The sequence below is a fragment of the Roseovarius sp. YIN77 genome (assembly GCF_057219155.1).
The window spans coordinates 230,687-288,013 of record NZ_JBXVVI010000002.1 but is presented as its reverse complement, the minus strand read 5'-3'; the positions used below and the strand labels follow the sequence as shown (position 1 = coordinate 288,013).

Annotated in this window: 56 protein-coding genes and 1 riboswitch (2 of these 57 only partly in view); of the genes, 26 read left to right on the top strand and 30 right to left on the bottom strand. The window is 56.7% G+C overall.

All coding sequences use genetic code 11. The features are described from left to right. A protein-coding gene (locus tag AC2D8P_RS05150; RefSeq protein WP_484701068.1) for a winged helix-turn-helix domain-containing protein crosses the window boundary here: on the top strand, nucleotides 1-1,512 show its 3' portion. The gene continues 69 nt to the left of window position 1, outside the view; only the last 1,512 of its 1,581 coding nucleotides appear in the window; its start codon lies off the left edge, out of view; its stop codon occupies nucleotides 1,510-1,512. 150 nt (nucleotides 1,513-1,662) lie between these two features. Then, nucleotides 1,663-2,103, top strand: a complete 441-nt coding sequence (aroQ, locus tag AC2D8P_RS05145) for a type II 3-dehydroquinate dehydratase (protein WP_484701067.1) — start codon at nucleotides 1,663-1,665, stop codon at nucleotides 2,101-2,103. Nucleotides 2,104-2,168: 65 nt separating this feature from the next. Here the strand turns inward: aroQ and AC2D8P_RS05140 are convergent, their stop codons facing one another. The 3 genes from AC2D8P_RS05140 to AC2D8P_RS05130 form a co-directional block, all read right to left on the bottom strand. Next, a complete protein-coding gene (locus AC2D8P_RS05140) occupies nucleotides 2,169-3,038 on the bottom strand; it encodes an MBL fold metallo-hydrolase (protein WP_484701065.1) in 870 nt (289 codons plus the stop codon). A 136-nt stretch (nucleotides 3,039-3,174) separates the two neighbouring features. After that, nucleotides 3,175-4,425, bottom strand: coding sequence for an HlyD family secretion protein (locus AC2D8P_RS05135; RefSeq protein WP_484701064.1), 1,251 nt, complete (start codon nucleotides 4,423-4,425; stop codon nucleotides 3,175-3,177). After that, nucleotides 4,406-6,337 carry an ATP-binding cassette domain-containing protein gene (locus AC2D8P_RS05130; RefSeq protein ID WP_484701062.1) on the bottom strand — a complete coding sequence of 644 codons (1,932 nt, stop codon included), beginning with the start codon at nucleotides 6,335-6,337 and terminating at the stop codon, nucleotides 4,406-4,408. Before AC2D8P_RS05130 ends, AC2D8P_RS05135 begins: the two co-directional genes overlap by 20 nt. Nucleotides 6,338-6,537: 200 nt before the next feature. Here AC2D8P_RS05130 and AC2D8P_RS05125 point away from each other — a divergent pair, with 200 nt between their 5' ends. Both AC2D8P_RS05125 and AC2D8P_RS05120 read left to right on the top strand, forming a co-directional pair. Then, nucleotides 6,538-8,226 (top strand): DUF3131 domain-containing protein, encoded by a 1,689-nt coding sequence (locus tag AC2D8P_RS05125; protein ID WP_484701061.1) that lies wholly within the window; start codon nucleotides 6,538-6,540, stop codon nucleotides 8,224-8,226. Next, nucleotides 8,226-9,641, top strand: a complete 1,416-nt coding sequence (locus tag AC2D8P_RS05120; RefSeq protein ID WP_484701059.1) for a hypothetical protein — start codon at nucleotides 8,226-8,228, stop codon at nucleotides 9,639-9,641. Before AC2D8P_RS05125 ends, AC2D8P_RS05120 begins: the two co-directional genes overlap by 1 nt. Before the next feature lie 17 nt (nucleotides 9,642-9,658). Here AC2D8P_RS05120 and AC2D8P_RS05115 read toward each other — a convergent pair whose 3' ends face one another. Together AC2D8P_RS05115 and AC2D8P_RS05110 are read right to left on the bottom strand one after the other, a co-directional pair. Further along, nucleotides 9,659-10,423 carry a caspase family protein gene (locus AC2D8P_RS05115; RefSeq protein ID WP_484701058.1) on the bottom strand — a complete coding sequence of 255 codons (765 nt, stop codon included), beginning with the start codon at nucleotides 10,421-10,423 and terminating at the stop codon, nucleotides 9,659-9,661. Beyond that, nucleotides 10,424-10,981 carry an OmpA family protein gene (locus AC2D8P_RS05110; protein ID WP_484701056.1) on the bottom strand — a complete coding sequence of 186 codons (558 nt, stop codon included), beginning with the start codon at nucleotides 10,979-10,981 and terminating at the stop codon, nucleotides 10,424-10,426. Between the two features lie 169 nt (nucleotides 10,982-11,150). On the opposite strand from AC2D8P_RS05110, the gene AC2D8P_RS05105 reads away from it, so the two are divergent. Then, nucleotides 11,151-12,359 carry a peptidoglycan-binding domain-containing protein gene (locus AC2D8P_RS05105; RefSeq protein ID WP_484701055.1) on the top strand — a complete coding sequence of 403 codons (1,209 nt, stop codon included), beginning with the start codon at nucleotides 11,151-11,153 and terminating at the stop codon, nucleotides 12,357-12,359. Between the two features lie 2 nt (nucleotides 12,360-12,361). On the opposite strand, the gene AC2D8P_RS05100 is transcribed toward AC2D8P_RS05105, so the two are convergent. The 5 genes from AC2D8P_RS05100 to AC2D8P_RS05080 form a co-directional block, all read right to left on the bottom strand. Further along, nucleotides 12,362-13,678, bottom strand: a complete 1,317-nt coding sequence (locus AC2D8P_RS05100) for a DUF3131 domain-containing protein (RefSeq protein ID WP_484701054.1) — start codon at nucleotides 13,676-13,678, stop codon at nucleotides 12,362-12,364. Beyond that, nucleotides 13,679-15,322, bottom strand: a complete 1,644-nt coding sequence (locus tag AC2D8P_RS05095; RefSeq protein WP_484701052.1) for a glycosyltransferase family 2 protein — start codon at nucleotides 15,320-15,322, stop codon at nucleotides 13,679-13,681. Nucleotides 15,323-15,511: 189 nt separating this feature from the next. Then, nucleotides 15,512-16,303 carry a hypothetical protein gene (locus AC2D8P_RS05090; protein ID WP_484701051.1) on the bottom strand — a complete coding sequence of 264 codons (792 nt, stop codon included), beginning with the start codon at nucleotides 16,301-16,303 and terminating at the stop codon, nucleotides 15,512-15,514. Beyond that, nucleotides 16,300-17,631, bottom strand: a complete 1,332-nt coding sequence (locus AC2D8P_RS05085; RefSeq protein WP_484701049.1) for a glycosyltransferase — start codon at nucleotides 17,629-17,631, stop codon at nucleotides 16,300-16,302. Before AC2D8P_RS05085 ends, AC2D8P_RS05090 begins: the two co-directional genes overlap by 4 nt. Before the next feature lies 1 nt (nucleotide 17,632). Continuing rightward, nucleotides 17,633-18,757: an acyltransferase gene (locus AC2D8P_RS05080; RefSeq protein WP_484701048.1), complete on the bottom strand. Its 1,125-nt coding sequence runs from the start codon at nucleotides 18,755-18,757 to the stop codon at nucleotides 17,633-17,635. A 132-nt stretch (nucleotides 18,758-18,889) separates the two neighbouring features. On the opposite strand from AC2D8P_RS05080, the gene AC2D8P_RS05075 reads away from it, so the two are divergent. From AC2D8P_RS05075 to AC2D8P_RS04985, 19 genes are all read left to right on the top strand, one after another. Further along, entirely contained in the window at nucleotides 18,890-19,438 is a 549-nt protein-coding gene (locus AC2D8P_RS05075) for an OmpA family protein (protein ID WP_484701046.1), read from the top strand. 70 nt (nucleotides 19,439-19,508) lie between these two features. Further along, a riboswitch (TPP riboswitch) is annotated at nucleotides 19,509-19,609 on the top strand. Nucleotides 19,610-19,654: 45 nt separating this feature from the next. Next, nucleotides 19,655-20,458: a bifunctional hydroxymethylpyrimidine kinase/phosphomethylpyrimidine kinase gene (thiD, locus tag AC2D8P_RS05070; RefSeq protein WP_484701045.1), complete on the top strand. Its 804-nt coding sequence runs from the start codon at nucleotides 19,655-19,657 to the stop codon at nucleotides 20,456-20,458. Further along, a complete protein-coding gene (locus AC2D8P_RS05065; RefSeq protein ID WP_484701043.1) occupies nucleotides 20,455-21,432 on the top strand; it encodes an FAD-dependent oxidoreductase in 978 nt (325 codons plus the stop codon). Before thiD ends, AC2D8P_RS05065 begins: the two co-directional genes overlap by 4 nt. Beyond that, entirely contained in the window at nucleotides 21,416-21,610 is a 195-nt protein-coding gene (gene thiS, locus AC2D8P_RS05060; protein WP_484701042.1) for a sulfur carrier protein ThiS, read from the top strand. Before AC2D8P_RS05065 ends, thiS begins: the two co-directional genes overlap by 17 nt. A 1-nt stretch (nucleotide 21,611) precedes the next feature. Then, nucleotides 21,612-22,382, top strand: a complete 771-nt coding sequence (locus AC2D8P_RS05055) for a thiazole synthase (RefSeq protein WP_484701040.1) — start codon at nucleotides 21,612-21,614, stop codon at nucleotides 22,380-22,382. Next, nucleotides 22,379-22,975 (top strand): thiamine phosphate synthase, encoded by a 597-nt coding sequence (locus AC2D8P_RS05050; RefSeq protein ID WP_484701038.1) that lies wholly within the window; start codon nucleotides 22,379-22,381, stop codon nucleotides 22,973-22,975. The genes AC2D8P_RS05055 and AC2D8P_RS05050 overlap by 4 nt, the downstream gene beginning before the upstream one ends. Next, complete coding sequence (locus tag AC2D8P_RS05045; protein WP_484701036.1) at nucleotides 22,972-23,937, top strand: ThiF family adenylyltransferase; 966 nt, start codon at nucleotides 22,972-22,974, stop codon at nucleotides 23,935-23,937. The genes AC2D8P_RS05050 and AC2D8P_RS05045 overlap by 4 nt, the downstream gene beginning before the upstream one ends. 17 nt (nucleotides 23,938-23,954) lie before the next feature. After that, nucleotides 23,955-24,890, top strand: coding sequence for an ABC transporter substrate-binding protein (locus AC2D8P_RS05040; protein WP_484701034.1), 936 nt, complete (start codon nucleotides 23,955-23,957; stop codon nucleotides 24,888-24,890). Continuing rightward, complete coding sequence (tenA, locus tag AC2D8P_RS05035) at nucleotides 24,887-25,570, top strand: thiaminase II (RefSeq protein ID WP_484701032.1); 684 nt, start codon at nucleotides 24,887-24,889, stop codon at nucleotides 25,568-25,570. The genes AC2D8P_RS05040 and tenA overlap by 4 nt, the downstream gene beginning before the upstream one ends. After that, the gene (locus tag AC2D8P_RS05030; protein WP_484701030.1) at nucleotides 25,567-26,292 is read left to right on the top strand and encodes an ABC transporter ATP-binding protein; all 726 of its coding nucleotides are present in this window, start codon (nucleotides 25,567-25,569) and stop codon (nucleotides 26,290-26,292) included. The genes tenA and AC2D8P_RS05030 overlap by 4 nt, the downstream gene beginning before the upstream one ends. Next, nucleotides 26,289-27,029: an ABC transporter permease gene (locus AC2D8P_RS05025; RefSeq protein ID WP_484701028.1), complete on the top strand. Its 741-nt coding sequence runs from the start codon at nucleotides 26,289-26,291 to the stop codon at nucleotides 27,027-27,029. Before AC2D8P_RS05030 ends, AC2D8P_RS05025 begins: the two co-directional genes overlap by 4 nt. Before the next feature lie 181 nt (nucleotides 27,030-27,210). Further along, nucleotides 27,211-27,636: a paraquat-inducible protein A gene (locus AC2D8P_RS05020; RefSeq protein ID WP_484701027.1), complete on the top strand. Its 426-nt coding sequence runs from the start codon at nucleotides 27,211-27,213 to the stop codon at nucleotides 27,634-27,636. A 16-nt stretch (nucleotides 27,637-27,652) separates the two neighbouring features. Then, complete coding sequence (gene radA, locus AC2D8P_RS05015; protein WP_484701025.1) at nucleotides 27,653-29,020, top strand: DNA repair protein RadA; 1,368 nt, start codon at nucleotides 27,653-27,655, stop codon at nucleotides 29,018-29,020. Nucleotides 29,021-29,040: 20 nt separating this feature from the next. After that, the gene (locus AC2D8P_RS05010) at nucleotides 29,041-29,598 is read left to right on the top strand and encodes a CvpA family protein (RefSeq protein WP_484701023.1); all 558 of its coding nucleotides are present in this window, start codon (nucleotides 29,041-29,043) and stop codon (nucleotides 29,596-29,598) included. 210 nt (nucleotides 29,599-29,808) lie between these two features. After that, nucleotides 29,809-31,269: an amidophosphoribosyltransferase gene (purF, locus tag AC2D8P_RS05005; RefSeq protein ID WP_484701021.1), complete on the top strand. Its 1,461-nt coding sequence runs from the start codon at nucleotides 29,809-29,811 to the stop codon at nucleotides 31,267-31,269. 651 nt (nucleotides 31,270-31,920) lie between these two features. Continuing rightward, nucleotides 31,921-32,568: an SDR family NAD(P)-dependent oxidoreductase gene (locus tag AC2D8P_RS05000; RefSeq protein ID WP_484701019.1), complete on the top strand. Its 648-nt coding sequence runs from the start codon at nucleotides 31,921-31,923 to the stop codon at nucleotides 32,566-32,568. A 105-nt stretch (nucleotides 32,569-32,673) separates the two neighbouring features. Continuing rightward, nucleotides 32,674-33,462 carry a 5'/3'-nucleotidase SurE gene (gene surE / locus AC2D8P_RS04995; RefSeq protein WP_484701018.1) on the top strand — a complete coding sequence of 263 codons (789 nt, stop codon included), beginning with the start codon at nucleotides 32,674-32,676 and terminating at the stop codon, nucleotides 33,460-33,462. Further along, nucleotides 33,459-34,103 carry a protein-L-isoaspartate(D-aspartate) O-methyltransferase gene (locus tag AC2D8P_RS04990; protein WP_484701015.1) on the top strand — a complete coding sequence of 215 codons (645 nt, stop codon included), beginning with the start codon at nucleotides 33,459-33,461 and terminating at the stop codon, nucleotides 34,101-34,103. The genes surE and AC2D8P_RS04990 overlap by 4 nt, the downstream gene beginning before the upstream one ends. A 50-nt stretch (nucleotides 34,104-34,153) precedes the next feature. Further along, the gene (locus AC2D8P_RS04985; RefSeq protein WP_484701013.1) at nucleotides 34,154-35,311 is read left to right on the top strand and encodes a peptidoglycan DD-metalloendopeptidase family protein; all 1,158 of its coding nucleotides are present in this window, start codon (nucleotides 34,154-34,156) and stop codon (nucleotides 35,309-35,311) included. Nucleotides 35,312-35,319: 8 nt separating this feature from the next. On the opposite strand, the gene AC2D8P_RS04980 is transcribed toward AC2D8P_RS04985, so the two are convergent. The 6 genes from AC2D8P_RS04980 to AC2D8P_RS04955 all read right to left on the bottom strand — a co-directional run bounded on the left by AC2D8P_RS04980 (nucleotide 35,320) and on the right by AC2D8P_RS04955 (nucleotide 39,864). Further along, complete coding sequence (locus AC2D8P_RS04980; RefSeq protein WP_484701011.1) at nucleotides 35,320-36,180, bottom strand: ATP-binding protein; 861 nt, start codon at nucleotides 36,178-36,180, stop codon at nucleotides 35,320-35,322. Next, on the bottom strand, nucleotides 36,177-37,043 hold the full coding sequence (tatC, locus tag AC2D8P_RS04975) for a twin-arginine translocase subunit TatC (protein WP_484701010.1): 867 nt from the start codon (nucleotides 37,041-37,043) through the stop codon (nucleotides 36,177-36,179). The genes AC2D8P_RS04980 and tatC overlap by 4 nt, the downstream gene beginning before the upstream one ends. Further along, nucleotides 37,040-37,501, bottom strand: a complete 462-nt coding sequence (gene tatB / locus AC2D8P_RS04970; protein WP_484701008.1) for a Sec-independent protein translocase protein TatB — start codon at nucleotides 37,499-37,501, stop codon at nucleotides 37,040-37,042. The genes tatC and tatB overlap by 4 nt, the downstream gene beginning before the upstream one ends. Before the next feature lie 24 nt (nucleotides 37,502-37,525). Continuing rightward, nucleotides 37,526-37,744 (bottom strand): twin-arginine translocase TatA/TatE family subunit, encoded by a 219-nt coding sequence (locus AC2D8P_RS04965; protein WP_484701006.1) that lies wholly within the window; start codon nucleotides 37,742-37,744, stop codon nucleotides 37,526-37,528. A 128-nt stretch (nucleotides 37,745-37,872) separates the two neighbouring features. Next, nucleotides 37,873-38,964 (bottom strand): ABC transporter ATP-binding protein, encoded by a 1,092-nt coding sequence (locus tag AC2D8P_RS04960; RefSeq protein WP_484701005.1) that lies wholly within the window; start codon nucleotides 38,962-38,964, stop codon nucleotides 37,873-37,875. Between the two features lie 120 nt (nucleotides 38,965-39,084). Then, on the bottom strand, nucleotides 39,085-39,864 hold the full coding sequence (locus AC2D8P_RS04955) for an SDR family oxidoreductase (protein ID WP_484701004.1): 780 nt from the start codon (nucleotides 39,862-39,864) through the stop codon (nucleotides 39,085-39,087). A 168-nt stretch (nucleotides 39,865-40,032) separates the two neighbouring features. On the opposite strand from AC2D8P_RS04955, the gene AC2D8P_RS04950 reads away from it, so the two are divergent. Together AC2D8P_RS04950 and AC2D8P_RS04945 are read left to right on the top strand one after the other, a co-directional pair. Continuing rightward, nucleotides 40,033-41,640, top strand: coding sequence for a peptide chain release factor 3 (locus tag AC2D8P_RS04950; protein WP_484701115.1), 1,608 nt, complete (start codon nucleotides 40,033-40,035; stop codon nucleotides 41,638-41,640). A gap of 199 nt (nucleotides 41,641-41,839) precedes the next feature. Then, nucleotides 41,840-43,231 carry a DEAD/DEAH box helicase gene (locus AC2D8P_RS04945; RefSeq protein WP_484701002.1) on the top strand — a complete coding sequence of 464 codons (1,392 nt, stop codon included), beginning with the start codon at nucleotides 41,840-41,842 and terminating at the stop codon, nucleotides 43,229-43,231. 19 nt (nucleotides 43,232-43,250) lie between these two features. Here AC2D8P_RS04945 and AC2D8P_RS04940 read toward each other — a convergent pair whose 3' ends face one another. The 14 genes from AC2D8P_RS04940 to AC2D8P_RS04875 all read right to left on the bottom strand — a co-directional run. After that, nucleotides 43,251-44,921, bottom strand: a complete 1,671-nt coding sequence (locus AC2D8P_RS04940) for a ribonuclease J (protein ID WP_484701000.1) — start codon at nucleotides 44,919-44,921, stop codon at nucleotides 43,251-43,253. 29 nt (nucleotides 44,922-44,950) lie between these two features. Then, entirely contained in the window at nucleotides 44,951-45,730 is a 780-nt protein-coding gene (locus AC2D8P_RS04935) for a type III pantothenate kinase (RefSeq protein ID WP_484700999.1), read from the bottom strand. 12 nt (nucleotides 45,731-45,742) lie between these two features. Further along, a complete protein-coding gene (locus tag AC2D8P_RS04930) occupies nucleotides 45,743-46,504 on the bottom strand; it encodes a biotin--[acetyl-CoA-carboxylase] ligase (RefSeq protein ID WP_484700997.1) in 762 nt (253 codons plus the stop codon). Further along, a complete protein-coding gene (gene nuoN, locus AC2D8P_RS04925) occupies nucleotides 46,494-47,933 on the bottom strand; it encodes an NADH-quinone oxidoreductase subunit NuoN (RefSeq protein WP_484700995.1) in 1,440 nt (479 codons plus the stop codon). The genes AC2D8P_RS04930 and nuoN overlap by 11 nt, the downstream gene beginning before the upstream one ends. 10 nt (nucleotides 47,934-47,943) lie before the next feature. Further along, entirely contained in the window at nucleotides 47,944-49,488 is a 1,545-nt protein-coding gene (locus AC2D8P_RS04920) for an NADH-quinone oxidoreductase subunit M (protein ID WP_484701113.1), read from the bottom strand. A gap of 2 nt (nucleotides 49,489-49,490) precedes the next feature. Beyond that, nucleotides 49,491-51,686: an NADH-quinone oxidoreductase subunit L gene (gene nuoL, locus AC2D8P_RS04915; RefSeq protein ID WP_484700993.1), complete on the bottom strand. Its 2,196-nt coding sequence runs from the start codon at nucleotides 51,684-51,686 to the stop codon at nucleotides 49,491-49,493. Between the two features lie 8 nt (nucleotides 51,687-51,694). Beyond that, nucleotides 51,695-52,000, bottom strand: a complete 306-nt coding sequence (gene nuoK, locus AC2D8P_RS04910) for an NADH-quinone oxidoreductase subunit NuoK (protein WP_484700992.1) — start codon at nucleotides 51,998-52,000, stop codon at nucleotides 51,695-51,697. A 61-nt stretch (nucleotides 52,001-52,061) separates the two neighbouring features. Next, entirely contained in the window at nucleotides 52,062-52,676 is a 615-nt protein-coding gene (locus AC2D8P_RS04905) for an NADH-quinone oxidoreductase subunit J (protein ID WP_484700990.1), read from the bottom strand. Then, nucleotides 52,673-53,080 (bottom strand): carboxymuconolactone decarboxylase family protein, encoded by a 408-nt coding sequence (locus tag AC2D8P_RS04900; RefSeq protein ID WP_484700988.1) that lies wholly within the window; start codon nucleotides 53,078-53,080, stop codon nucleotides 52,673-52,675. The genes AC2D8P_RS04905 and AC2D8P_RS04900 overlap by 4 nt, the downstream gene beginning before the upstream one ends. Then, entirely contained in the window at nucleotides 53,077-53,568 is a 492-nt protein-coding gene (nuoI, locus tag AC2D8P_RS04895) for an NADH-quinone oxidoreductase subunit NuoI (RefSeq protein WP_484700987.1), read from the bottom strand. Before nuoI ends, AC2D8P_RS04900 begins: the two co-directional genes overlap by 4 nt. A gap of 5 nt (nucleotides 53,569-53,573) precedes the next feature. Further along, complete coding sequence (gene nuoH / locus AC2D8P_RS04890; RefSeq protein ID WP_484700985.1) at nucleotides 53,574-54,611, bottom strand: NADH-quinone oxidoreductase subunit NuoH; 1,038 nt, start codon at nucleotides 54,609-54,611, stop codon at nucleotides 53,574-53,576. A gap of 48 nt (nucleotides 54,612-54,659) precedes the next feature. After that, the gene (gene nuoG / locus AC2D8P_RS04885) at nucleotides 54,660-56,678 is read right to left on the bottom strand and encodes an NADH-quinone oxidoreductase subunit NuoG (protein ID WP_484700983.1); all 2,019 of its coding nucleotides are present in this window, start codon (nucleotides 56,676-56,678) and stop codon (nucleotides 54,660-54,662) included. Between the two features lie 3 nt (nucleotides 56,679-56,681). Beyond that, a complete protein-coding gene (locus AC2D8P_RS04880) occupies nucleotides 56,682-57,089 on the bottom strand; it encodes a DUF5333 domain-containing protein (protein ID WP_484700981.1) in 408 nt (135 codons plus the stop codon). Beyond that, a protein-coding gene (locus AC2D8P_RS04875; protein ID WP_484700979.1) for a hypothetical protein crosses the window boundary here: on the bottom strand, nucleotides 57,086-57,327 show its 3' portion. It continues 106 nt past the right edge of the window; the window shows 242 of its 348 coding nt (coding positions 107-348); its start codon lies beyond the right edge, outside the window; the stop codon is at nucleotides 57,086-57,088. Before AC2D8P_RS04875 ends, AC2D8P_RS04880 begins: the two co-directional genes overlap by 4 nt.

Here is a 57,327-nt window from a genome sequence, read left to right as displayed (position 1 = left end):
ACCCTTCGCGCCGAGGCACGGGTGTTTGATCTGGCCTATCTGCTGGTATCCAACCATGAACGGTTGGTTACAAAACAGGAAATCGTCGATGTGGTCTGGGACGGACGCGCGATTTCGGACAATGCGATTTCGACCGCCATCAAAGATCTGCGCAAAATTCTGGGCGACGATGGCAACCGGCAGTCGATGATCAAAACCATTCACGGTCAGGGCTTTCGCTACGTCGCACCGGTTGAAAACATCTCTCCCGCCGCGACCAACCTGCAACCCGCCCTACCCGGCGACAGGCCATTGCAAGAGGCAGAGGCCCCCTCGCTACGCGGCAAACCGTCAATTGCGGTTCTGCCTTTTCAAGACATGTCCGCCGCCCCCAGCGGCTCGCCCATCGCCTATGCGATCCCGACAGAGCTGATTTCGACCTTTTCGCGCCTGCGCTGGATCGCCGTCACCGCCCGGGGCTCCTCTTTCCGGTTCAACGGCTCTGATGCGTCGCATCAAACGATCCGCAATTTGCTGAACGTCGAATATATGCTGACCGGCGCGGTCGAGATTTTTGAACGCCACCTCAATCTGACAATCGAACTGTCCGAAACGCAGGACGGCCGCGTCATCTGGGGGGACCGGTTCACCGGATCGCTGGACGACATTCACGAAATACGCAGCCAGATCTCCGCAGCCGTGGTCAGTGCGTTGGAAATCCACATCCCCGCCCACGAAGCAGGCATCGCCCGCACCCTGCCCGCCGAACATCTGGACGCCTGGGCGCAATATCATCTGGGTGTCCAGCATATGTACCGGTTCAACCAGACCGACAATCACATCGCCGCCGGGCATTTTCGCCGTGCCATCGAAAAACAACCCGACTTTGCCCGCGCCCATGCCGGGCTGTCGTTCACTGCCTTCCAGAATGCCTTTCTAAACTATCGGCCAGATCGGGATGAACAGGTCAAGGCCGCCGTCGCCCATGCCGAACGCAGCATGGAACTGGACGCCTACGACCCCTTTGCCAACTACAACATGGGCCGCTCCTGCTGGATCACCGGCGAAATTGACGCGGGCACCACATGGCTGGAACGCAGCACACAGGTGTCTCCAAATTTTGCCCAGGGCCATTATGTCGGCGGCTTGATGAAGATATTGTCAGGCCAGGGCGCCGAAGCCAGAGCGCATACAGGCCTTGCCCTACAACTCAGCCCGCTTGATCCGCTGGGGTATGCGATGATGTCATCTCAGGCCATGTCCTACATGAATGATGGACAGTTTGATGACGCGATCCATTGGGCTGAACGCGGCGCAATGGCACCTGGGGCGCACTTTCTGGTGATGTCGACAGCGGCAATTGCCAACGATCTGGCAGGCAACACTGAACGCGCAGAACAATGGATCAAAGACGCGCAGGCCAAAAGCGCAACCCGCATTACCCAACGCAGTTATTTCAACGCGTTCCCCTATAGCAGTACCGACAGCCGGACGCGCATCACCGGCGCATTGACCCGGCTGGGTATAAAATGATGGCGGAAAAGCATCGCTGAAGGGCAAAGCGCAGCCTTGCCCGATTTCAGCCTCGACCCTGCCCAAAACTCTGGCCATATTGCGCCGGCAGGCCCGGAAAACCGGCCCGCTTTGACAAATAGACAGTGGCAAAACATCCCAGAGGACCAGATGAGCACTCTGATATACATTCTGAACGGCCCCAATCTGAACCTTCTGGGTCTGCGAGAGCCAGAGATTTACGGAAGCGAAACGCTTGCCGATCTGGAGGCCGCCTGCCGCGATGCCGCAATTAATCTGGGGCTAGAGGTCGAAACCCTGCAATCCAACTACGAGGGTCAGATCATCGATTGGATCCATCAGGCCCGGGACAAGGCCGCCGGGATCGTTATCAATCCCGCCGCGCTGTCCCATACCTCTGTCGCCATTCTGGATGCGTTGAACATGTTCGACGGACCGGTGATCGAGGTGCATATCAGCCAGATTCACAAACGCGAATCTTTCCGCCATCATTCCTATGTCAGTCACCGTGCAGATGCGGTGCTGGCCGGAACCGGCGTGCACGGATACGTGTTGGCGCTGGAGCATATGAAAAAACGCTTGCAGGGCTGATCTTGGGCTAGCATCCGCAATGGGCGGGGTCAGCCCGTTCATCCGGGCTGATTACCTCTATTCGTTCAGTCTTCAGTTTGGCCGCCAATGTCCACGGTCAACCCATCTGATCCGATGGTCAGCGGGCCGGACCAGACGGGCCGCAATTCAGCGATCCAATCCTCAGCCGTTACTTCGGGATCATCTGCGGGCAGCAAATGGTGCAGAACCAGATGCCCGACTTCAGCCTGCGCGGCCAATTGCCCGGCCTCTGACGCCCAGGTATGGCTTGCCATCAAATGCTGGCGCAGCCGCGGGGCGTTGGGAACCTTCTTGATCAACCGCTCCACCCCTTTTGGCAACATGGCCTCATGCACCAGGACATCCGCGCCTTTGGCAAAATCAGCGAGCGGCGGGAAAAAGCACGTATCGGCTGAAAACACCACAGACCTCTTCACTCCGTCAAACCGCAACGCATAGCATTCTGTCACCGGCGGATGTTCAACCCGCAAAGAGGACACAGAGATTGACCCAATCTGTGCGACAGGTCCTTGCGAAAATTCAATCACTTCGATCATGTCTACCAAAGGCGGCCTGCCTTCATCCTCAATCCGAATTTGGTAGTCATAGTCCATCGAGGATAGGAACCCCGCCCAATACCCCGCCGTTCCAACCGGACCGTACACTTTCAACGACGTTTTCATCCCAGTTGTCCAAGCCGTGTATAGGTATGGCCCAAGCTCCAGAATGTGATCGGAATGCAGATGTGTGATGATGATTGCCTGCACATCCAGAACCGACCGCCCCGCTGCGACAAGCGCCCGTGTCAGGCCGATACCACAATCGATCAAAATGCACGTGCCATCCAAATCCAAAAGACTGGCTGTCGGCATCGCGTCAGGATGCCTGACCGCAGGCCCGCCCTTTGTGCCCAACAGGGTGATCTGATCACGCAATACGTTGCCCTTTCTGACAGCAGGCGCGAAGGGTTGTTGTGCTCACATCTGCAATGTCGTTGGCTTTGCCAAACAATATCCTTCAATCTCGCCTAGTGGCAGATTGCCCGCAATCCCTATTTCAGGCGACACCGGATTACTGGAACACCAATTTTGACAGTGTTTCTGGCAAATTTGGTCTCAGCACCAACAATTGGTCCTGCATTTGTTGCCCCAGATTATAATCCGCCAATCTGACACGCAGGGCCGAAGCTGTCCCAACCCCGCGCAGGGCAACGCCATCGGTGGGCGCCGTAAGGTCTTCGACGCTCTCTGGCTTCAAATCCACGGAAATCACCACTTTGCCCTCTTGTCCACTGACGGCATGCGCCACTACACCCTGCAGCACTGGGGTGCGGTGCCAACCGCCAAGCAGGGTCAACTGCACCTCCAGTCCAGGTTGCATCAGTTTGGCCATCTCCATCGGGATCGTAAAATTAGCCACGAAAGAGGCCCGGTCCGACGGGGTGATTTCCAACACTTCAGCAGCCTCCACCAAGCTGACCCCAGCCTGAACCGGTCTGATCCGGTTGACGCGGCCATTGTCCGGGGATTTCAAACGCGGCGCCTGCAGGAATTGGGCTAAAACCGCACGCTGGTTCATGTTTTGCGCGATACGCTCAGACAGGTCGCGGCTTTTTTCAATGACTTCTTGCTGATACCGTATACGTTCATCATCAGCCAGATCATCCAGTGCAGCGATATGGTGATCCAGAATATTCCGAGACAGCGCCACAGACAGCGCCATACGCAATCGATCCGCGCGATCGGTTGCTTCCGGAACGTGGCGAACCAGCAGGGTCAGATAATCCTCAAACAGCCCGCGACGCTCATGTAATATGCCTTTGCGCACAGCGACTTGTGCTTGCGCGGTCGCGCGACCGTCCTGTTGTCCGGCGCAGTCTTGCCGCGCAATTTCGGCCAACGCAAACAATTCCGAACCGCGTTCAGATACTGGCTCTGGCCTCACTTCCAACCCTAAAATGCACGAGCGAAGTGTGACATCTGCAAAGATCTGTCGTTCGATCTCCTCCAATCGCGCCTCCATCGCAGCGACATCCAGCGTTGCTACTGTCTGCCCTGCCCTCACTTCCTCGCCACGTTCGACCAGAATCTGGTTCAGATAAACGCCCGCCGGCAGCGCGATTGACACGGGATTGCGGGCGGGCCGCAACTCCCCCGGGAAGTCCCGATAGACGGGCAAATAAATACCTGTCAGGACAATTATCAGCCCAATACTCATCGCGGCCACCATGCCCGTGCCGCTGATCAACCACATCAGACGCGACCAGGCAAAACGCCCCCGGGGGACAGAGGCATAGTCTGCGTCAGCTCTTCGTCGGCGCATTCCCTGACCTCATCTGCGATTTGGTTTTACGAGGATCATAGGTTTCAATCCTGACGATCAGTTCGCGCCGATCCAGTTCGGCGTTTGTATCAACCTCAACGGCTTCTTGCATAATCCGGGCCAACGGTGACAGTCGCTGCCCCTCTTTGGCATTTTCTGATTGCTGACGTACCGCCTGCATTTGGGCCGTTCCGACTGGGACGTCGCTGTCTTGTAGACGTAAGATGCAGTACCCTTCAAAATGTTTGAACTGAAAGCTCAGGCTTTGCTGATTCACATCACTGACTCCGTGACAGGAAAAGGCCAACAGTTCAGAGCCAATCATGCAAACTTTGCGCCGGTTCGCCTCGTCGCCTTCGCGTTTGAAATGCGACCTGATCCAGTTTTCCAGGTTTTCTTCGGTCTCCAGCCGCCGCGCGCCCACAAACCGCATCCATCCCGCCGCCAGCCGGGCGCGCGTGGCTTCTGCCTCTCCATAATCCACAATTCGCCCATCCTGCAGGATGATCAGACGGTCACAGCGTTCCAGCATGGCCCGATTTTCGGTGACAACCAGAAACGACCGGCCCAGTCGGGTTTCGTGATCCATCCGCGACAGCAGTGCCGAAATCTGTTTGTCAGAAAACCCATCCTCGGGCCGATCCATCAGGTAAAGCGACGGCGCAAACAAAAATCCACGGGCAAAGGCCAACGCCTTTTTCTGCATTTCAGGCAGGCTGGATACATCGGGGGCGTCACATATCTGTTCAACCAGATCATTGGAAAACACCAGTTGTTCCAGATTGCGCTTTCCGCGATCCAGCGCAAAGCTATCCTGAAACCCGGACAGATTATCACGCCCCGTCCCGCTCAACGCAATTGGAACAGCTGGAAAATACACAGACGGAACGGCCTGACGCCGCGCTTGGCGGTGCCACAAATCGTGCTCGTTGATCCGAATATGGCCACGCAGCTCTAGCCCGGACAGGCCAAAGGGATCACTGATGGCCCGCAACAACAACGATTTACCCGCACCGCTATCGCCCAAAACTCCGGTGACCGATCCAGGCGGTACATCAAACGACACTTCGGACAACAACATCCGGCCCGCCTGCTGATGAACACTCATGGCTCGAAGGCTCAGCCCTTCGACCGGTGTGTCCTCCTCTGTCATCTGGACCGCTTTGACAACGGCAGAGCTATTGGTGACCGGCGCATCCTGAAAACGCGATCGTAGATGGCGTGTCGCGGCATCAGTGGACCAATACGTGATCAACGCGACCGCCGGCAGTGCCGCCGCCGACAATATGCCCTGAGCAATCAAAAAACTGCAACAACCCAACGAGACCAGAACACCCAACCAGACCGCAGCGCGATGCACCGATATGGCCAATCCATGTTCGCGCCGACGGCCACGCGACAACTTATGCCCGATAAAATCCCGCCCCGACAGAATGGATACGGCCTCTGCCTTTGTATGATCCCAGGCGGGCTCAGTCGTGCCGTATTTGGATACCCCCCACAATCCGGCCAAAGAAACGGACAAGCCGGCAATAACACCCAATCCCAAAAGCGGATGCACCAGCGCCAGCGCGATGAGAACAACCGCCGCCAACCCCATCTGAGCACGCCGATAATACTTGGCACGAAGATCCCTGAACCCGGCCAGTGCCCGCGTATGGCAGTAGTCCAAAATCACCGCTCCGAACAAAGGCACGACCCCAACCGCGATCAACAGTGGGGCCAGGATCAGTTCCCCACGTTGCGCAACAAGCGTGTCAAAATAAACCGCCGATACTGCAATCGCCAACACACATAGCCCGGACAGAATCGCAAAGACCGACGACAAAACCCCCGCCCAAACCGGGGCCGATCGATCTGTCATTTCAATGACGATATGGGGAACTTCCTCTTCCATTACGGGGGGAAGCATTGGCTTATCTGGTGGTGTTTGGGTGCTGCTCATATCTCGTTTCCCGTTCTCCACACTGGGAGCCTCTGGATACGCACTGGGGATTAACAGACTATTATCATTGAAAAACTTTGGATTTCGAAATGCGATACGAGTTCTCGCTTTGTTAACTTTCCGATGGCTATCAAGAAGGGAATCGCGAAAAAATCGGGCAGTTATTCATGACAAAGATGGCAGGAAAATCACGCAAGTCCCTTGGATTTGGCATGATGTCGCTCGTCATTGGCGTTGTGGTTGTTGGTGGCGTCGCGTGGTCCGCCGGGGCCATCGCCCGCACAATATTTCTGGCACAGGAAGAAGAGATCATTCCCATCATCGCCGGGGGGGATCTGGATAATATTCCTGCCCTGATGCGGGGCAACCTGCCCTCTGTCACCACGCGCATGGTGCAGGGCCGTGATCCGCGTCCCAAACCCCTTCGCATGTGTGAAATGCCAGAGGATTATTTTGACAAGCTGGATCGTGGTGTGGATCAACCCACGGGTTACACCCGCCGCAATGAATATGTGCGGCGCTACCGGGATCGGCGCGGATTTCTGTCCGAACGGGAAATGCGCGCTGCACGCGTCGCCTGGCACTACTTTGAAAAGTTCACTCAGGAAACTACCGGGCTTGCCAATTCGGTAGGCAACTACCCGTCCACCACCATGTGGGACACCGCATCCTATATCGCGGGGGCCGTTGCCGCCTATGAATTATGTATCATCGAAAAACCGGATTTTGATCAACGCATGATCCGCCTTTTGACCACGATCAAAGGGCTGGAACTGTTTCGCAATGAAATGCCCAACAAGGTGTATCACACCAAAACCGGGGCCAAGGTGGATTACACCAATAAACCTGGCGAGATCGGGTTTTCTGCCCTAGATATCGGGCGGTTTCTGGTCTGGATGCGGATCTTAAAAAACCGTTATCCGCATTTGGGCAACACGGTGGATTCGGTTCTGCTGAAATGGGATTTCAGCAACACGATCAATGACGAAGGGCTGATGTTCGGCGCTTATGTCGACAAGGAAACCGGCGAAACCGTCTATGCCCAAGAGGGCCGCCTGGGATATGAGGAATATGCCGCCAAGGGCTTTGCCCTATGGGGGTTTCGACCGATCCTGGCCCATCGGGCGGAGCCATTTCTGACCGCGTCGATCTATGGTGTACAGGTGCCCTATGATGGGCGCGACCCGCGCATTTTCCACTCTCAAAACTACGTGGTGACTGAATCCTACCTGCAAGACGGTCTGGAACTGGGCTTTGACCTGCCCCATGACGATTCCAGCCCCGAATGGCTGCATTCTGATGGTTGGCGCGCAGAATTTGCCGACCGCATCTATCAAGTGCAGGAAAACCGCTGGCGCCGTACGGGCTTTATGACGGCGCGCTCCGAACACAATGTCAAAGGCCCCCCATATTTCACCTATGACACCATCTTTTCAGATGGTTATCCGTGGAACACCGTCACCCCACGCGGCGACTACGTCCCCGACCATGCGGCTGTCGCGGCCAAGGCTGCCCTGGGTTTGTGGGCCTTGTGGGATACCGAATACACAGATGTTTTGTTTGAGGCGATCATCGAACTCTACGATCCTGAAAACGGCATGTATGAGGGGCTCTATGAACGCGGTCAGGGCCGGATTGAGATCTTCACGGCCAACAACAATGGTATCATCCTGACCTCGCTCTTGCACAAGGTGCAAGGCACAATCCTGACACCATACCTTGGTGATACAGAGGTCTGGTACACCGCGTTTCGTGATCAGGATCTTCGCATCCGGCGCAAATACCCCGATCCCCCGCAAGAGTCTGACTGGCTTCCGGCCCTGCGGCACTCGGTTCAGACAAAGGTGGATTTCTGATGAAACAACTTCTTCGCCCCATAATCATCGCGGCCGCCGGTCTGGCGCTTGCCCCAATGACGGTCGCCCAGACGGCCAACACGACGGATACCAGCTTCACGCCTGAAAACGCCATTTTGGACACGTCTGTGCTCTTTGCCATCGGCGCACATGAGGCCCGGCAAGAATTGCGCGGTTCTTTCGGATGGCCCACGTTTCAGGAAGGCCTGGTCGAGGGCGTTTATTTCCGCTTCGATCCCGATGGCTATGCCCGGTTCGCCCCCACTCCGCGTCTGGATAGCGATGTGTTCGAGGTGATATGCCGCCCACGCACCTTTACCTGTATGGGGCGCAAGGGCATGATGTCCGTGATCCTGACCCCCCAAGGCCAACCGCAACTGGAACTCGATGGGGCCAGCCCCAATGATTTCTTCTATGTCGCGGATGGCGTGTCGGAACTGCAAATTCCCGGTCGCGTGTTACAACCGCTCGATCCACATCTAGAGGCTCTGTTGTCCGCTGGCGGCGAGCTTGTCGCCCGTCGCGGGCTGGAAAACGAAATTGACCGTGTTTCGTTGACCGGGTTTTCCGCCGTTGTCACCTATCTGCGCTGGATCAATGCCCGTCAGGATTATTCTGTGTTGCCGCGCAACTGGCCTGTGCCAAACTCTGTCGCAGATCCGGCCAATTCAGGCCTGACCCAAACAGTGGATTGGCGCACCTCCCGGCCACAGCCCCAGAACCAGCCAATCCTGGCCGCCAGCCAATCGGACCCGGCAAACAATGCCTATTCCGAGGTCGCCGAGGTCCGTCAGGAACTGGACAGCCTGCGTCAACTACTGTTGGGACGTGGTGCGCAAAACCTGACCCAAACAGCGAATACATCTCAACCATCGGCCCAGCACGACCCTACATCTGGCGACATCCAACAACTGGAACAGGTGGCCGCACAAATCATGCAGGATCTCGAACGGCTTAAATCGCAACAGCTGATCCTGACGCGCGACCAGATGAACCGCGTATCAGACCCTCAGAGCATGACGAATGGACCGGCCCACACCACCGTCATCGAAGCGATGGCGGACACTGGCGAATCTGATGCCGGTCGCATGTCGGACCAATTGGAATATCTGATGACCGAAATCGGCCTAGATGCCCAAACCGCGCTGCTATTGATCCAACTTCGCGACTCTCAAGGCGACTCTACCACCGCCATGCCTGTCCTGGCTGATCCGACAGAACCACCGCAATCCGATGCAGTGGAACTGATCCTTCAGGAATTACAAAACCAGCTAGATCCGGCAGAGATCAGCGCAGAGGCACGCACCGACCAAACGGCCACCACCGATGTTTCTTCACAAGACTATCAGCTGTTGTCGGATTACTTTGGCTCGGTCTTCACGCTCACGGCAGAGGAAGAGGCGACAGTTCAATGATCCGACTCTCACGTTGATCAACTTCGCACCGGCACAAGAACCTCTGGCAATAGCAAGGACGATCGCGACCATGGAACCTGCCGACCCTCCGTTTCGCGCAACACATATAGCCGGATCAGGCGTGCGAGCGCCTCAATCTCCAGCCCCTTTTGCGTCAGCCCAAACAACAGCGCTTCGGCAAACGGGCTTCGCCCCTTGGACCCGTCAAACGCAGGCGCCCCAAACTGCGAGGCATAAAGGATAAACTGCCCCGCACCCGCATCCGGACCAGCGCGGTCAGCAGTCTCAGCCATTGGTGCATGCGGAATCTCCCGGCACGCATCCACAAAAAATATGCGCGAGCGGATACGGTCCCTGACCGCCATATCAAACAAACTTAGCGGAACAAAACCAACCATAGGGCCCGCGTCCGGAACCACCGCATCAGCGGCGGCAATCCGCACCCCCTGCCCGGTCTGAACGCCGTGCGACGCCAGATAGAAAACCACCCGATCCATTCCTGACGCAGACAGCCGAAACTCTGCCAAGGCGCGCAGTAGCTCAGACTGAGTCAGATTGCGATGAAGCCTGACCTGATATCCCAGCGTCGCCAACATCTCTGAGACCCGTTCAGCATCAGCCACTGCATTCCGCAATGTTGGCAGATGATCAAACCCATCGCAGCCACAGACAAATGCAGCTGTCTTGGTGGGCTCAACATCGCCGGCGCGCAACGCACCTGCCGCCAGCGATACACCTCCCACAGACAGACCTGCTTGCGTCAGAAAATCCCGCCGACGCATCTATGAACAGCTGCCGCCATCTGTCGGTTTTGCCAGCATTTCAACACGTCGGTTCAACGGATCAGTTCCAGACATGTTCGGAAGGGGCTCACCCTCGCCCTTGCCCACCGAACTTATGCGTGCTGCGTCCATGTTGCGTACGCCGATCAGATACAACTGAACGGCCCGGGCCCGACGCTGCGACAGCGCCAAATTATGGACCTCTACCCCCGACGTATCGGCATGCCCCACGATACGGAGGCATAAATCCCGCGTCGCATCCGATCCCAAAACCTCTGCCAATTGATCCAGATGGCTTTGATAGGCCTCTGTGACGACATCAGAATTCAGTGCAAACCGAATGAAATATCCTGCCTCTTCAACAAGACCATCAGAGTCAGCAACCGCCACGCTACGCGTCTGGCCCAAATCCGCTGGTTGCGGGCATCGCGCATCAGTGGCTTGGGTGAACGCGCGCAAAATCGCACAATAGTTAGATGCAAGCGGCAACTGGACGACATCCGCCGCAAATGCCCCGCTGGCCAAACAACAGGCCGACGCCATCAAAAACAGTCGCATGGTGATCTCCTTGCCAATCAATACACAGGCAAGATTGAACAACCATGCTGAAGATTTCGTTTCAAACGCCTAAATATTTTACCATAACATTCAGTTTTTTATTAATATTTTTCGTTATTGTGCCGATTTGGAAATCATTACTTAAGCCCCGCAGCCCTATGGTCGGCCTATGTTGAATTTTACGAATTTTCAGACATATCTTTCACCCGTGCATCGCGTTGCGCGCGCAGGGATGTTGGTCGTGCTGATCGGCGCGGGCTGCGCGCCCGTGGACCCTCTACTGGCCCCCGATCATGCGCAACCCATCACCCGGCCAGCGCGCAATTTCACTTCGTTCAGTGGGGCGTTGCGTTGTGTCGACGATCTTTTGACTGATAAAAACCGCGCGCCTGTCCTGATCTCCTCGACCGATATTCCCGACAGCACCAATGCCGTCCGTGTCGGGGCTGATGATATGTTGATCAATGCGATCAACCAGATGACCCGGCGCAGCAAATCCTACATTTTTCTGGATCAGGCCATCGTAAAAGATGGAGGAGAGTTGGACCTTCGCGTTGTTTTAAAAGACGACCCTGCCCGCCCACGATACTACATCCGCGGCTCGATCAGCCAACTGGATCGCGACACCGTCGATGACAGTTTTTCTCTGGGTGGCAAAGACGGCGAGGTGACAAATACCGGCCTGACGGGCACACGCATTGGTGGGGGGCAAAAGCTGTCGGTGGTTTCTGTCGATCTGCATCTTGTCCGCTACCCCTCCAGGCAAGTGGTGCCCGGCCTGTCGGTCGCCAATTCTATGATCGTGGTGTCGCGCAACCGAAACCTGTCGGCCACGGGCCTGATCTCGATGACCGGTCTGGATCTTTCCCTGCGGGTCAACCGCGTGGAAAGCAATGGTCAGGCCGTGCGTAACTTGATCGAACTGGGGGTGATTGAATTGCTGGGTCGCCATTCCGGTGTGCCTTACTGGGCTTGCCTGTCAGACCCTTCCACCGATCCGCAATCCAACAGCGTTGCTGAACATGAGTTCACGCAGCGCGCCCATCCCCAAACTATTGCGCAAGCTCAGGTTCAATTGATGCATCTGGGTATCTTGCAAGAACCCTACGAAACCGGTCGGCTGGATCATCCAACCCGAGCCGCCATTGCCGATTTTCAAGCCCGCGAACGGCTGATCGCCAGCGGCACGGTCGACTTCGACACTTTGCAGAGATTGCGCCAGCTCGCCCCGCGATCTGCGCCAACAGAAAACACCACCCCGGTAGCGCAGGCGCCAAAGTCAAATCCGACCCCACCACCAAGCCCCCCTCAGCCCGCGTTTAATTCTGATGACGGCTATCTACCGCTCCATCTAGTGCTGGGGCCTGCCGAATCCTGAATTCAGCGCATCTGCCAAAGCGGGCCATGTTGCATGTAGTGGATCGCCTCCAAAATCACCGCATTGGTGTTCAGCGCATACACTTCATTGGCCAGCCCCGTTGCCTCGTATCGGCCTGCTTGCCAGCCATTATCCGGATCTGCCAAATCCGCAATCTGGTCTCGCATCAACGCAGTGTAATCTGTGTCATACAGCGCGTCCCATCCAAACACCGCCTTTGTGCTGATGATGCGCAATTCCGGGTGCTGTGTGCCATCTTCGGCCATCACAGCCCAGGCGGAGGCATTGCTGAAAACCGATGAATACAGGAAATAGGGTGCCTGATCGATGTGATCTTCGGACACCATTGTCGGCACGCCAGTTCTGTCAAATCGGGCCTCTTGCGCCCGATAGACGCGGTCGGCCAGAACACGTGCCTCCCCATCCAGCCCCAATTCCAAACCCTGCAACATATAGGGTTCGCTCAATGTCGGGGTGATCGCGCCAAAAGCACTGGCCGTGCGCAGATCAACGGGTACATCGATGCCGGAAACCTCTTCCCATTTCAGCGCACGCGTGGCCGATATCGCCTGCAACACATCCAAACCCCACAATGCCGCCGCGCGTGCGCCGTATTGCTCATACCCCAATCGCCCCTCTTGGCGGTAAACTGTCAAATCTTCCTCCTCAAGCGCACCAACCAATTGTCCATTCTCAACCAGCGCATCCAAATCCCACTGCGCCAAAAGCTGACGAATTTCCGCGCCATAAACCGGGTGCAAGCGTTCCAAAATTCGTAGTGCCGACAGCATCCGCGCCACATCCAGCGCCGACCACCCAACCCCGATTACACTGGCAGAGTTATCGTAATCCACCATGTTCAGACTGCGCGTATCATAGGCTTTATTGGGCAGTCTCCCTTCATACAGCGGCAAACGTTTCAGTCCGTCCAACACACGGTCTATACGATACTGAAAGACGTCATCTGATATGATCTGAAGCTCTTTAGCCGAGATCAGCGCCAGAACATAAGACCCCTGATCCCACAACGTGGTCGAGGGAAACCCCGCCACGGAATCAACCCACCCCGTTTCGGCCCGCGTGTTATTGGCGAAATAGGCCCAGGCAACCTCCGCCGCCCGCCGATCCGCCGGGGATAGCGCTTTGGGCGGTTGTGGCATATTAACCGGCACGTCTGTCTGGCTAAGCGCCCCGCCCTGTGCGCGCAGATAATACTGGGCAGACCCATCATACCCAACCGCCAGACCTGCGGCCAACACCAAGCCCCCCAGAAAGAAAACACTGGATCGATTGGGCGAAACTCTCTCTTTTTCAGCCATTTACTCCTCCTGCGGCACAAATGTTGCCTCACCCAACGCTCTGGGTTGCCAACGCGCCGCAATCAGCACCCGCCCAACGCAGGTGATGTTCCAAAACAGCCAAAACATGTTGACCGCCAAGAAGGGCGTTGAATAATTTTCCGCCCCGCGCAGGAATTGCGATACCCCCCACAGGCCAGAGCCAATCATGATCAGAACCATGATCAGGCTGGGCAGGACGTGGCCCAGGCCTGATGACAGGATTGGTATCTTTGGGGTGGGTGGAAAACCCGGTCGAACTCCCCGCAAAACCTGCCACAATGCCCGCGCCCTCAGCGGCAACAGACAAATGGCCAGGGTGCGCCCGGCATTAACGTCATAGCCTTTGCAGGCCACGATCATGGCCAGTTCATTCACGATCAGAAGCGGCAGCATATGGGCAAAAAATGTGACCGAATACGCCTCGATCGGGGCAATCCCCGTCAACAGCGATACAACCGGCGCAAACAATAAAACAGGCACCCACAGGATCATCAGATATGACCAAAATGTCGCCGCATAATGCAGTTTGATCCGCCACGGCATCCCAGGTTTGAACAATGGATTGGCCCGCAGCATGATATCAAAGGTTCCCGCCGCATATTTCAATTGTTGGGTTTTCCACGCCTTCATCGACCACGGCGACAGCATCTTTGCCTCCACTTGCGGGTGATAGACCGATCGCCACCCGTCGCTGTGATGATGGATCGAAGTGTGAATATCCTCTGACACGTGATAGCGAAACGGTTCCATCTCGCTCTGCGACAACAGCCTGCGCATCTGCTCACGCTGGCGTCCGCCACCGCCATGTGTCGTCATTGCCGCCAAAATTTCCCCCTGCCGTTTCAAGGCATTGTCAAACACCGCCTCGCGCCGGTGGATCGACGCTGCCCCGCAACAAAAAGACCCGCCATGGCGATTGCGTCGGCGTTGAATGACGTCAAAAAACAACATGGGGTCGCACCGATAGGGATCAGAACCACATCGAACTGATCCCGTAATCCAGGTCAATATGGGGGCCAAATGGGCCGCCCATCCCCCGACGCAACCACGCAACCAATCAGACCACGGCTGTCCTGGTGGAAGGTCATAAAACCAATGGGGCGTTTGCACCCAGGCAACTTTCGGATCCCGAAAATACCCCAAGGTATTTGCCAAAAACCCTGGCAGAACCCGTGTATCCGCATCACAAATAGCGACGAAATCCCCACGAGAGCCAAACAGCGCATTGCGTAGGTTCCCTGCCTTGAACCCGCGATTGTCAGGTCGACTGTGATAAATCGCGCCATAAGCCCGCGCCAATGCGTGCATTTCCGGGCGATTGCCATCATCCAAAAGATGAACTTTCAAGTTGATATTTGTTGGCAGCACCAATTGGCCCACAGCATCCAGCGATGGCCTCAAAACCTCCACCGATTCGTCATAGGTGGTGATAAACAGGTCGACCTCGATCGGATCGTCCCCGAAAAAACCCAGGTCCTGACGATCCACAGGGATTGGGGTTGGATGGCTATCCCCTTCATCCCAAATATCATGAAAAAACAACACTGTGCCGATAAAGCATAAAGTTTCCGCCACAGCCACGGGCACTGCGAACCACAATGCGTCGGTGTTCAGCGAGCTCATCCAACGCCAGTGCAAATACCATAAGCCCAGCCCGATGGTCATCCCGGCCAACAGATGCCAAAGATGAGCCCGCGCTCTGGTGAATGCCACAATCCCGGGGGGCTGGCGGTGATCAAATTGGTGGAAATAGGGAACCTGCATAAACGCCGAGCGACACCCGTCTAATAGTTATATATAAGATTCAATGCTTTATGAGCCATTATTGGCGCGCCTGATATCCTCGACCAGCGCCTCCACAATGCTCAGAACCGCATCATATTCGGAATGATCCGGGTGGGCTGTGTTGGGCTTTGCCGAAAATGACCACACGCCGACGGACAGTTTGGTTTTCAGATCACGTGTCAGCAATGCCGTTTGGCTAAGGCTGGCGAAAACCGAATAGGTATACTCACAGCCCCCCTCTGGGTCGGTGTGCGAGAAAAACACGCTCAACTTGGGTTGCCCCGGCAGGCGCGCGGCCTCTGCCGGTTTTAACACGGCAACCCCAACAGATTTCAGTTTCCGTTCAAACTCTGCTTGCAACTGGGGGCCAAAATCCGCACCAAAACCCGGCGGCGGGCGCATGTTGCGCAGGTCAAGCCCAATCCCGTGCACCCCCCGCAGCGCATCCACCGGATCGGACAGAAACTGGCGTTCGGCCTCAAAGGCGGTCAAGCCGGTCGTCGCCTGCCGCTGTCCCGCGCAGATATTCGGGGCCTCTGGGTGCTGCGCGGCCCGGATCGCTGCCGCCTGATCCTCATCGCCGATACCGAACATCCGGTTCAACCACTCGATATTGTCCGGGCGAAACATACGGCTTGAATATCGTCGCTCAGGGGCACAGCTCGCCCCATCAGGGCAGGCCGCCCCTGTCAGTGTGATTTCTTCCCACAGGATCCAGAAACGATCCTCTGGCTCTGCCACAGACGTTCCCACGCCCAAGGCGGCAATCACACATGCAGCCACGACACCACGCAGGGATGAACGCAATGCCCGCCTCATGCCAATCGCCCCATTCTGGCAGGCGCAGGCGCATCTGCCCATTTCACGCAGTCCAATGCGATACGCCGGTCGCCGCGCTCTGCAGTAGATCGGTGGGATACGGCCCAATCGCCGCAGGCGACCACACTGTCTGCCAGTGCCCCATTGCCCAATTCTGTTCCAGACAGGATCAGACTGTTGCGCGCCAGACTGCGGTTTTGAAGTACGGCCCCGGAACCAATAGCGGAAACCCCGGATATCGCGGCCCCTTTATGCACCCGCGCGCCCGCGCCGACATAACAGGCCCGCCCGATCGTGGCGCGCGATGCCACCTCAGCATCGGGGTGCACCCAGACATTTTCCCTGATCTGCCGCCCGACAGGAATGATAGCAGGGTCCGCGTTGCACAAGACCCGCTCCACCAATTGGAAATATCCCTGCCAATTGTCGACCAAGCAGGGGTCACGCCGTTGTGCCGCGCCCAGATGCGTCTCTGCTATGCGTGGGGTATGGGCCAGATCATCAATATCTGCCTGATTAAACACATAGATCGACGCGTCCTGCGGTCCCCGCAAAGGCATCCGTGTCAGACTGGCCCCGGAATTGCGATGCCCCTCCAAAATCGGCGACAAATCAAAATCCACCAGCACGTTGGCGGGGCAGATCACCACTTCGCGCGCCGACAGATTTCGGATTTTCCGCATCATATCGAATATCTGCGTCACGCCGAACCCCTCTCCGCCACTGTCGGGCGCCTGTACCAAGGTCAGGGCAACTTGCGGCAATTCCGCCGCCACATTTCTTGCGACACAGGCCAAACGGTCCGCCTGATCCGTTTGCAACAGCGTCACGTTTCGCACCCCGGCACGCGCCAGATGGTCAAGCGAATGCTGAACCAAAGGCTTACCCACCACATCCAGCCCCCAGGGTGAAATTTCGGCGGGAAACAGATTGCCGCATCCGCCCCCGTCACACCTTAACATAACCTGCACGCCACTTTGCCGACAGCGCTGAAACTCTGGTGCCGCCAGTGCGTCATCAATTTCAGGATAAAGCGGCATCGCCCGTTCCAGACCCAGCCGTTCTAACTGCCGCAGAGCGCCACGCGGCATACCGCAATAGCCAAGAGTCAGTCGTGGATTAAGCGCCAGCAGCTCCACCAATACCGCCAGACCGCTGCTGGGTATCCGACCTGCGCGCGACAGATCGATGATCACACCGGATTTTCCCTGCGCCTCTGACCGCGAACACAAGTCACGCAAAGGCCCCAACATATCTGAACGCAAAGCCCGTCCGTTCAGTTGCATGACCGCAATCCCATCGGGCTGCGGCCCAAGATTGATCAACATCTCAGACCCCCTTTTCCACATGCGCCCGCGACCCGATGCTGGGCAGCGGCCCCAAGCCGATCACCCAAGCCAACCCGCGCAGACGAGAGATCATCCACACCAGCCCCACGGTAGCCGGTAAGGTCAGCAGAATTTTCAGCGCCACCCGCCCCATCGGGCCCAATTCCATCCCGACCAAAGCGATCTCTGCCAGATCCAGAAAGATCGGATGACATAAGTAGATACCAAAGGAATAAGGGGCTAGGCGCGATATCCAGCCGGGCCACTGCCGGTGCCGCAGCAGCAGGCAAATGAAAAACAGCACCACCGGCATCAGGAAATCCGCCCAATAGCCCGGCGCATAGTTGAACGGAAAGTAACCTGTCTGGATAGTTTTATAGCTGGCCACCAGTTTCAGCAAAAACAACAATCCACCGCCGTATAAGGCGATCGGCAACCATTGACGGCTGGTTTCAGCGTCCAGACGCTGCCACACTCCAATCGCGGATCCCGCTACCAACCCATATCCGGCATAGGTCAGAATTTTGACCACTCTGACCAGATAGGGCAACATCTCGGCCCCCTGAAACGCAGAATACAGGAATTGATACAGTTCCTGCCGAACAGTCAGACAGGCCAGAATGATTAGACCCAGCGCCGGAAACCGCATGGCCAGCCGAAACATCGGATACAACACCAACAATCCAAACAGGGTTGGGATGAAATGCATGTGATACTTCACGTCACCCAACAGCACATACCCGACCCAGACCACCGGATCGGCCAGATCGGCCAAACGCTGATCCAGATATCCAAACGCCCCAGCCTTGATCAGCGAATATCCCGCATAAAACACTGTCCAAAAGGCAAAGGGGATCAGCAATCGCCGCGCCTGTTCCCCGATCGCCTCGCCGTAACTCCGGGGGCGCCTGTCCAGACTGACCAGCAACAGAAAGACCGAGATGATCAAAAACAGCTCTGTGCGCGCAGTATATAAAACCGCCCGCAACAACATCGGGGCCACCCGATCCGACACCTCTGCAGCCGCCCAGAACCCGCCTGTCGCATCGGCAGTGGCATGCAGCCCGACCATGGAAAGCCCAGCAAACAGTCGTAATGCGTCCAGCCAAGTTTGGCGCTGCTTCATCATTCCCATCAACCCCAAGTTTCAGGGCGACGGTAAGAACGATCTGCAAAGAAAGGGTAAACAAGACAGAAAAACAATTATTTACAGTTTGTTAGGACGCAACGCCTATCTGTTTGCCAAAAGGGCACTGCTATGAAGATTGCAACACTGACAACCGCAATAATGCTCGTGGGATCCGTCCTGAATGCTCAGGGTTTGACCCCCGCCGAGTGTGAAGAGGTGCGCCTGACCTATGGCATCATATCAGAAGGCTGCGCCAGCTCAGTGCAGGCAAACACGCCTGACGCTGCCTCCATGCAGCAAGACAACCGTACCGCCGTGCAGATCGAAAGTCACGTTTTCTTCCCTCAGGGTGGGACCGCAATTGATCAGAATGCACAGAACCAACTGGTCAGCCTCGGGGCAATATTGCAAACAGACATCCTGAAACCCACTTGTATTCAGTTGGTCGGCCACTCTGATATCTCTGGCCGACCGGCGGTTAATCTGACCCTGTCAGAACGCCGCGCCAAACAGATCGCCGATACATTGGTGACGGCCGGGCTCAATCCACAGCGGGTCAAGACGATCAAAGGGATCGGCGCGCAGATGCCCCTGACTAATTTGCCAGCCCGCAGCCCCTGGCAACGTCGCGTCTCGATAGAGCTGCGCCACTGCCCGGACATGGCCGAGCTCCCCTGATCCCCGGCCATCTGGCCTTATAACTCCCCTGAAATTGGCTTTGACTCTGCCGCTGCCGATTGTTACTCCGACACAACCGTTGGGGTGCCTGATAGGCTGAGAGACGCATCGCGTTAACCCATCGAACCTGATCCGGGCAATTCCGGCGGAGGGAACGGTGTCTGAGCTTTAGGACAAGTTGCCAAACCGCCCGCCCAAAACAGACGGAGCGCGCAAATGGCATCTATTGCCCTGACAATAGCCGGATCCGATAGTGGAGGTGGGGCCGGCATTCAGGCTGATCTGAAGGCTTTTTCCGCCCTGGGCGCCTATGGTGCCAGCGTGATCACCGCCATCACCGCCCAAAACACCTGCGCAGTCACTGCCGTTCATGCCGTACCGTTGGATGTGATCCGGGCACAGATTGACGCTGTTCTGTCCGATCTGAATGTGAGCGCGATCAAAATCGGCATGCTTGCCACGCCCGAGATCATTCAGACCGTCGCTGACGGTATCGCGGCTTTCACCAGACCCATCGTTCTGGATCCAGTCATGATCGCCAAATCCGGCGATGCCCTGCTGGCCGAGGATGCCGTCGGGGCCTTGCGTGACATTCTCTTGCCACGCGCCACCCTTCTGACCCCGAACTTACCAGAGGCTGCCTGCCTTCTGAACCAGCCCGTTGCCACCACGACGGCTGAGATGACCACCCAAGGCCGCGCGTTATGCGCGTTGGGCGCAGGTGCCGTCCTGATGAAAGGCGGGCACGCTGCAGGTGACGTCTGTCACGACATCTTGATCAGCACCGATCGTGACGAGGACACGTTTACCGCTAAGCGACGGCAAACGAAAAACACCCACGGCACCGGCTGCACGCTTTCTTCTTCCATCGCGGCCGGTCTGGCCAAGGGGTTGCGGCTGACTGATGCGGTGGCGCAAGCGCATGACTATCTGCAAGGCGCCATTTCCCAGGCCGACGCCCTGAATATCGGTGCTGGTCATGGCCCCGTCCATCACTTCCACCGGGTCTGGTCTGCATGAACGATTTCGCCGTCATAGGGGCCGGTGTTGCCGGGCTGACGGTCGCAACCGAACTCGTCGCGCGTGGCGCCTCAGTGCAGGTTTACGACCCCCATGGCGGGCCCGGTGATCATGGCTGTTCCTGGTGGGCGGGTGGCATGCTGGCCCCGTGGTGCGAATTTGAAAACGCCGAGGAACCTGTCCTGCGCCTGGGACAAGAGGCCATCGGTTGGTGGGACAACCACACCGCCGTCACCCGCAAGGGAACGCTGGTCGTGGCCCAGACCCGCGACCTGCCGGACTTGCGCAGATTTGGCCGAAGAACATCTGGCTTTGACTCTGTTAATCTACATAGTATCATTGAATTAGAGCCCGATCTTCATTCTTTTTCTAATGGGTTGTATTTCACTGAAGAGGCTCATCTGGATCCGCGTCAGGCGCTTGTGGACCTATATCAGGCTCTGATCCAAAAGGGCGTCACCTTCCACGCCACGCCCGCCCCCGATGACGCGCCCAATGCCATTGATTGTCGCGGCTATCACGCCCGCGACGCCCTGACTGACCTGCGCGGGGTGAAGGGGGAGATGCTGATCATCCGCTGCCCGGATGTGACGCTGACCCGGCCCGTACGGCTGCTGCACCCACGTCTGCCGCTCTATGTCGTGCCGCGTGGCGATGGCATCTACATGCTGGGCGCCACGATGATCGAAACCGCCGATCAAACCCGCATCACAGCACGGTCCATGCTGGAACTGCTCTCTGCCGCCTATGCGCTGAACCCGGCGTTTGGAGAGGCCGAAGTGCTGGAAATCGGCGTAGATCTGCGCCCCGCGTTCCCAGACAACCTGCCCCGCATCCGCCGCCGCGGCGGCCGTATCTACGCCAACGGGCTGTACCGTCACGGCTACCTTTTGGCCCCGGCGCTGGCGCGCGGTGTTGCCGATCTGGCAATCCACAACTCACATTCGGAGATGGTCGATGAAGATTATCCTTAACGGCGAGGCCTGCGACGTACAGGCCAGCACATTGGCGGGCCTGCTGGTGGAACGCGGCTTCACCGGTCGTGTCGCGACAGCGGTGAATGAGCACTTCGTCCCCGCCCCGTCCCGCGACGATCACGCATTACAAGATGGCGATCGGGTCGAAATCCTCGCCCCGATGCAGGGGGGTTAAGATGCGCAAATTCTACGGAACCCAACTGCCCAACGCCCTGATGCTGGGCACCGCCCAATATCCCAGCCCCGCGATCCTGGACCAAGCCTTCCGGGCGTCGAACGCGGGCGTCGCCACGGTGTCGCTGCGGCGCGAGGGTGCAGGCGGCGCCGGTCAGGCCTTTTGGCAAATGATCCGCGACTTGGGCGTGCTGATCTTGCCCAACACCGCGGGATGCCACACAGTCAAAGAGGCCATCACCACCGCCCATATGGCGCGAGAGGTCTTTGACACACACTGGATCAAGCTCGAACTGATCGGCCATACCGACAGCCTGCAACCTGACATATTTCAACTGGTCGAGGCCGCGCGTATCCTGTCCGAGGATGGCTTTCAGGTCTTTCCCTACACGACAGAGGACCTGATCGTCGGCGAACGCCTGCTGGCCGCCGGGTGCGAGGTCCTGATGCCCTGGGGCGCACCCATCGGATCGGGCCGGGGTCTGAACAACGAATATGCCCTGCGTGCCATGCGCGCCGAATTTCCAGACACGCCCTTGGTCGTGGATGCCGGGATCGGCCTGCCCAGCCACGCCGCCCACGCAATGGAACTGGGCTATGACGCGGTTCTACTGAACACCGCCGTGGCCCGCGCTGGCGACCCTGTAACGATGGCGCAGGCCATGGCCCAGGCGATCAACGCCGGGCAGCTCGCCCACCGTGCCGACCCGATCGAACCCCGCGATATGGCGGAACCCTCCACCCCTGTGATCGGAAAGGCCTTTCTGTCATGACACTAGACCGTTTCTACCCGATCTTTGATCACACCGATTGGCTGCACCGAATGCTACCACTGGGCGTGAAACTGGTACAGTTACGCATTAAGAATGCATCACAAGATACTGTTATTGATCAAATTAAACTGGCAAAACATCTTTGCCAGAAACACAATGCCACGCTGGTTGTTAATGACTATTGGCAGGTCGCCATCGATCTTGGCTGTGACTGGCTGCATCTGGGACAAGAGGATCTGGACGAGGCCGACCTGCCTGCCATTCGCAAGGCTGGCATCCGGTTGGGCGTCTCCACCCATGACGATGACGAATTGGAACGGGTGCTGTCCATGGACCCGGATTATGTGGCCCTTGGCCCCGTCTATCCGACCATCCTGAAAAAGATGAAATGGCATGAGCAGGGTCTGCCCCGCGTCACCGAATGGAAGGCCCGCATCGGTGACATCTCCCTCGTCGGCATCGGCGGGATGAGCATCGAACGCGCCCCCGGCGTGCTGGCCGCAGGCGCGGATATCGTATCGGTCGTCACCGACATCACCCTTAATGCGGATCCAGAGGCCCGGGTGTGCGAATGGATCGAGGCCGCCAGATGACCCGTTATACCCGCCAGATGATCCTGCCAGAAATCGGCGCCGATGGTCAGGCCCGCCTGTCGACCGCCCGCCTGCTGGTTGTCGGTGCCGGTGGGTTGGCAGCCCCGGCCCTTCCCCTGCTGGCGGGTGCCGGGATTGGCCACCTGACAATCGTTGATCCCGATCAGGTGGATATCAGTAACCTGCACCGCCAGACCCTGTTTTCAGAGGCCGACTGTCTGCAATCCAAGGCCCAGATTGCCGCCCGACGCCTGCGAGAACTGAATTCAGAAGTCACAGTTGTCGCGCTCCCCCACCGGCTCACCCCAGCCAATGCCGGTGATCTGGTCGGCAACGCCGATCTGGTGCTGGATTGTGCCGACAGCTATGCGGCCAGTTATACCCTGTCAGACACCTGCCGCGATGCGGGTATCCCGCTGATCAGCGCCTCGGCTCTGGGGCTGTCGGGCTATGTGGGTGGGTTCTGTGCTGGGGCACCCAGCCTGCGCGCGGTTTTCCCCGACGCACCAGACAGCGGGGCAAGCTGCGCCAGCGCCGGGGTCATGGGCCCGGTGGTCAGCGCGATCGGCGCGATACAGGCCCAAATGGCGCTGTCAGTGTTGCTGGGGATCACGCCCTCCCCCCTTGGCCAAATGGTACAGATGGACGGGCGCACATTCCGCACCAACAGCTTTCGCTTTGATGGCGCGCCAGAACCCAAAAACGTCCTCACCTTCGCCTGTCCGACAGAACTGACCCGTGAGGACATGATCGTCGATCTGCGTCCGGTCAAAGAGGTAAAAATTCCAGCCCACCCCAACGCCCTGCGCATTTCCGCTGGTCGTCTGGGAAACCGGCTCCCCGATCCATCCCGCCGTCTGGCGCTGTGCTGCACAACTGGTCTGCGCGCGTGGCGGGCGGCAGAACAAGTTCAACAGACATGGCCCGGCGAAATCGTGCTCGTCGCGGCCACAACTTCATGAAAAGGAACGAATATACCATGAAGACTTTGCTTACCTCTCTGGCAATCCTCGCCGCCACCCCGGCCATGGCCGCGGATAAGATGACGCTCCTTCTGGACTGGTTCATCAACCCCGATCACGGACCGATCATTGTCGCACAGGAAAATGGCTATTTCGCCGATCAGGCGCTGGAGGTCGAAATCGTCCCCCCCGCAGATCCGTCCCTGCCACCGCGCCTTGTGGCCGCTGGTCAGGCCGATCTGGCCGTCAGCTATCAGCCACAGCTGCACCTGCAAATCCACGAAGGCCTGCCCCTGAAACGCGTCGGCACACTGGTCGCCACGCCGCTGAACTGCCTGCTGGTCCTCAAGGACGGCCCGATCAAATCCCCGGCTGACCTGAAAGGCGGCAAAATCGGCTTTTCCGTCGCTGGCGTGGAAGAGGCCGTTTTGACAGCGGTTTTGGGCAATCACGGTGTTTCCCTTGATGATGTCGAGCTGATCAACGTGAATTTCTCACTAGCCCCATCGCTCATGTCCGGCCAGGTCGATGCGGTCATCGGCGCCTACCGTAACTTTGAATTGAACCAGATGGATATAGAGGGCCATCCTGGCACCTGTTTCTATATCGAGGAAGAGGGCGTTCCCGCCTATGACGAGCTGATCTATGTTGCCAATCCCGACACGATGGATGCAGACAAGATCGCGCGTTTTCTGGCCGCAACCGAAAAGGCGACGCAGTACATCGTCAACAACCCCGAAAAAAGCTGGGAAATCTTCTCTGGCACATCGGCGGAACTACAGGACGAGCTGAACGCCCGCGCCTGGGTCGATACATTCCCGCGCTTTGCCCTGCGCCCCGCCGGCTTTGATGCCGGTCGCTATGCGAATTTCGAGACCTTCCTGCACGCATCCGGCATGATCGACAGCATCAATCCGGTCGATGCGATCACCATCGACGTAACCGCCCAATGACCGACGCCCCCCAATATGGCCGCGCCTTCGAGCTGATGCGCGCGGCTGCCGGGCAGACGTGGCGGGACTATACCCGCCACGCCTTTGTCGAGGGACTGGGTGACGGCACCCTGCCCCGTGCGGCCTTCCTGCATTACCTCAGGCAGGATTACGTGTTTCTGATCCACTTCTCCCGCGCCTGGGCGCTGGCGGTGGTCAAATCCGAAACGCATGCGGAAATGCTGACCGCTGTTGCCACTGTCAACGCGCTGGTGGCAGAGGAAATGCAGCTCCATATTGGGGTTTGCGAGGCTGCCGGGATCACAAAGGAAGACCTCTTCGCCACGCCCGAGCGTCCGGAAAACCTCGCCTATACCCGGTTTGTGCTGGAGGCAGGCCATAGTGGTGATCTGCTCAGCCTTCTGGCGGCCCTCGCCCCCTGTGTGATGGGGTACGGAGAGATCGGCGCGCGTCTGGCGGCTCAGGCCACCAGCGAAACATACGCCGATTGGATCAACACTTATGCGAGTGACGACTATCAATCCGCCTGTCGCGCGGTGGGTGATTTGCTCGACAGCGCGCTGGCCCGACGGCTGGGTGACACATATGACCAGTTGCCTCGCTGGGATGGCTTATGCGACACCTTCACCATGGCAACCCAACTAGAGGTCAATTTCTGGCAAATGGGCCTGACACCATGATGCCCGCGCCCGGCATAACTGTTGAAGGCTTCGCCGCCATTCAGGGTCAGCTTCTGTTCGGGCCACTGAACCTGTCCCTCAAGGCAGGGCGCTGGACCTGCCTTCTGGGCCCGTCCGGCGTGGGGAAATCCACAATCCTGCGCCTGATCGCCCAACTGCGCACCGGTTGCGACTTTACTGGCACCATCACGGCGGATGTCCAGGCCATCACAAATCAGATCGCCTATATGGCGCAGGAGGATTTGCTCCTGCCCTGGGCCACGGTCCGCCAAAACGTCGGGCTCGGCCCCCGTTTGCGTGGGGAAAAAACCGATAAGGACCGCATCACGCGCCTCTTGTCGCGTGTTGGGCTGACAGATCACGCAGAAAAGAAGCCCCACGCCCTGTCAGGCGGCCAACGTCAGCGCGTGGCATTGGCCCGCACGCTGATGGAGGACAAATCGATCATCCTGCTGGATGAACCTTTCTCTGCCCTTGATGCCCGCACCCGCGCCGATATGCAGGAATTAGCGGCCGAACTCTTAACCGGACGCACGGTGCTGCTGGTGACGCACGACCCGGCAGAGGCCGCCCGTCTGGGCCACGCCATCCATGTGATGACTGAAACCGGCCTGACAAAGTTTACCCCGCCCGCCAGCCCCGCCCCGCGTGCATTCGACGATCCCGAAACCCTGCGCGTGCAGGGCGAACTGATGGCGCTGTTACGGGGGGCACGGGGATGAGGTATCTTGGTGGTCTTCTTGCCGCACTTTTTGCGCTGGCCATCTGGCAGGCCATCGTCTCTCTGACCGGGGTGCCGCGTTTTATCCTGCCCAGTCCTGCACTGGTGGCAGAAACGTGGTGGACCAGCCGCGCCCTGATTGCCGAACACGCCTGGATCACGCTGATGGAAATCATGCTCGGCCTCGCCGTTGGTATCAGCCTTGGCATCCTGACCGCCCTGTCACTGGCAATGTTCGCCACCGTACGGATGCTGCTGCAACCGATTCTCGTCTTCACACAGGCCTTGCCGGTCTTTGCCCTCGCCCCGATCCTGACCCTATGGCTGGGTTACGGGTTGGGATCCAAAATCGCCATGGCGGTGCTGATCATCTATTTCCCGATCACCTCATCCTTTTTCGATGGTCTCGTTCGAACACCCACCGGTTATCTGGATCTGGCCCGCACCATGCAGGCCAGCCGCCTGTCCATCCTGTGGCACATCCGCATTCCGGCGGCACTGCCCTCGCTGGCCTCTGGCCTGCGCCTGTCTGCCGTCTATGCCCCCATCGGGGCCGTGATCGGTGAATGGGTCGGCGCGAGCCAGGGCCTCGGTTATCTGATGCTCCTGGCCAATGGCCGGGCCAAAACCGATCTGATGTTTGCGGCACTTTTCACGTTGGGCATCCTCTCGATCCTTCTCTTTATCGGAATGCGGGCTCTGACCGAACGCTGGATCAAATCTGCCGCCGAAGGGTAAATTTCCGCCTGCGGCACTGCGCGCGCACTTAACCGGCGGAAGCGCGACCCCAATACTGACGCAATACCGACGTTGCACCGACGTGTCGCAGCAAGGGTTTTATGCAGTTAACCTTCGATTCGCTTGCGGCGGCCTGCCGCCCCGGCTACCAATCCGTAACGCCGACGATTGGGACCTGTGAATGCTGAAATATCTCAACCTTTTGTTGCTGATCCTGTTTCCGGTCTCATGGTTTGCCCCGCTGATGCGTGCGGGCCTGTTGCCCCTCTTTGGGTTATCAGAAATCTCTGTCATATCGGGCCTGCAAAGCCTTTGGGAAAGTGATGTCCTCCTGGCCCTGACCGTCACATTTCTGGCCGTCTTCGCCCCCTATACCAAAACCATCGGGCTGGCCCTCATTCACTTCCGCATGATGCGGCGCAAAACCCTGCCTGCATTGGAAATTCTGGGAAAACTGGCGATGGCCGATGTCTTCCTGATTGCGCTCTACATCGTGGTGGTCAAAGGCGTCGGTCTGGCCACGGTCGAAACCGCCTGGGGGCTTTATCTGTTCACTGGCTGCATTCTGGCCTCAATCGCGATTAGCCATTTGACGGCCAAGCGCTGACAGGTCACAAAGAGCCATGGCAAAACCCGTCACTTCCTTCATCTGTAACAATTGCGGCACCGTTCACAAGAAATGGTCAGGCCGTTGTGATGGTTGCGGGGAATGGAACTCGATTGTCGAGGAAAGCCCCTTATCAGCAGGCCCATCCACGAAATCGCTTGGATCAAACCGGGGCGCCAAAGTTCCCCTGACTGATCTGGCAACAGAAGAGACCCCGCCGCCGCGAACCAGCTCTGGCATTTCTGAATTGGACCGGGTTCTGGGGGGCGGCCTTGTGCCCGCTTCTGCCATTCTGGTGGGCGGTGACCCGGGGATTGGCAAATCAACATTGCTGCTGCAGGCGGCCGCAAGTTTTGCCGGCAATGGTTTGAAATCCGTCTATATTTCTGGGGAAGAGGCCACCGCACAAGTTCGAATGCGCGCCCAGCGCCTGGGCCTGACAGATGCACCGGTAAAGCTGGGGGCCGAAACCAATCTGCGCGATATCCTGACCACGCTGGACACGGAAAAACCGGACATCGCGATCATCGATTCCATTCAAACCATGTGGGCCGACAATATCGGCTCCGCCCCCGGATCGGTCAGTCAGGTTCGCGCTGCCGCACATGAGCTGACCAGTTTCGCCAAACGCAAGGGAACAGCCATAATCCTTGTCGGCCATGTCACCAAGGACGGCCAGATTGCCGGCCCACGCGTGGTAGAACATATGGTCGATACCGTTCTTTACTTCGAGGGCGAGCGCGGCCATCAGTTCCGCATTCTGCGGGCTGTGAAAAACCGCTTTGGCCCTGCCGATGAGATTGGCGTTTTTGAAATGACGGGCCGCGGCCTGTCGCAGGTTGAAAACCCCTCTGCCCTGTTTTTGTCCGAACGCGATACGCCCGCCCCGGGGTCCGTGGTGTTTGCAGGAATCGAAGGCACCCGGCCTGTTCTGGTAGAGCTTCAGGCATTGGTCGCCCCTACTCCGCATGCCCAACCGCGCCGCGCCGTTGTTGGCTGGGACAGCAGCCGCCTGGCGATGATATTGGCGGTGCTAGAGGCTCGCTGCGGCATTCCCTTCGCTGGGCTCGACGTCTATCTAAATGTCGCTGGGGGCATGAAAATTTCCGAACCCGCTGCCGATCTGGCTGTTGCCGCCGCGCTACTTTCGGCACGAGAAGACACCGCATTGCCAGCTGACACTGTGGTTTTTGGTGAAATTAGCTTATCAGGGGCATTACGGCCTGTCGGCCAGACAGAACAAAGGTTGAAAGAGGCACAGAAACTGGGCTTTACTTCTGTCATTGCGCCAGAGCGCAGTAAAACCGGATCGCGGGCAGGCCTGAACATTCGCAAACTGCCGAATTTGGCGGCATTTGTGGGGGACATTTTCGGGGCGGATTAGCCCGAAGTGAGGAGTACATTATGGAAGGCTTTACGATTGTCGATGGCGTTGCCGCCATTCTTATTATTCTCTCAGCCCTTTTGGCCTATTCGCGCGGCTTCGTGCGCGAAATCTTGTCAATTGGCGGCTGGGTCGCGGCCATCATCGTCGGCTATATGTTCGCTGATCAAATCAAACCCTTTGTGGCCTCTGTCCCTGTTGTCAGCGACTTTATCGGGGACAACTGTACCTGGGCCTTGTTTGCTGCCTTCTGTATCATCATGGTGGCGGGCCTGATCATTATGTCTTTCTTCACTCCTTTCTTTTCAAATATCGTTCAGAGATCAGTTTTTGGTGGTTTTGATCAGGGGCTCGGGTTTCTCTTCGGCGTGGTACGCGGTGTTGCCTTAGTTGTGATTGCGTTGATGGTCTATGAATTTGCCATCACCGATGAACCCATCGCCGTGGTGGACAACAGCAAAACGATCGAACTGTTCCAAAGCCTTCGCGACAAAGCGACAGAGGAATTCCCGCAAGACATTCCCGGCTGGGTCGAAGATCGCTTTAATGAATTCGTCGCCGTCTGCGAAGACGCATAAATTCTGATGCGTCTGCGCAACAATTCACGCATGTGACCACGGTTGCCTGCGGGAATTTGTTAACAAAAGGTTAATCAAAGCCGCTCAGCCTGGCTTTGATTACCTTCTTTTTTGGTGTCTGGTTTATTGTGATCATCTGATGACACGGCAACAGATTGCCTCTATGAGAGGGACAACAATCCTGTCCCGAGATTCGGAGCCGCCGAAATCATGCGCGACCTGCCGCCAAGCCACCCGTTTGACGATGACAAACTAAAAGAAGAGTGCGGCGTTTTCGGCGTCATAGGCGTTGCAGATGCCGCGAATTTCGTGGCACTCGGTCTGCACGCGCTGCAACACCGCGGACAAGAGGCTGGCGGCATCGTCAGCCACCATCCCGAACACGGTTTTAACTCCGCCCGCCGCTTTGGCTATGTCCGGGATAACTTCACCAAGCAATCACTGATGGAAACCCTGCCCGGCCCACTGGCCATCGGTCACGTGCGCTATTCCACTGCCGGTTCAAAAGGGGCCGTCATTCGGGACGTTCAGCCCTTCTTTGGTGAGTTTTCCATGGGCGGTGCCGCGATTGCCCATAACGGCAATATCACCAATGCAAATGCGCTGCGAAAAGAACTGATCGAACGCGGTTCGATCTTTCAGTCCTCCTCAGACAGCGAATGCATCATCCATCTGATGGCCCGCAGCCTGCAAACCAATATCCCTGAACGGATGAAGGATGCCCTGCGCCGTGTCGATGGCGCCTTTTCGATTGTTGCCATGACCCGCACAAAACTGATCGGTGTGCGTGACCCTCTGGGGGTTCGACCTCTGGTCCTGGGCCAGTTGGCCGAAGGGTGGGTGCTAAGTTCTGAAACCTGCGCGCTGGATATAATTGGTGCAGATTACGTCCGTGAGATCGAGCCGGGTGAAATGGTGGTCATCACCGCAAAAGGTGTCGAATCCTTCCGCCCGTTTGAAGCCAAGCCATCCAAATTCTGCATCTTCGAACACGTCTATTTCTCGCGCCCGGACAGCATCATTTCTGGCCGCTCTGTTTATGAGACCCGTCGCCAAATCGGCGTGGAACTGGCCCGCGAAGCCCCTGTCGATGCTGATCTGGTTTGCCCTGTTCCCGACAGCGGCACCCCGGCCGCAATTGGCTTCAGTCAGGAAAGCGGGATTCCCTACGCTATGGGGATCATTCGCAACCAATATATGGGCCGCACTTTCATCGAGCCCACGGAACAAATCCGCAATATGGGTGTGCGCCTGAAGCTTAACGTCAACCGCGCCTTGATTAAGGGGAAACGGGTCATCCTGGTCGATGACAGCGTTGTCCGTGGCACCACCAGCCGCAAGATCAAGGAAATGATTTTGGATGCTGGTGCCAAAGAGGTGCATTTCAGGATTGCCTCCCCTCCCACGGCTTGGCCCTGTTTTTATGGTGTAGACACACCCAATCGCGACAAGCTGCTTGCCGCACAGATGTCCGAGGATGAGATGCGCGATCATCTGGGCGTCGACACCCTAAAATTCATCTCTCTTGATGGGCTATACCGTGCCGTCGGGGAGGCCGAAGGCCGCAGCAACGCCTGCCCACAATATTGCGACGCCTGTTTCTCAGGCGAATATCCAGTAGCGCCGTCAGACATGATCGAAAAGGGATTTGAGCTGAAAGCCGCAGAGTAATCTGCCCGAACCAGCCGTTGCGCAGTGATCACATTCCTGCGCCGATCACATGCCGTGAATTTACATTCTTGCCAGACTATTATCCCGCCGCTATGAAGCCCCTGTCCGCAACATCAAATCAGGGAGGGACACATATGACCTATCATATCTACACGTCCACCTTGGTGTTGGGATGCTCGAATTGGCGACGACTATATTCATAATCGCCATTCGCTGATCTAGGACGCTGATGCGTCCATTTTCAATCCACCAATAATCGATTGCGGCCCGCGGGCTACCTTTTGGTGTCTTTCAAATCTATTAAATCCAGGAGAAGGCGTGGAAAACCGCCTGAAAATTACATGACACATGTCGATACCCTTAACCTGCATCTGACAGAGACTCTTCACAGGCTCACTACGCGATACGGAAAACTGAGGCTCCTTTTGGCTGCACTGAAATTGGTTGTTCTCAAGCCAAAACGCGCCAGTATCGATCCGCGCGACCTTCCCCCACATCTGTTGCGGGACATGGGTTTGACACCCAACGCTGATGCGCCGCAACCGTGGGAGTACAACCGCCGATAATTCCTGCCCCGGCCATAAGCCGGGGCAGATCAATTTTGTGGTTTCCCGTCTTGACCTTGCCATTCCCAACCCGCAAAGAGCGCACATGACACAGAAACTTGCCTTAATTACCGGTGCTTCTCGCGGTCTTGGTGCTGCCCTGGCAGAGGCATTGGCCCCGACACATCATATCATCGCGGTTGCACGCACAACCGGTGCCCTTGAAGAGTTGGATGACCGTATCCAAGCGGCCGGTGGTTCCGCAACACTGGCCCCGATGGATGTCACCGTCGACGGTGCAATGCAGCAACTGTGCAGATCAATTCACGATCGATGGGGTGGACTGGATCTATGGTGTCACACCGCTATTCACGCAGCACCCTTGTCACCGGCGGGACATACGGATGCCAAAGACTTTGACAAAAGTATCCAGATCAACGTCACCGCAACGCAACGGTTGATCACCTATATCGAACCTCTGCTTTTGGCGCGCGAACAGGCGCAGGCGGTGTTCTTCGATGATCCGCGCGCGGGCGAACGGTTTTTCGGTGCCTACGGGGCATCCAAGGCCGCGCAGATGTCATTGGTCCGCAGTTGGCAGGCCGAGGCTGAAAAAACTGGACCGCGGGTCAAGATTCTGTCCCCTCCGGGTATGCCAACCGGTCTTCGCGCTCGTTTTTTCCCGGGGGAGGATCGTGATCCATTGACGTCGCCCAAAGAGGTCGCCGCCCAGATGATTGACGAACTGCGCTGATCCCCCACTGATCCTTTTGTGACACCCCATCTGATCGGTTGCATCGCTGCTTTACGCACGGGCCATCGACAGGTATTCAGGTTTCAAACCACGCAAGGCCTTATCATGCGCATTCTTATTACCAATGACGACGGCATCAATGCGCCGGGGCTGCAGATCCTCCATGACATCGCACGCGATGTTGCTGGCCCCGATGGCGAAATTTGGACCGTCGCGCCTGCATTTGAACAATCAGGCGTGGGGCATTGTATCAGCTACACTCATCCGATGATGATCGCCAAACTGGCAGAGCGGCGCTACGCTGCCGAAGGCTCCCCTGCCGATTGCGTTTTGGCAGGTCTTTATGACGTGATGGCCGATGCGCCCCCTGACCTCGTATTGTCAGGCGTCAACCGCGGAAACAACTCGGCAGAAAACACCCTGTATTCCGGGACCATCGGCGCCGCGATGGAGGGCGCGTTGCACGGGCTCCCCGCAATTGCCCTGTCGCAATTTCTTGGCCCCGACAATCGGGACCTTGAGAACCCGTTTGAAGCATCTGCCAAATTTGGCGCTGACATCGTACGCAAAATACTGGCATCGGAAACTGACGATCAGGCAGATTACCGTTTGTTTTACAACGTGAACTTTCCCCCCTGCCCGGCGGAGGATGTCAAAGGCATTCAGGCCGTACGGCAAGGGTTTCGTCGGGATGTTTCCTTTGGGGTCGAACCACACCATTCCCCATCCGGACGCAAGTTTTTGTGGATAAAGGGCGGGCCGCAACACACGCCCACCGATCCTGGCACGGATGCACACGCCAATTTGAATGGCTATGTTTCGATCACACCCATGCGTGCTGATCTGACAGCGGATGACGCTATGAGCCATCTAACAGGGGTGTTTGCGTCATGATGGACGATGCCGAACGGAAAATGCAGTTTCTGTTCGCCATCCGATCTAAGGGCGTCACCAATTCCCGTGTTCTGTCCGCTTTGGAAAAAACCGATCGCGCCAACCATGTTCGCAGCGGCCTGTTTTCAGAACGCACCTACGAGGACATGCCCCTGCCCATTGCCTGCGGTCAGACGATCAGCCAGCCCTCGGTCGTTGGCCTGATGACCCAAGCGCTGGAGGTACAACCCCGCGATAAGGTGCTGGAGGTTGGAACCGGCTCTGGCTATCAGGCTGCCGTCCTCAGCCATCTGGCACGCCGGGTTTATACGGTTGAACGCCACCGACGCCTAGCCGACGAGGCACGTCGCCTGTTTGAAAAACTGGACATGGCCAATATCACCGTCATCACCGGCGATGGCAGTCGCGGCCTGCCTGATCAGGCACCTTTTGACCGGATCATAGTCACCGCAGCTGCAGAGGATCCGCCGGGGCCTCTTTTGGAACAGTTGAAGGTCGGTGGGATCATGGTGCTGCCGGTCGGTGAGTCAGATACAATTCAAAGCCTGATCAAGGTCACTCGGACAGAGCAAGGATTCGATTATGAAGAATTGCGCAGCGTGCGATTTGTTCCTTTGCTGGAAGGGATCGCAAAAGATTAGTATAGTGCCCAAAAGGGTCGGCAACAGACCCGGTTAACGAGGATAGAGCAATGCAGGTATTTTTCACTTCACGCACCCGATTTCTGCTGACCACCGGCCTGGTATTGACACTGGCTGCCTGTTCAGATTTCGACACGGATCTGCGCAACAACTTTGGCAATTCATTTGATACATCAGGCGCTGTTCGGCAGGAATTTGCGCCGCGACCCGAACCAGATACACGAGGCGTCATTTCGTACCCCGGCTATCAAGTCGTGGTAGCCCGACGCGGCGATACGATCGTCAACGTGGCAAGCAGGGTTGGTGTGGATGCGGCCACCCTATCCCGCTACAACGCAATTTCATCTGATGCGGTGTTACGAGAGGGTGAAATCATCGCCTTGCCCGAGCGCGTGGCAGAACCCACACCCGCCACGGGCGCTGTCGTCAGCGGGCCATTGCAACCGGCCACAGGCCTCGACGTCGAAACGATTGCCTCTGACGCCATTGACCGCGCGGGGGATACCGGCGTGACACAACAATCACTGCCCTCTGTCGGGGGCGAACCGATCCGGCACAAGGTCGAACGCGGCGAAACCGCCTATTCCGTTGCGCGGCTGTACAATGTGTCGGTCAACGCACTTGCAGAATGGAATGGATTGGGATCCGATCTAACAATCCGACAGGGGCAATATCTGTTGATCCCCATTGCATCCGAAACACTCAAACCTACAGGCGTCACAGGCCCGGGGGAAGGTTCGCCGACACCCACCCCACCCAGCGCGTCGACGGCCTTGCCGGATAGTGACGTGACGGCCTCCAATCAATCGGCAACTCCCACGGCCCCTGATTTGTCTGGACAGCAAAGCGCCGCCAGCCAATCAGAGCTGTTATTTCCAGTAAATGGCAACATCATCCGACCATTTGAGGCAGGCGGAAATTCTGGCATCGACATTGCGGCATCTGCCGGGGCAACGGTCAAGGCAGCAAAAGACGGAACTGTCGCAGCCATAACTCAGGATACAGAAAACGTACCCGTTCTGGTGATCAGGCATGCGGACAATCTGCTAACCGTTTATGCCAATGTCTCTGGCATCAGTGTGCAGAAAGATCAGCGTGTCAGCCGGGGGCAAAAAATTGCCGAAGTTCCAAGCAGCAATCCCTCTTTCATCAGATTCGAAGTGCGTCGCGGATTTGATGCAATCGATCCGATGCCACTTTTGAACTGACCCAAGGATCAGGGAGCGGTTAAATTCGCCCCCAAAACCACGCCTTTGCGCCCGGCCAGATCGGTGACATATTGCCAGGCGACCCTGCCAGAACGGCTCCCACGGGTGGCCTGCCATTCAATGGCTTCGGCGCGCAGCGTGTCGTCATCAATCTCAATCCCGTAGGCATCACAATAGCCACGGATCATCGACAGGTATTCATCTTGATCGCAGGGGTGAAAGCCCAGCCACAATCCAAACCGGTCAGATAGAGATACCTTTTCCTCGACCGCCTCGCTTGGATTGATGGCGCTTGATCGTTCGTTTTCGATCATATCCCGCGGCATCAAATGACGACGGTTGGACGTGGCATAAAACACCACGTTTTCCGGTCGACCCTCGATCCCGCCATCCAGAACGGCCTTAAGCGATTTGTAATGTTGGTCATCATGGCTGAAAGACAAATCATCGCAAAACAGCAAAAACCGATGTGCCTGCCCCCTGAGACGCGCCAGCAAGCGTCCGATAGAAGGCAAATCCTCACGCTGAACTTCAACGATTTTTAGCGCATAACCGCGGTTCAAAACTTCGGCATGAACCGCCTTGACCAGAGAGGATTTTCCCATGCCTCGCGCACCCCACAACAATGCGTTGTTTGCAGGCAACCCCCGGGCAAACTGTTCCGTATTGTTTAAAAGCGTGTCACGAGATCGGTTCACACCGATCAAAAGCTCAATTGAAACGCGGTTGATCTCTTCGACAGGCGTCAGGCGTTCAGGATCGACATGCCAGACGAAAGCATCTGCAACGCTGAAATCCGTGTCGCCAGAGGGCGGTGGGCTCAGCCGTTCTAACGCGGCGGCAATCCGTTCCAGAGCGTCGTCATTCATCCCTTATCCGCCGCCGCGTCTTCTTCTTCGGCTTCTTCTTCATCCCACAGACCGTCAGCTTTTAACTGCTCAATGCGCTTTTTCTCTACGCGACGAACGAGGATGATGGAAATTTCATATAGCCCATAAACCACCACAAACAGGATGATCTGCGTAATGACATCGGGCGGCGTGACCAGGGCGGCTAGCAACAGAATACCCACCACTGCATATTTACGAACTTCGCCCAGCCCTTTTGAGCTAACCAGCCCGGCTTTGCCCATCAATGTCAAAAGAACAGGAAGTTGAAAGCACAGACCAAAGGCCACAATAAACTTTATCGTCAGGTTCAGGTATTCCTGGGCCGAGCCCTGGAAAACAACACTCGGTCCCTGCGGGCCTGCGGGTGTTTGAACGGCCTCGCCTTGCGCCCCAAATTGCTGGAATCCCAGGAAGAAGTCATAGGCAAGTGGCGTCACAACATAAAAAGCAAAGGCCGCCCCGAGAACAAACATGAAGGGTGAGGCCACCAAAAACGGCAGGAAGGCGTTCTTTTCGGTTTTGTATAGCCCCGGGGCCACAAATCGCCACATCTGCATCCCGATATAGGGAAAGGCCAGCATGAACCCACCCAACAACGATATCTTAATCGCGACGAAGAAACCTTCTTGCGGGCTGATAAAGATCAGCGCGCAATCCTGACCACCTTGGGCCAACACTTTACACAAAGGTTCGGTCAGGAAGTTGAAAATGGGCGTGGCGACGGTAAAACAGATGATCATCCCGATCACAAACGCCACTGCCGAATGGATCAATCTGGTTCGCAGCTCGGCAAGATGTTCGATCAGCGGTGCTGAGCTATCTTCGATCTCGTCAGTGCTCATTTGGTTTGTTCTTCCGGCTGCTCGGCTGCATTTGGCTGGTCTGTGACATCAGCGTCGGCGCTTGCCTCTTTGGCAATACGGTCCTCCGCCTTCTCAGCGGCTGCCTTTCTGATCAATTCAGCGGTTCTTTCCCGCTCCTCGGTCATTTCAGCAGTTTTTGGGGCATGTTTGCTGTCTGCAAAACTTGCCGAACTTGTCCAACCCTTTGCCGCATCTTTCAGGGCATCGGCCCCCATGGATTTAGGATCAGCAACATTGCGAAGTGTCTTACTGACATCTTTGACCCCCGCTTCATCCGCAGCCTGATCCATGGCGCGCTGAAAATCACGCGCCATTCCGCGCGCCTTGCCCGTAAACCGGCCTAGGGCCCTGAACATCAAAGGCAGATCTTTTGGCCCCACCACGATGAGCGCCACCACCCCGATGACAAGTAACTCAGTCCAGCCGATATCAAACATATGTGAATCCCGACGAAGCCTTTGTTAGGCCTTGTCTTTTTCTTCCTCTGGGGTCACATCGCGGGCTTCTTCAGCCGTAGCAGCGTCCTCGATTTCTTTCTTGCCGTCATCGACACCTTTTTTGAAGGCGGTGATGCCCTTGCCCACTTCGCCCATCAGCGACGAAATCTTCCCGCGACCAAACAGTACCAACACCACAACTGCGATCAGCAAAAGGCCGGGAAGGCCAATATTGTTCAACATTCATCTTCTCCCTTTAAGATCACCGATCGTGACCTTCGAAACTTCGATTCCTATTTATGGCCTTGATGCCAAAATTCATAGACCGAAAGCATAAATTGACGTCTTGTCACACCAAAACATATTCAATTTCAGCTGCGGTTCTGGACCGGAAACACAAAACACTTGTCCCGTGGGACAGATAACCATAGCGCAGTGCCGTTTTGCGGAAGAAATACCGATGGCACCGTTGCCATCAACTCTATCCCGCTTTCCTCCATCCGGAACTCGACCAGACTTTCCCGTCCCATATACCTGGCGCGCTGGACAATTGCCCGCGCCGCAACCCCATCACGCGTTGATGGCGAAGGCCCCTTGCCCGCGCGATCGAAATCAATCCGAACGTGTTGCGGGCGGAAAACGATTTCAACGGCGGTCCCATCAGGAATTCCCGGGGCCAAAAACTGCCCAAAGGGGGTACTGGTCAGCGCCCCTTTAACTACGCCGCGCAGAATATTGATATCAGAGAAGAACGCAGCGGCCTCGCGATCTCTGGGGGCGTTGTAGATGTTATAGGGCGCGCCCTGCTGCACGATTCGTCCCCCGCGCATCAGCGCGATTTCATCTGCCATACGCATCGCTTCGGCAGGTTCGTGCGTGACCAGCAAAACTGCGGTTTCTTCTTCTTTTAATACGTTCAGAGTTTCATCGCGCACACCATCGCGCAGCCGATCATCCAGGCCGGAAAAAGGCTCGTCCATCAGCATTATCCGGGGCTTGGGGGCCAGCGCCCGGACCAGCGCCACCCTTTGCTGCTCGCCCCCTGACAGTTGATGGGGGTGGCTGTCTGTATAGGCCGACATTCCGACCCGCTCCAGCAACTCGCCGACCCGGGCCTTTTTCTGGTTCTTGTCCCCTTCCAGGCCAAAAGCCACATTCTGCGCAACTGTCAAATGCGGAAACAACGCAAAATCCTGAAACATCAAACCGATAGAACGCCGTTCAGCGGGCACGCGAAAGATGGTGTCGCAAATCAGCACACCATCCGCGTATATTTCACCCGAATCCTGCATATCGACGCCTGCAATGATCCTGAGGGTCGTAGACTTCCCGCAACCCGATGGTCCCAGCAGGCAGGTTACTTGCCCCGGCATGACCTTTAGTGACACATCGTCGACAACCGTCCGGCCTTCGAATTGGCGAACGATATTCCGAATTTCCAAACGGGGTGTATCTGGGCTCACACTGGTCTCTTTCTGCGTGAGGTTGGAATCTTAGCAAAACGCTCAGATTTACTAGGTATCAGCCCTTCTGCGCCCTCGCAACCCCAACGATGCCGGTTGCAATACCTGAATCAGTTAAACTCAGAGCGTGGAATTCATCGCCCCGCCGTCCAAAAGAATATTCTGCCCGACGATAAATCCGGACTTGTCCGAACACAGGAATGCACAGGCTGCTCCAAATTCCTGCGCCGTACCATAACGGCGTGCGGGGATCGCTTCCTGACGGGCGGCGCGTGCTTGATCCATACTGATGCCTTGGGCGGTTGCGACACCCTGATCCAGGCTGTCTGCCCGATCGGTGGCGTGAATGCCGGGCAGGAGATTGTTAATCGTCACACCATGCGGGGCCACTTGCCGGGCGGTGCCCGCGACAAAACCGGTTAGACCTGCACGCGCAGAGTTTGACAGCCCCAGAACGGCGATCGGTGATTTGACGGATTGGCTGGTAATGTTGACGACCCGTCCCCAACCGCGATCCATCATACCCGGCAGAACCGCCTGCATCATAGCAATAGGCGTCAGCATGTTGGCATCAAGCGCGGCGATGAAATCATCCCGATCCCAATCGGTCCACATCCCTGGGGGCGGACCGCCAGCGTTATTGACCAAAATATCCACGGATCCAGCCGCGGCTAAAACTTTTGCTCGCCCGTCTTCGCTCGTGATGTCAGCCGCAACCGGAACCACCTGAACGCCGTATTGGGCCTCTATGTCACTTGCGGCCTCCACAAGCGGCCCTTCTGTTCTGGCGTTGATGATTAGATCGACACCTTCGGCCGCCAACGCCTCTGCACATCCACGGCCCAACCCTTTGGACGCGGCACAGACAATCGCGCGGCGGCCTTTGATCCCCATATCCATCTTGTTCCCCAATCATCTGTTTCAACTTGTGTTGAGCCAGAGTTATTCCGATGAACCGACTTTGCAACCACATAGTTCGCCCCTCTCCAAGCTGAAATCTGATCCGATTGTTGAAACATGGATAGATCAACGATTGCCCCGCCCGCGCCTCTCGCCTATATCCGCGCCATGTTGGATAGAGCCTCAAACAAACCTGACCTACCTGCCGAGATTGCCCGGCGACGCACCTTTGCCATCATCTCACACCCGGATGCTGGTAAAACAACGCTGACAGAAAAGTTTCTGCTTTATGGCGGCGCGATCCAAATGGCCGGTCAAGTCCGCGCCAAGGGCGAGGCACGCCGTACACGTTCTGATTTTATGCAGATGGAAAAGGATCGCGGAATTTCTGTGTCCGCCTCTGCCATGTCGTTTGACTTTGATAATTTCAGGTTCAACCTTGTTGACACTCCCGGGCACTCTGACTTTTCTGAGGACACCTACCGCACCCTGACCGCAGTTGATGCCGCGGTAATGGTGATTGATGGGGCGAAAGGCGTTGAAAGTCAGACGCAAAAGTTGTTTGAAGTTTGCCGCCTGCGTGATCTGCCGATCCTGACGTTCTGCAACAAGATGGACCGCGAGGCCCGCGATACGTTTGAAATCATCGACGAGATTCAGGAAAATCTGGCAATCGACGTAACACCAGCCAGCTGGCCCATCGGCATGGGATCTGAATTTGTTGGCTGCTATGATATGTTGCGCGACCGGCTGGAGCTTATGGACCGCGCCGATCGCAATAAAGTGGCTGAGTCGATCAAAATAATCGGGTTGGATGACCCAAAGCTGGCCGAACACGTTCCGGCCCACCTTCTGGAGAAATTTCTGGAAGAAATCGAAATGGCTCGTGAACTTCTTCCGACGCTCGATCAACAGGCGCTGCTGGACGGCACGATGACGCCAATCTGGTTCGGCTCTGCGATCAATTCCTTCGGCGTGAAAGAGCTGATGGACGGCATCGGGACATACGGGCCCGAACCGCAACCACAACAAGCAGCCCCCCGTCACATTGCGCCAGAAGAAAAGACTGTCGCCGGCTTTGTCTTCAAAGTGCAGGCCAATATGGACCCAAAGCACCGTGACCGCGTGGCATTTGTTCGTATGGCATCCGGGCATTTCAAACGCGGCATGAAGCTCACCCATGTACGCACCAAAAAACCTATGGCCATTTCAAACCCGGTTCTGTTTTTGGCCGCAGATCGCGAATTGGCCGAAGAGGCCTGGGCCGGTGACATCATTGGCATTCCCAACCACGGGCAACTGCGTATCGGAGATACGCTGACCGAGGGCGAAGCGTTGCGCGCCACAGGCATCCCCTCTTTCGCACCGGAGCTGCTACAAAGCGTCCGCGCAGGCGATCCGATGAAAGCAAAACATCTGGAAAAGGCGTTGATGCAATTTGCCGAGGAAGGTGCAGCCAAAGTTTTTAAACCCAATATCGGTTCAGGTTTCATCGTCGGAGTCGTCGGCGCCTTGCAATTCGAAGTATTGGGCAGCCGGATCGAACTGGAATATGGTCTGCCCGTTCGATTTGAACCATCGCAGTTTACGTCTGCCCGTTGGGTTCACGGCAGCAAAGAGGCTGTGGATAAGTTTGTGAATGCAAACAAACAACATATCGCCCATGACAATGACGGCGACATAGTTTATCTGACCAGATTACAATGGGATATTGACCGGGTTGAGCGTGACTATAGCGAGATAACCCTATCCGCGACCAAAGAGATGATGACCTGAATCACCAAAGATTGTTGCGAATTTCGAAACAAACTGCGGTGTTGATTTCAGCTGTCCCCAATCCCGTCGAAGCAATTGACCTTTGACAACAAATTCGCTATGCCCGACCCGCTATGGGGGCTTGTGGATAATTAAGTGCCGGCCTGACCGGATGCCCCTGCAACCCGATACGACATGACGTCGTAGAACACGGAATAGAATGACGAAATTCTCCGATCTGAAGCTGCACCCAAAAGTCCTGAAAGCTGTCGAAAGCGCAGGTTATGAAACCCCAACCCCCATTCAAGCCGGCGCAATTCCGCCAGCATTGGAAGGGCGTGATGTTCTTGGGATCGCACAGACCGGTACAGGTAAGACCGCCAGTTTTACCCTGCCTATGATCACCATGCTGGCCCGCGGCCGCGCACGCGCCCGGATGCCCCGCAGCCTGGTGTTGTGCCCAACACGGGAACTGGCCGCTCAGGTCGCTGAAAACTTCGACATCTATGCGCAACATGTAAAACTGACCAAGGCATTGCTGATCGGTGGCGTTAGTTTCAAGGAGCAGGATCAATTGATCGACAAAGGTGTCGACGTTTTGATTGCCACGCCTGGGCGTCTCTTGGACCATTTCGAACGCGGCAAGCTGCTATTGACCGGTGTTCAAGTCATGGTCGTGGATGAGGCTGACCGGATGCTCGACATGGGGTTCATCCCGGATATCGAGCGTATCTTCGGTCTGACACCGTTCACCCGGCAAACATTGTTCTTCTCTGCCACGATGGCGCCAGAGATTGAACGCATCACAAATACTTTCCTCTCCAACCCTGAAAAGATAGAGGTCGCTCGCGCCGCGACCACTGGTGAAAACATCACACAATCCGTTGTCATGTTTCGTGCCTCGCGCAAGGATCGCGCCGCCAGCGAAAAGCGCAAGTTGCTCCGCGCGCTGATCGACGCAGAGGGCGAGGCCTGTTCCAACGCAATCATCTTTTGCAACCGCAAGACAGATGTCGATATATGCGCCAAGTCGCTGAAAAAGTACGGTTATAATGCGTCCCCGATCCATGGCGATCTGGAACAATCAAAGCGCATGGAAACACTGGATGGATTCCGCGATGGGTCTATCCGCTTCCTATGCGCCTCGGACGTTGCCGCACGCGGTTTGGACATTCCGAATGTCAGCCATGTCTTAAACTTCGATGTTCCCGGTAATGCAGAGGATTATGTCCACCGGATCGGACGTACCGGCCGCGCGGGAAGATCGGGCAAGGCCTTGATGATTTGCTCCAAACAGGATGAACGAAATCTGGGGGACATTGAAAAGCTAGTGCAAACCACAATACCCCGGATGGACAGCCCTCTGGCAGCCCCATCCATAGAACCCGTTGAGGCCATCGAACCTGCCGCAAAGCCCAAACCCCAAAAGAAGGTAGGCGACGGGAGCAACGACAGAATCAGAGACATCCCCCAAGAGGCCCAAAATGTGGCCCCTAAAGAAACAGAAAGAAAACCCAAGCGTCGCACCGATAACGGCAAACGCGTGATCGGGATGGGTGATCACCTGCCCTCTTTCATCGCAATGAGCTTTGACGAACGACGAGTTGGTTAAATTCTGTTCAGGCCGATCGTCACGCTGACAATCGGCTGATAATCACCGAAACCTCTGGTTTGCGCCCGATTTCTGCCAATGCAGAGCGTCGGATTTCGCGGCGCAAGGCTTCTTCCAACTTGTCATCATCCATGAGTGTTTTATCGGCCATCCGATTGACAAGTTGACTAAGATCTTGCTCCAATACATCCGCCAAAGGTGCTTTGGAGTTTCCAATCTCCGTCAAACCCATAGTCTCCACCCAGGGATCGCCAAGCGGTTCGTCATCTTCGTCGACGATCAACGTCACGATCACATGGCCGTTTAGCGCCATGCGGATACGATCTCTGACCACGCCATCCAGAGCACCAATCTGTACAGAACCATCCAGATAGGTGCGGCCAGTTTCAATGTACTCAACCACCTTGGGCTGATCGCCAGTCAAATCCAGCATTGTCCCATTGACGGCCAAGGCCCCAATTCGGCCCTTGGCCTCTGCCAATTTAACATGTTCGCGCAGATGCCGGTGTTCGCCATGCATCGGGATCACCATCTGCGGATTGATCAGGTCATGCACGCGTTCCAAATCTGGACGATTGGCATGGCCGGAAACGTGATACTTGCCAGAACTGTCATCCACAACGTCCACACCCTTTTCGGAATAGGCGTTGATGATTGAAATGACGCCCCGTTCGTTGCCTGGAATGGTCTTGGATGAAAACAGGAACGTATCGCCCTCTGCCATTTTCAAACCACGATACTTCCCCCGCGCCAGTTGGGCAGAGGCAGCGCGGCGTTCGCCTTGACTACCAGTCACGATCAGCATCAAATTTTCACGTGGAATATCAAGGGCATCTTCGGGGCTGATGACAGTTGGAAAATCGGCCAGAACGCCGGTTGTGACGCCTGCTTCGATCATCCGGCGCATGGCGCGGCCCAACAGACAGACAGAACGCCCGGCGGCCTTGCCTGCCAGAGCCAAGGTTCTGACCCGTGCGACGTTAGAGGCAAAGGTTGTCGCGACAAACATGCCTGAAGCGCTTTTCACCAGCTCGGTAATTTCAGGGCCGACGGATGCCTCAGACCGCCCAGCGAACGGGGAAAAGATATTGGTGGAGTCGCACATCAAAACCTTCACACCTGGTTTTGCCACTTCTGCCCACAAGTCTGGGTCAAACGGTTCACCCACCAAGGGCGTTTCATCCAATTTGAAATCCCCGGTATGCACAATGCGCCCGGCTGGCGTGTCGATGACCAAGCCTGAGCTTTCCGGTATGGAATGGCTAATCGGCATGAACGACACGCTGAAGGGGCCTGCAGAAATCGTTTCTGGCCAAGGGGATGCGGTGATAATTTGATCCTCTGGCGCGCCGTGTTCTTCCATCTTGCGACGGGCATGATGGGCGGTGAAAGCACGGGCATAAACCGGGGCCTTTAATCGGCGCCACAGATGCCCGACTGCGCCGACGTGATCCTCATGTGCGTGGGTGATAAAGATTGCTTCCAACCGATCTGCGTTTTCCTCGAGCCACGTGACGTCAGGGAAAATCAGATCGACGCCGGGGGTCGTATCCATATCGGGGAAGGTCACACCCAGATCCACAAGGATCAGGCGTTCCTTTCCAGCCGGGCCATAGCCATAGACATAGGCATTCATGCCAATCTCTCCGGCGCCGCCCAAAGGCAGGTAAATCAAACGATTCTTGCTCATGAAAATCCTGCCTTTTTTGCCTTGCTGTATTACGACTGTATTGCGTCGGTATTGTATCGGTGGATCGTGATCAAACCATGCATGGTCAGATCATCCTCGAAATGGTCAAACAGCGCGTAACCTTGTTGGAACAAAGGTGCAAGGCCGCCTGTCGAAATCACCTTCATATCACGGCTGCGTTCGGCCTTGATCCGTTCACAGATTCCGTTGATCAGCCCGATATATCCCCAGAACACACCAGATTGCATACAGGCCACGGTGTTGGTGCCAATAACGTTCTCAGGCTTGGATACGTCAACATGGGGCAAAGCGGCGGCAGCCTGATGCAGGGCCTCTAGGCTGAGGTTCACACCGGGCGCAATCACCCCACCGATATAGGCGCCATCCTTTGCCACGACATCAAACGTTGTGGCGGTGCCGAAATCCACCACGATGAGGTCGCCACCATATAGATCATGACCTGCGACAGTGTTCACCAACCTGTCAGGCCCCACCTGTGTGCCTTCGTCCACGCGAACATCCACCGGCAGACGGCATTCTGGTTTGCCGACGACCAAGGGGCGCGTGTTGCAATAACGATCGGCAAAGACCCGAAGGTTCCACACCACCCGCGGCACGGTTGAGGAGATAATGACCTCGTCTATATCAAACGGGATATTGTGATGTTCCAGAAGCGTTGACAGCCAGACATAATATTGGTCCGAAGTTCGCTGATGTTCGGTCGCGGTCCGCCAGGTGCACAGGAACTTTTCTCCGTCCCAGACAGAAAAAACGGTGTTCGTGTTTCCGCAGTCGATGGCCAGAAGCATATTTGCCCCCTTTTAAAAAAATACTTCGGCGGCTGGAATGATGTGCCGCCCCGTCGAACATCTCAATATCAGATTGCCGGACGTGTCGACAGTTTCGAATACTCCGGTCCATTCTTCGCGCATTGTGCGGGCTGTGATCACCTCTCCCAAACGGGCGGCGCGCTGCAGCCAAGCCTGCCGGATAGGTTCAAAGCCATAGGTGGTAAACTGATGTTCCCACCCCGCGTAGGCCAGGGCGAGCGTGTCCAGAAACTCCTCTGGCGTCACCAATGCGCCGGTTTCTGACAACAGGCTAACCGGGGTGACGGCACCCGACGCCATCTGATCCATTTCGGGGGTGGAGATAAGGTTGACCCCAATTCCAATACAGAAATAGGACAGATGGCCCGACCCGGCACCGCCAGATTCCAGCAATATCCCAGCAAGTTTCCCGCCGTTCAGCAGCACGTCATTGGGCCATTTCAAGGCAAACGCATCCGCCCTGCCGGTCAACGCAACGCAGGTATCAAACAGAGCGAGCGATGCAACGAAGGACCGAAGTGCAATGGTGTCTGGTGCCTCTGTCGGGCGCATGACCAGTGTTGCTGAAAAATTGCCCTCTGGATCTGCCCATGGTCGACCACGTCGGCCCCGCCCCTGTGTTTGACGCAAGGCCAAAATCCATTCAGGACCCGCCAATGCCGGAGCGCGTCGCTGCGCCTCGGCATTGGTGCTGTCGATCTCGGTCAGGATTGTGCGGCCCACGCCTGCGGGCCAGCCAGTCTCAGCGGGCAAGGGTCTCGGCCGCCATGGCCGCCATGTCCTCGATCCCAAAGAGGTTCACGACACCCGCCACCATCATTATGGCGCTTGCTGCAAGAACCAGCCCCGGGATCAGTGCCGTGGGCTTGTCCAGCGCATCAACCTCTTTGCCGAAATACATGAAAAAGACGATGCGCAGGTAATAGAACGCCCCGATGACAGAGGCGATCACACCGGCAATCGCCAGCCAGGCCATGTCGGCTTCTACCGCCGCGCGCAGAACGTAGTATTTGCCAAAGAACCCAACCATCGGCGGTACGCCTGCAAGGCTGAACAAAAGCACCAGCATCGCTGCGGCGCGCCACGGTTCCTGGCGTGAATAAAGATTGAGGCTATCGATATCACTAACCGGTTTACCATCGCGTTCCATCGACAGGATGAAGGCAAAGGTACCAAGGTTCATGGTGACATAAATCGCCATGTAAACCAGCATAGCCTGAATGCCGAACTGAGTACCGGCAGCCAGCCCCATCAGGGCAAAACCCATATGCGCAATCGATGAATAGGCCATCAGGCGTTTGATGTCGCGCTGACCAATGGCGGCCACCGCCCCCAGGAACATGGATGCCACAGACAAGAGCGCGATGATTTGTGACCAGTCGGCAGAGGCCGCGCCAAAGGCATCGTGCATAACCCGGGCGAACAGCCCCATCGCAGCCAATTTCGGCGCCGTGGCAAAGAACGCGGTGACCGGGGTCGGGGCGCCCTCGTACACATCCGGGGTCCACATATGGAACGGAACGGCAGAGACTTTGAACGCCAGTCCCGTGATGATGAACGTCAGGCCGAACAGCAACCCAATGCTGGCATGGCCGTCATGTATCGTAGAGATGATACCAGAGAAGAGCGTCGTTCCGGCAAAGCCGTATGTCAGTGAACACCCGTAAAGCAGCAGACCAGAGCTAAGCGCGCCCAGTACGAAATATTTCAACCCGGCCTCTGTCGAACGCACGCTGTCGCGCCGCATGGAGGCCACGACATAAAGCGACAGAGATTGCAGTTCCAACCCCATGTAAAGCGCCATGAGATCCCCAGCAGACACCATCATCATCATACCGACAACGGCAAGCGCCACCAGTAAAGGCAGCTCAAACCGCATCAGGTCACGTTTTGTCAGATAATCCATGCTCATCAACAGCACCACAGCCGCCGACCACAAGATGCCAACCTTTGCAAAGCGCGCGAAACTGTCATTGATGAACATACCGTCAAAGGCCGTATGCGTGCCCGATGCACCAAAACCAATCCATGCACCGATCACAACCATCACAGCCGCCGTCGCAACGGTCAGCAGCGGGGCCAGTTTGTCCTTGCTGGAATAGACGGCACCGATCAGCGCGCCCATGGCAAAGACCGACAGAACAATCTCTGGCAGGACTTGGGAAATATCAGAAGAGATCATCGAACCCACCTCAATGTGATGTGGCGACTTGCGTCGCGCTCTCGGCCACCGGCAATGCGGCGTGGTAGTTGGTAATCAGCGCCTCGACGGAGGGACCGATAATGTCAGTGACCAGCGACGGGTAGACACCCAGAAGCAAGGTCATGAAGACAAGCGGCGCAAATGTCAGGCGTTCGCGGCGTGTCATATCGGTGATCGAGCGCAGTGCCTCTTTCAAGAGCTCGCCCATGACAACGCGGCGATAGAGCCACAGCGCATAAGCCGCCGACAGGATTACGCCAGAGGTCGCGAACAGCGCCACCCAGGTGTTGACCTGGAAGATGCCCATCAAGGTCAGGAATTCACCCACAAACCCAGATGTGCCCGGCAGGCCGACATTGGCCATGGTAAAGAACATGAAGATCAGCGCATAGGCCGGCATCCGGTTCACAAGACCACCATAGGCATCGATATCGCGGGTGTGCATCCGGTCATAGATAACCCCAACACACAGGAAGAGCGCGCCAGAGATAAAGCCGTGGCTGAGCATCTGGAAAATCGCGCCATCAATACCCTGCTGGTTTGCCGCAAATATCCCCATGGTGACATAGCCCATATGCGCGACCGAGGAGTAAGCGATCAGCTTTTTCATGTCTTCCTGCACCAGCGCGACCAGCGAGGTATAGACAATCGCAATCGCCGACATCCAAAAGATCAGCGGCGCCAACAGATCAGAGGCGATGGGGAACATCGGCAGACTAAACCGCAGGAAACCATAGCCGCCCATTTTCAATAGGATCGCCGCCAGAACGACAGACCCCGCCGTCGGGGCCTGAACGTGGGCATCGGGCAGCCAGGTATGAACCGGCCACATCGGCATCTTCACCGCGAAAGACGCAAAGAACGCCAGCCACAGCAACGTCTGCAAACCACCGATAATCTGGAACCCGGCGACGGTCATCGTGCTAGACCCAAACTGGTGGTTCAACAGGGACGGAATATCTGTGGTGCCCGCATCCATATACATCGCGATCATCGCGACCAGCATCAGAACCGACCCGATGAAGGTATACAGGAAGAATTTGAAGGACGCATAAATACGATCCTTGCCACCCCATATGCCGATGATCAGGAACATCGGTATCAGGCCAGCCTCAAAGAACAGGTAGAACAGCACCAGATCCAACGCCATGAAGACGCCCAGCATCAGGGTTTCCAATACCAGAAACGCGATCATGTATTCCTTGACCCGGTGCGTTACGCCCCAGCAAGACAATATCGTGATCGGCATTAGGAAGGTGGTCAGCATCACAAACAGAACGCTGATGCCATCAACACCCATCTTGTATTTCAGGCCCAATATCCAATCGGTTTCCTCGACCATCTGAAAGCCGGTGTCAGACGGATCAAACCCGGTCAGAATTGCGATGGACACGATGAAGGTAATCGACGTGGCACCAAGTGCCGCCCATTTCGCCGCGCTTTGGGCTGCTGCGTCTTCTCCTCGCAGGAAAATCGCAAGAATAAGTGCCGCACCCAATGGGATGAACGTTACCAAGGACAGAAGACTATCCATCATTATTCAGCACCCCCACTGATCGACATCCATGTAATCAGTACAACAATCCCGATCACCATGGCAAAGGCATAGGTGAAAATGTAACCGGACTGTGCGCGGCCCGCGAGCCGGGTAAAGAACGGGATAATCCCCATCGCAACCCCGTTTAGGAACCCGTCAATCACCGATCCGTCGCCGCGTTTCCAGAGGAAACGACCGATACATTTGGCAGGGCGCACGAATACCGCATCATAGATTTCATCCACGTACCACTTGTTCAGGAAGAACTGGTAGGCGACGGGCTGGCTTTCGGCCAAACGGCGCGGCAAGGATGGGTTCCAGACATAGAACCACAGTGCCAGCAGCAGACCCAGAACCATAGAAACGAACGGCGAGACCTTAACCCATTTCGGGGCATGGTGCGCATTGTCCAGAACATGGTTGTCGGGATGGGTAAAGACAGCACCCTGCCCCGGCGTCCAACCGGCAATATGCACCATGTCTTCGCCTTGGGCCTCTTCGTGATCGGCAACTGCATGATCGTCAGCGTCACCATGTCCGGCGTCAGCATGAGTCTCTTCCTCGCCATGGTTATCAGCGTCGGCATGGGTATCGGCCTCTGCATGGGTGTCTTCGCCATGTCCGGCCTCCGCACCGTGATCATTTGATGCCTCATGATGCGCGGGCACACCGTAAAAGGCATTGACCTGTTCATGGGTTCCGAAGAAGGGTTTGAACCAGATCATCCCGGCCAGAACTGCCCCAACGGCCAGAACCCCCAGCGGGATGGTCATTGTGGCCGGGCTTTCATGGGCATGATCGTGGGTGTGCTGATCGCCGCGCGGCGTACCAAAGAAGGTCAGGAACATCAGGCGCCAGCTGTAGAAACTGGTCATGAAGGCCGCAATCACCAGCGACCAGAAGGCGAAATCGCCAGCCGCAGAATGGGCGCCCCAAGCGCTTTCGATAATTGCGTCCTTGGACAGGAAGCCTGCGAAACCGATCGTGGTCAGCGGAATACCGACACCGGTGATGGCCAGCGTGCCAATCATCATCGCCCAGAAGGTTTTTGGCATCTTGTGGCGCAGCCCGCCATAATTCCGCATGTCCTGTTCGTGGTGCATACCGTGGATGACGGACCCGGCACCCAAAAACAGCATCGCCTTGAAAAACGCGTGGGTGAACAGATGGAACATCGCGGCGGAATAAACGCCGACACCTGCGGCCACAAACATATATCCCAGCTGCGAACAGGTGGAATAGGCAATGACGCGTTTGATATCGTTCTGCACCAATCCAACCGTTGCTGCAAAGAATGCGGTGATGGCCCCGATATAGATCACAAATGTTTGTGCCTCTGGCGCGAATTCAAACAGTGGCGACATACGGCAGACAAGGAAAACGCCTGCGGTCACCATGGTTGCGGCGTGGATCAGGGCCGATACTGGTGTCGGACCTTCCATCGCGTCCGGGAGCCAAGTGTGCAGGAAGAACTGCGCCGATTTCCCCATTGCGCCGACAAACAGCAGGAAGGCCAACAGGTTCGCGGCGTTCCATTCTGTCCACAGGAAGGTCAGTTGTGTTTCTGCCAATGAGGGTGCGGCGCTGAACACATCGTCAAAGTTGATGCTGTCGGTCAGGTAGAAGAGGCCAAAAATCCCCAGCGCAAAGCCGAAATCACCCACTCGGTTGACAACAAACGCCTTGATCGCCGCAGCGTTGGCCGATGGCTTGCGGAAGTAGAACCCGATCAGCAGATAGGACGCGACGCCCACGCCCTCCCAACCAAAGAACATCTGAACCAAGTTGTCAGAGGTCACCAGCATCAGCATGGCAAAGGTAAAGAACGACAGATACGCAAAGAAGCGCGGCTTGTAACTTTCGCCCTCATCAAACTGGCTGTCATGGGCCATGTAGCCCATGGAATAGAGATGCACGAGCGAGGACACCGTCGTCACCACAATCAGCATGATCGCGGTCAGCCGGTCCAGACGAATGGCCCAGCTTGTGTCCAATGACCCGGATTGGATAAATCGGAAAATCTCGATCTGGCGGGTGTCGCCGTCAAAGCCCAGGAACACGATCCAGGATAAAAATGCCGCCAAAAACAGCAAACCCGTGGTCAGATACATCGCCGCCTGCTCGCCGATCATGCGCCAGCCAAAGCCTGCAATGATCGCACCGATCAGGGGGGCAAAGAGGATAATGGTTTCCATGGTTCTCTTTACCCTTTCATCACATTGACATCTTCAACCGCGATGGTGCCACGGTTGCGGAAGAAACAAACAAGAATGGCCAGACCAATGGCGGCCTCTGCCGCGGCAACTGTCAGCACAAACATGGTAAAGACCTGCCCGACCAGATCACCGTGATGGGCGGAAAAGGCCACGAGGTTGATATTCACAGACAAAAGCATCAGTTCGATCGACATCAGCAGAACGATGATGTTCTTGCGGTTCAGGAAGAGGCCAAAGATGCCGATGACGAACAAAGCCGCCGCGACGCCCAGGTAATGTTCTAATCCGATCATCTGTCCCACTGTCCTTCTGTTCGGGTTCTTCCCAACTCAACTCTTAATCCGGTATCAGTCATCACAGCCCCTGTCCCGGTTTCACGTCTTTCAGCTCCATCGCCTTCGCCGGATCACGGTGCATCTGGGCGATGACGTTCTGGCGTTTGACATCCTGACGGTGGCGCAATGTCAGAACGATGGCCCCGATCATCGCAACCAGCAGGATCAGGCCCGCAGCTTGGAAGAGGTAAATGTAATCGTCATAGATCAACTGACCCAGCGCCGCTGTGTTGTGCAGCTCTTCCGGGGCAGGAGCGATGGCCAGACGCAGGCTTTCGGCCTCATCCGCCACAGTCCAGTTGCCCAGTACGATCATCAGTTGCATCAGCAACACGACACCGATCAACAAGGCCAGCGGCACATATTTGGCCATCTCGGCCTTGAGCTCGGCAAAATCCACATCCAGCATCATCACGACAAACAGGAACAGCACCGCGACTGCGCCCACATAGACGATGATCAACAGCATCGCGACAAACTCAGCCCCCAGCAGAACGAACAGACCTGCCGATGACAGGAAGGCCAGGATCAACCACAGGACCGAATGCACCGGGTTGCGGGACACGACCGTAAAGAGCCCCCCGATCAGGGTTGAGATCGCAAACAGATAAAAGGCCAACGCCGCCACTGTCATTTTCCATCATCCTCTTTGTCTGCCAGAACCTCTTGGGCCAGCTCTGCTGCCTTGGTCATGGCCGGAAGACCACCGAACATGGCCATCAGGCCGATGGTTTCGATGATTTCCTGTTTTGTTGCCCCTGCCTCATGCGCGTGGCGCACAGTCAGGCGAATTTGTGTGTCTGCTTGGGCACCCTGCATGGTCAGGCCGGCAAGCGTCAGGAGCAGTTTGGTTTTGGCGTCCAACCCGTCCTTGTTGGCGCCTTTCCCGAACCCCATCTCCATCATCTCTTTGGACATGGTCGGGATCAGTGCCTCGAACCCTTTGGCAGAAAACGACTCCAGCGCCGGATTCATGGCCTTTGCCATGTCCTGCATCTGGGCCATCATGGCCTCGAATGGGTTCTTTTCGTCGGTCATCGGTAGGGTGCATCCATTTCTAGGTTACGGGCGATTTCAGCTTCCCAGCGTTCGCCATTGGCCAGGAGTTTGGCCTTGTCATAAAACAGCTCTTCACGGGTCTCAGTTGCGAATTCGAAATTCGGCCCTTCGACGATGGCATCCACTGGGCAGGCCTCTTGGCAAAAACCGCAATAGATGCATTTCGTCATGTCGATGTCATAGCGCGTGGTCCGGCGACTGCCGTCATCGCGCGGTTCGGCATCAATGGTGATGGCCTGTGCGGGACAGATTGCCTCGCACAATTTACAGGCAATGCAACGCTCTTCGCCATTCGGATAGCGACGCAGCGCGTGTTCACCCCGGAAACGCGGGGACAAGGGCCCCTTTTCATGCGGGTAATTCAGCGTTGCCTTGGGCGCGAAGAAGTATTTCAGCCCCAGACCAAATCCTTTGATGAAATCCGCCAACAGGAAGTATTTCGTGGCGCGTGTGTAATCAAATGCCATTCTAATTAACCCCCTATGGCCCAGCGGGCATATGCGCCGCCAAAGGCCCCGTATTGTGCAAAGAATGCCACGATCACCACCCATGCCAGCGACAGCGGCAGGAAGACCTTCCAGCCAATGCGCATCAATTGATCATAGCGGTAACGCGGCGTGATCGCCTTCACCATCGCGAAGATGAAGAAGAAGAACGCCATTTTCCCAACCATCCACAGCACGCCATCCGGCAGGCCCGGAATGGGCGACAGCCAACCGCCGAAGAACAGCAACGACGTCAGCGCACACATCAGGAAGATGGCGATATATTCACCCGCCATGAACAGCAGGAACGGCGTCGAGGAATATTCAACCTGGTAACCTGCGACCAGTTCAGATTCAGCCTCTGGCAAATCGAACGGCGGGCGGTTGGTTTCCGCGAGACAAGAGATGAAAAACAGGAACACCATCGGGAAATGCGGCAACCAGTACCAGCTGAAGAACCCGTAATCGCCATCCTGCGCAGCAACGATATCACCGAAATTCAGAGAGCCCGTGGAAATGATAATCCCAATGATGATCAGGCCAATCGACACCTCATAAGAGATCATCTGCGCTGCAGATCGCAGCGAGCCCAAGAACGGATATTTGGAGTTCGATGCCCAACCACCCATAATCACGCCGTAAACCTCTAACGAGGACATCGCGAAGACATAAAGGATCGCAACGTTCAAATCGGCCAGAACCCAGCCATCATTGAACGGGATCACAGCCCAGGCGATGATCGCCAATACGAAAGATGTCATCGGGGCCAGGAAATAGACCGGCTTGTCGGCACCCGCGGGAACCACAACCTCTTTCACAACATATTTCAGCGCATCGGCCACTGATTGCAGCAGGCCAAAGGCGCCCACGACGTTTGGACCACGGCGCATCTGAACGGCGGCCCAGATCTTCCGGTCGCCATAAACCAGAAACAAAAGCGAGATCATCACAAAACCGGTGACGGCAAGACATTGCGCCACGATGATCACGAATGTTCCCAGCGGGGTGGTTAGAAAATCAGCCATTTGTCCTCACACCGTCGGTATTCATATTCATTTGCATCTGCCGCCCCCTTACTCTGCCGCGACGGGCTGCGCTGCCCGTGCTTTTGCATTGGCGGACAGTTCTGCCATCAGGGTGGATGCCCGTGCAATTGGATTGGTCAGATAGAAATCGCGAACCGCGTTGCGGAAGCCCGCACTGGCGGGTTTGCCCAACGGCAGGCGGTTCCATTCGTTTTCTGGCACCTGATCTATTCCAGCCAGATGCGGCACGGCCTCAACCAGCGCCTGACGCAGCTGTGCCAGACTGTCATAGGGCAGCGTTGCCCCCAATTCAGCGCTTAAGGCGCGCAAGATCGCCCAGTTTTCCTTGGCCTCACCTGGGGCAAAGCCCGCACGCAGGGCCAGTTGTGGGCGACCCTCGGTATTTACGAAAAGACCGTTTTCTTCGGTATAGGCCGCTGACGGTAGGATCACATCGGCACGATGCGCGCCCCGGTCGCCATGGCTGCCCTGATAGATCACAAACGCACCCGGTGAGATTTCGACCTCATCAGCGCCCAGGTTATAGACAACCTCTGCCCCGTCCAGCGCGGCGGTCAACCCGCCCTCAGTCACGGCACCCACATCCATCGCACCCACGCGGGCGGCAGCGGTGTGCAGGACCATAAACTTGGATTCCGTGGCCTCGGCGAACTTCATCGCTTGGCTAAGAACCGCCTCGCCATCGGCCTCGTTCAACGCGCCTTGACCGATGATCACCACGGTTTCTTTGCTCAGCGCGTCGGAATGGTCGCCCTCGTTCAGCTTCACCAGATCATCTCGGCCAGTGCCCAGATGGAAATATTTATACGTCAAATCAACGGCTTCGCCAACGACGCCGATCTTGGCGCCATTGATCCAAGCCTTGCGGATACGGGCATTCAGCACCGGGGCTTCGTCACGCGGATTTGTGCCAATGAGCATAATTGCCTTAGCATTGTCGATATCTTCGACCGCAGCAGTCCCGACATAGCCAGAACGGTTGCCCGCAGGCAGTTTGGCCCCATCAGTACGGCATTCAACAGATCCGCCCTGCCCCTCGATCAACTGTTTTAGGGCGAAAGCAGCCTCAACCGGGGCCAGATCGCCGACCAGACCAGCAACTTTCTTGCCTTTCATCGCCGCGGCAGCGGCCCCTAGCGCCTCCCCCCAATTGGCGGGGCGTAGTTTTCCGTTTTCGCGGATATAGGGCCGATCCAGGCGCTGCCTGCGCAGGCCATCCCAGATGAAGCGGGTTTTGTCGGAAATCCATTCCTCGTTCACACCGTCATGATTGCGCGGCAGAATACGCATCACTTCGCGGCCCTTAGTATCGACGCGAATGTTAGACCCCAGCGCGTCCATCACATCGATGGATTCTGTTTTTGTCAGTTCCCAAGGACGGGCGGTAAAGGCGTAAGGCTTCGACGTCAGCGCCCCAACCGGGCACAGATCAATGATGTTACCTTGCAGGTTGCTGTCCAGCGTCTGGTTCAGATAGCTGGTAATTTCGGCATCCTCACCGCGCCCGGTCTGGCCCATCTGGTTGATCCCGGCAACCTCTGACGTGAAACGCACGCAACGAGTGCAGGAAATGCAGCGAGTCATCGCGGTTGACACGAGCGGACCGAGGTTCAGCTCATCCACGGCGCGTTTCGCCTCGGTAAAGCGTGAAAAATCAACGCCATAAGCCATGGCCTGATCCTGAAGATCGCATTCGCCACCCTGATCGCAGATCGGGCAGTCCAGCGGGTGGTTGATCAGCAGAAATTCCATTACGCCCTCGCGGGCCTTTTTCACCATGGGCGAGTTGGTCTTTACCACCGGCGGTTGCCCTTCGGGGCCCGGGCGCAAATCCTTGACCTGCATTGCACAGGATGCCGCCGGTTTCGGCGGGCCGCCCACGACCTCGACCAGACACATACGGCAGTTGCCGGCAATCGACAGACGTTCGTGATAGCAAAACCGCGGGATTTCGATCCCGGCCTGCTCACATGCCTGAATGAGGGTCATCGCCGGATCAACTTCGATCTCGCGATCGTCGATAATGATTTTCCGAAGGTCACTCATAGTCTATTCCGCCTTCAACAAAACGCCGATTTGGGTGCTGCGATCCATCTGATCGCGCCCAATGGCACAGTAACTTTCCGCATTACCAGGCTCTGCCCCCTTTTGGGCCAGCCAGATATCAACATGACGGCGCAAGCGCGCCTCTTCTTCCTGGTCATCGACATAGGCCTCGATCTCTTCATGAGAGAAGCCAGCCGATTGCGCCAGATTGTAAAGCGAGCGCAGATACATCAGACCGCGCAGCTTTCGCACACCCAGCGACGGGCAATTATCTTCAATCTCTGTCACGATGCCCGCGGATATCAGGCCGCTATTCACGCCCTCGTGGTCACGCAACCCGCCTGCCTGCACCGCATAAGCGGGCAGAGCCAGCGCAAGGGCGCAAAGGGATATGATCGCATGACGCATCATCGTGCCGTACACCGGCCCGCAAAACGTAATTTGCGGCCATCCTGTTCAAATGCCCAGTCACCAGTTACGGGATCGAGTTCCCATTCGGCATCGGATGACCCATAGCGGAACAGGCAATATTCCGTTGCTGGGAAACGCACGCTTTCGCGCACCTCGGCCACCCCGGCGCCCTTATTTGTCACCGCGACGGTAAACTCCCGACGATCCGACTCTTTGGACAGACGCGCCTTATAAGGCA

Coding starts and splice junctions, on each gene's coding strand:
- nuoI (WP_484700987.1), bottom strand. CDS start 53,568: ATGGCATTTGATTACACACGCGCCACGAAATACTTCCTGTTGGCGGAT.
- AC2D8P_RS04950 (WP_484701115.1), top strand. CDS start 40,033: ATGTTGGATAGAGCCTCAAACAAACCTGACCTACCTGCCGAGATTGCC.
- AC2D8P_RS04955 (WP_484701004.1), bottom strand. CDS start 39,864: ATGGATATGGGGATCAAAGGCCGCCGCGCGATTGTCTGTGCCGCGTCC.
- AC2D8P_RS04985 (WP_484701013.1), top strand. CDS start 34,154: ATGCAGGTATTTTTCACTTCACGCACCCGATTTCTGCTGACCACCGGC.
- AC2D8P_RS04900 (WP_484700988.1), bottom strand. CDS start 53,080: ATGACCGACGAAAAGAACCCATTCGAGGCCATGATGGCCCAGATGCAG.
- AC2D8P_RS04920 (WP_484701113.1), bottom strand. CDS start 49,488: ATGGATAGTCTTCTGTCCTTGGTAACGTTCATCCCATTGGGTGCGGCA.
- AC2D8P_RS05085 (WP_484701049.1), bottom strand. CDS start 17,631: ATGTTGATCAATCTTGGGCCGCAGCCCGATGGGATTGCGGTCATGCAA.
- AC2D8P_RS05115 (WP_484701058.1), bottom strand. CDS start 10,423: ATGCGTCGGCGGGATTTTCTGACGCAAGCAGGTCTGTCTGTGGGAGGT.
- surE (WP_484701018.1), top strand. CDS start 32,674: ATGCGCATTCTTATTACCAATGACGACGGCATCAATGCGCCGGGGCTG.
- AC2D8P_RS05050 (WP_484701038.1), top strand. CDS start 22,379: ATGACACTAGACCGTTTCTACCCGATCTTTGATCACACCGATTGGCTG.
- AC2D8P_RS04880 (WP_484700981.1), bottom strand. CDS start 57,089: ATGATGCGTCATGCGATCATATCCCTTTGCGCCCTTGCGCTGGCTCTG.
- AC2D8P_RS04990 (WP_484701015.1), top strand. CDS start 33,459: ATGATGGACGATGCCGAACGGAAAATGCAGTTTCTGTTCGCCATCCGA.
- AC2D8P_RS04945 (WP_484701002.1), top strand. CDS start 41,840: ATGACGAAATTCTCCGATCTGAAGCTGCACCCAAAAGTCCTGAAAGCT.
- AC2D8P_RS05090 (WP_484701051.1), bottom strand. CDS start 16,303: ATGAGGCGGGCATTGCGTTCATCCCTGCGTGGTGTCGTGGCTGCATGT.
- nuoH (WP_484700985.1), bottom strand. CDS start 54,611: ATGGCTGATTTTCTAACCACCCCGCTGGGAACATTCGTGATCATCGTG.
- AC2D8P_RS05065 (WP_484701043.1), top strand. CDS start 20,455: ATGAACGATTTCGCCGTCATAGGGGCCGGTGTTGCCGGGCTGACGGTC.
- AC2D8P_RS05045 (WP_484701036.1), top strand. CDS start 22,972: ATGACCCGTTATACCCGCCAGATGATCCTGCCAGAAATCGGCGCCGAT.
- tatB (WP_484701008.1), bottom strand. CDS start 37,501: ATGTTTGATATCGGCTGGACTGAGTTACTTGTCATCGGGGTGGTGGCG.
- aroQ (WP_484701067.1), top strand. CDS start 1,663: ATGAGCACTCTGATATACATTCTGAACGGCCCCAATCTGAACCTTCTG.
- AC2D8P_RS05040 (WP_484701034.1), top strand. CDS start 23,955: ATGAAGACTTTGCTTACCTCTCTGGCAATCCTCGCCGCCACCCCGGCC.
- AC2D8P_RS04980 (WP_484701011.1), bottom strand. CDS start 36,180: ATGAATGACGACGCTCTGGAACGGATTGCCGCCGCGTTAGAACGGCTG.
- AC2D8P_RS05010 (WP_484701023.1), top strand. CDS start 29,041: ATGGAAGGCTTTACGATTGTCGATGGCGTTGCCGCCATTCTTATTATT.
- AC2D8P_RS05055 (WP_484701040.1), top strand. CDS start 21,612: ATGCGCAAATTCTACGGAACCCAACTGCCCAACGCCCTGATGCTGGGC.
- AC2D8P_RS05095 (WP_484701052.1), bottom strand. CDS start 15,322: ATGAGCTCGCTGAACACCGACGCATTGTGGTTCGCAGTGCCCGTGGCT.
- AC2D8P_RS05125 (WP_484701061.1), top strand. CDS start 6,538: ATGACAAAGATGGCAGGAAAATCACGCAAGTCCCTTGGATTTGGCATG.
- AC2D8P_RS05025 (WP_484701028.1), top strand. CDS start 26,289: ATGAGGTATCTTGGTGGTCTTCTTGCCGCACTTTTTGCGCTGGCCATC.
- AC2D8P_RS04940 (WP_484701000.1), bottom strand. CDS start 44,921: ATGAGCAAGAATCGTTTGATTTACCTGCCTTTGGGCGGCGCCGGAGAG.
- AC2D8P_RS04935 (WP_484700999.1), bottom strand. CDS start 45,730: ATGCTTCTGGCCATCGACTGCGGAAACACGAACACCGTTTTTTCTGTC.
- AC2D8P_RS05020 (WP_484701027.1), top strand. CDS start 27,211: ATGCTGAAATATCTCAACCTTTTGTTGCTGATCCTGTTTCCGGTCTCA.
- AC2D8P_RS04905 (WP_484700990.1), bottom strand. CDS start 52,676: ATGACAGTGGCGGCGTTGGCCTTTTATCTGTTTGCGATCTCAACCCTG.
- purF (WP_484701021.1), top strand. CDS start 29,809: ATGCGCGACCTGCCGCCAAGCCACCCGTTTGACGATGACAAACTAAAA.
- nuoK (WP_484700992.1), bottom strand. CDS start 52,000: ATGATCGGATTAGAACATTACCTGGGCGTCGCGGCGGCTTTGTTCGTC.
- AC2D8P_RS05080 (WP_484701048.1), bottom strand. CDS start 18,757: ATGAAGCAGCGCCAAACTTGGCTGGACGCATTACGACTGTTTGCTGGG.
- radA (WP_484701025.1), top strand. CDS start 27,653: ATGGCAAAACCCGTCACTTCCTTCATCTGTAACAATTGCGGCACCGTT.
- nuoG (WP_484700983.1), bottom strand. CDS start 56,678: ATGAGTGACCTTCGGAAAATCATTATCGACGATCGCGAGATCGAAGTT.
- AC2D8P_RS05120 (WP_484701059.1), top strand. CDS start 8,226: ATGAAACAACTTCTTCGCCCCATAATCATCGCGGCCGCCGGTCTGGCG.
- AC2D8P_RS05100 (WP_484701054.1), bottom strand. CDS start 13,678: ATGGCTGAAAAAGAGAGAGTTTCGCCCAATCGATCCAGTGTTTTCTTT.
- thiS (WP_484701042.1), top strand. CDS start 21,416: ATGAAGATTATCCTTAACGGCGAGGCCTGCGACGTACAGGCCAGCACA.
- AC2D8P_RS05000 (WP_484701019.1), top strand. CDS start 31,921: ATGACACAGAAACTTGCCTTAATTACCGGTGCTTCTCGCGGTCTTGGT.
- AC2D8P_RS05030 (WP_484701030.1), top strand. CDS start 25,567: ATGATGCCCGCGCCCGGCATAACTGTTGAAGGCTTCGCCGCCATTCAG.
- thiD (WP_484701045.1), top strand. CDS start 19,655: ATGGCATCTATTGCCCTGACAATAGCCGGATCCGATAGTGGAGGTGGG.
- AC2D8P_RS05075 (WP_484701046.1), top strand. CDS start 18,890: ATGAAGATTGCAACACTGACAACCGCAATAATGCTCGTGGGATCCGTC.
- AC2D8P_RS04965 (WP_484701006.1), bottom strand. CDS start 37,744: ATGTTGAACAATATTGGCCTTCCCGGCCTTTTGCTGATCGCAGTTGTG.
- tenA (WP_484701032.1), top strand. CDS start 24,887: ATGACCGACGCCCCCCAATATGGCCGCGCCTTCGAGCTGATGCGCGCG.
- AC2D8P_RS05135 (WP_484701064.1), bottom strand. CDS start 4,425: ATGCGCCGACGAAGAGCTGACGCAGACTATGCCTCTGTCCCCCGGGGG.
- nuoL (WP_484700993.1), bottom strand. CDS start 51,686: ATGGAAACCATTATCCTCTTTGCCCCCCTGATCGGTGCGATCATTGCA.
- AC2D8P_RS05130 (WP_484701062.1), bottom strand. CDS start 6,337: ATGCTTCCCCCCGTAATGGAAGAGGAAGTTCCCCATATCGTCATTGAA.
- AC2D8P_RS05105 (WP_484701055.1), top strand. CDS start 11,151: ATGTTGAATTTTACGAATTTTCAGACATATCTTTCACCCGTGCATCGC.
- nuoN (WP_484700995.1), bottom strand. CDS start 47,933: ATGATCTCTTCTGATATTTCCCAAGTCCTGCCAGAGATTGTTCTGTCG.
- tatC (WP_484701010.1), bottom strand. CDS start 37,043: ATGAGCACTGACGAGATCGAAGATAGCTCAGCACCGCTGATCGAACAT.
- AC2D8P_RS05110 (WP_484701056.1), bottom strand. CDS start 10,981: ATGCGACTGTTTTTGATGGCGTCGGCCTGTTGTTTGGCCAGCGGGGCA.